Genomic DNA, 57671 nt, shown 5'->3' with positions numbered 1-57671 from the left:
TGCCCTTCTTGGAAGCAGCTTCAACATCGACATTATCCAATCCTACCCCTGCGCGACCGATTATTTTGAGCTTATCCGCAGCGTTTATTACGTCTTTTGTGACTTTAGTGCTGGAGCGGACTAACAGCGCGTCATAATCTTTTATGACTTTCTTGAGCTCCTCGGGCGTAAGCTTTGTATTAACGTCTACTTTAAGATCTTTCTCTTTCTCGAGGATCTCTACAGCCTCCTTGGAAAGCGAATCGCTTATAAGAACCTTGTATGGCATAACCTTCTCCCTATTATCTAAAAGTTTACCGCAGTGCTTTCTCTACTATCGCCACGGCTGTTCCTGTTTTAAAATTATGCCCCAGCTTTATTAATGCCTGCTCAAGCGCCTTTACCGACTCTATAGTATGCTCTTTATCTATGCCGCCCATGTGAGCGCATCTGAATATCTTGCCTTTAAGGCTCTCCTGCCCCCCGGCAAATGTTACCCCAAATTCGGTCTTTAAAAGTTTTATTAGGTTATCCGCATCCATGCCAACGGGTGTATTAATAGCTGTGACCGCCGATGAAGGCGATTTGGAGAATACACCTAACCCAATCGCTTTACATGCATCACGGAACGCGCGGGCCTGGGCATCGTGCTCGGCTATAACGCTGTCTATGCCCTTCTTATTTATCATCTCCACCGCCTTCTTCAACCCTATAACAAGTGTTATCGCTGATGTAAACGGTGTATCGGTATCCATCCAAGCCTTCTTATACTTTTTGAAATTGAAATAAAATTTCGGGATTTTAGAGCTCTCGACAGCTTTCCATGCCTTCTCGCTGACAGAACAGAAAGCAAGTCCTGGCGGTATCATTAAGCCTTTTTGCGAACCGCAGACTGCTATATCAACGTTCCATGCGTCATTTTCAAATTTATCCGCGCCAAGACCGCTTATCGTATCTACCACAAACAAAGCATTGGTACCCCTCACAATTTCGCCGATAGCTTTTATATCAAATACTGTGGCGGTAGATGTTTCACAGAGCGTTGTATACACACCCTTAACGCCTGGGTTCTTCTTTAAGGTATCTTTTATCAATTCCGGACTAGGTGCAGAACCCCACTGGACATCAATATTTATCGGTTCCACGCCATATGCTTTGGCTATCTCGCCAAATCTTTCACCGAATTTTCCGCCGCGCACCACTATTATTTTATCACCTTGCGAAAGAACATTCGCTATAGACGCCTCCATGGCTCCCGTACCGCTGGACGTAAAAGTATACACATCATTAGATGTCTTGAATATCTTTTTTAAGCCTTCCGTAGCGTCTTTGAATATGGCCTGATATTCCTTTGTCCTGTGGTGAATTATAGGCTTTGCCATCTCAAGCCGTATATCTTCTGGTACCGGTGTAGGCCCGGGCGTCATCAAATACTTCTTACTCATGTCGTCCTCTCTTAATAGCTAAATTACTTCTTCTTCTTTGCGATATTCTCTATAACTTCATCCACTATTCCGTAAGCCTTTGCCTCTTCCGCGGACATAAAATAGTCCCTGTCAGTGTCTTTCTTTATCTTTTCCAGCGGCTGCTTCGTATGCTTTGCGAGCACCTCTTCTAATCTCGCGCGCAGCCTTAAGATCTCCTGGGCCTGTATGCTTATATCCGCCGCGGCACCCTGCACGCCGCCCCAAGGCTGATGTATCATTATACGTGAATGCGGAAGAGCGTAGCGCTTACCGGCTGTACCCGCCGACAACAATAGCGCTCCCATGCTTGAGGCCTGGCCAACACAATAAGTGCTCACATCCGGCTTAACAAACTGCATTGTATCGTATATAGCGAGCCCACTGGTAACAGAACCACCCGGCGTATTTACATACATCGATATCTCTTTGTCGGGTTCTTCCATCTGCAGGAAAAGCAATTGAGCGATAATAAGATTGGCGACCACATCGTCAATCGCGGTGCCTACAAAGATTATCCTGTCCTTTAACAGTCTGGAGTAGATATCGTAAGCTCTCTCGCCTCTTCCCGTAGTCTCAATTACCATAGGAACTAATACGCTCATCTGGCCCCTCCTTAAGGTTAATCCTTTTCTTTTACGTCAGCGGACTTGAGTAAGAATTCTATCGTCTTCTCTTCTCTTATCCTCTCCAAAAGATTATCTACCAACCCCTCTTTTTCGTAATAACTTTTTACTTCCTGTTCGCCCTTGCCCGACTGAATGGATATCGACTTGTACGCGCTATCGAGATCCTTCTGGTCAGCATCTATATTTTCGCTGGTAGCTATCCTGTCCAGAATAAACAGAAGCCTGACCTGCCTTACCGCGTCATCTTTGAACCGGCCCGTAAATTCTTCATTCTTTTTTTCGAGGTCTTCTTTGCTGAATCCTTTTTGCGTAAGTTTCGCCTTCGCGTTCTCCGTCATAAGGCGTATCTGTTTGTTAACCAAAGATGACGGCACGGAAAAGCTGTTCTCATCCATGAGCTTATTGAGGAGCTGGTTCTCCGTAGCTATCTCGCTATCCGACTTCATCTTTTTTTCCAACTCCGCCGCTATCTCTTTTTTTAGATCTTCTAAATTTTCCTTACCCAGATCCTTGGCAAAATCGTCATCTATATTGGGCAACTGTCTCAACTTTATCTCTTTGATCTTTACATGGTACTTCGCTTTTTTACCGGCCAAATCCTTATCGGGATATTTTTCCGGCATATTAACTTCTATATCGCGTTCTTCGCCCTTCTTCATGCCTATTATTTTTTCCGTTAATCCGCTTAGCAGGGACTCTTTATCAAGCAGCAGCCAGAAATTATCCTTCTTCTCGCACCCAGGCTTACCCTCGATGGAGCGTTCAAGATCGGTTACGATATAATCTTCCCACTGCGCGGGCCTGTCTTCGACGGCTACATATTTCGCCGTATACTCACGAAGATTATCTATAGCTTTTTTTACGTCCTCGTCCTTAATCTGCACCTTTTTCTTGTCAACCTGAATACCTTTATAATTTTTAATCTTAAACTTCGGGCGCGTGTCTACACTGGCCTTAAAAGACATCGGACTGCCTTCTTCCAGCACCAGGTCGGTTATGTCGGGGAAACCTATGGGCTCTATCTTGTGCTCTTCGAGGGCCTTCTGGTAGGCATCCGATATCACACGGTCTATGACATCCTTCTTGGCTTCTTTAGCGAAATGCTTCTTAACGAGATCCCTGGGTACTTTTCCCGCCCTGAAACCCGGCAACGAAGCCACCTTTGTTATCTGGGCATATGCCTCTTCGAACGCCTGATCTATAGTCTCTTTGGGCACTTCTATCTCAAAAAGCGTCGTACATTCTTCTATCGGTTTTACTTTTGACTTCATCTTATCTTTTACCTTATCTTTCTTTTTTTGGGAAGTGTAGATTATATCACAAAGGTGCTTAATTTACATCGTAAATTTTTCGCCTAAGTATATCTCTCTGGCCCTGGGATTTGATATTAGATCTTCCTTTGGCCCTGAAATCAATATCCTTCCATCTGCCATTAAGTACGACCTGTCGCATATCGTGAGCGTCTCTCTCACATTGTGGTCGGTTAAGAGTATGCCCAACCCTTTGTCGCGCAACTCTTTTATTATCTCCTGGCACTCGCCCACGGCTATCGGGTCTATGCCGCTAAAAGGTTCGTCCAGAAGAATAAACATAGGATTCGTTACCAGCGCCCTCGTTATCTCAACACGCCTCTTCTCTCCGCCCGAAAGCGTATATGCCATGTTCTTCCTCAAGTGGCTTATTTTAAGCTCACCCAATAACTCATCACATCTTCTTTTTCTTTCGCGGGGAGAAAAATCGAGCGTCTCTAAAACGGCCATGATATTTTCTTCAACGGTCAGTTTTCTGAATATGGACGGCTCCTGGGATAGATACCCTATCCCGGAACGCGCGCGTATATGCATCGGCGTACCGGTAATATCCTGCCTGTCAAATATTATTCTGCCCCGGTCAGGTTGTATCAGGCCGGTTATCATATAAAATGTGGTAGTTTTGCCGGCGCCGTTTGGGCCGAGCAACCCAACAACTTCGCCCCTCTTGACATTTATATCTACAGAATCAACGACGCACCTTTTACCATACACCTTTACCAAACCGGTCGTTTCTAATAGATGCATATTTTACCTCTCTGGGAATCTGTCTTTTACAAAACTATCACCGGTGTCTTGAGCCATCTCTATCTTGGGGCTTCCGCTCAATAGAACTTTCTTATCCGCTTCGCTATATTTAGCGTTGTCGCTGTAGGCCACATTCTCTTTCTGCGTGATCTTTACCCGCCCATCAGCAACTATATCGTTTATCTTCTTCGTCTTCGGATCCAGATTAACGGTTATCCTGTCCGCGTCTATGTCACCGTCTTCACTTCTTACTTTTACGTTCTTCCTGAAATACGCCAGGTTCTTTGCATAATCGAATTCCACCTCTCCGTCACAGGTAATCACTATCTTCTTCCTGTTACCTGGAAGATCTTTTTTTTCTGAAGCGACAGTATCTATCGGAAAACCTATCTGATCTTTCATTACCGAACCGGCATTCTCTATAGTCGCCTTTACATTCTTTTCAAGCCTGACATTATTCTTCGATTTATCGTATACACCCTGATCCGCGGTTATAACAGCTTCCTGATCGCCATATGTCTTAGCGATAATATCGCCCAGCCTTATCTCATTTTCTGATATGGAGCGGGCTGTCCTGCCTATAACCTCCCACTTCTTTTCTCCCTTGTCGGTAAGGCCTTCGAGGTTAAAAGAAAGCACCTTATGCTCTACACCGTCTTTTTTCGCTCCGGAAGAGCTTGCCTCTTGAGTATCGCTCGAAGACGCGGCGTCTTCCACCCTGGGCGGTTCTTTCTTGCCGCAGCCGGTGGATATAAAGGCCGTTATAAGCAATCCTAATAATAAATATTTTTTCATTTTAACTTTCTTTTTTGGTCTTCCAGCGTTTATGCACCCATACCCACTGTTCCGGGTAGCGTCTTATGTACGATTCTACAACATCCGACCATTTTTGAGTATTCGTTACTATATCCGCCTCTTTATTTCCGGTATTTATCAATTCTACCGGTTTTTCTACAACAAAACGGTGACGATTGCCTTCGCGGATCACAAAAGTCGGTATCAGGCTGGCTCCTGTAGCTTGAGCCAACACCGCCGGACCCACTGGTGTATAAGCGGGCCTCCCGAAAAAATTCACGAATACGCCTTCGACCGAATCAACATCCTGGTCCGCGACTATGCCAAGTATCTTGTTATCCTTCAGCACCCTTAGCATCTTCCTTGGCGACTCATCACGGTAGATGACATTGATATCCCGCGCCCTTCGCAGGTTATTAAGCCAGTTGTCGTATTTATAAAAATATATCTTCCGGCCTATGGTAGAGCCCGGATAGCCTTTAACGCGGAATGTCAGCCCCAAAAGCTCCCAATTACCGAAGTGGGATGCCAGTATTATGGTACCCTTACCTCTTGCGAAAGATCCGTCTACAGTATCAAGGCCTTCTACGCTAACAAAGCGGTCTATATTATCTTCTTTTATCTTCGGAAAATTGATAAGCTCGGCGGCGTTTCTGCCGAGATTTTCAAATACCTTAATCGCGATATCCTTAATCTGGCGCGGTGTCTTTTCCGCGCCAAAAGCGTGAGTAAGGTTATCTATGGCTATATCTCTATATTTGGGAAGAAGGAAAAACGCGCATCTGCCGAAAAAAGCGGCAATCGCCGAACTGACGCTCATAGGCAGTAAATATACTAAAAACGCGGCAACCCTTCCGAGGTAATATAGATAATACCTCCTATACTTATATTTCATAAACCATATAAATATATAATAATAAGGTTACAATGTCAAGGCGGATGGATGCTACTTGAAGTATTTGGCTGTGGCCTGGTCCCACTTGTCCTGGCTCTTTAAGATAAGATTGCAGACTTCGCGCACAGCGCCGCGTCCGCCTGATTTTGAGGTAACGTAGTGCGCGGCTACTTTTACCTCTTCCATAGCGTTTGGCACAGATACGGCAAAGCCCACCCTCTTCAATACCGGAAGGTCTATTAGGTCATCCCCTATAAAACATATCTCTTCGGGATTAATCTTGAATCTTTTTAATAGGTCGTTAAAAGGTATCATCTTATCCAGGAACCCGGCATACACTCTTGCCACCTTTAAATCGCGGCCGCGCATCTTCACTATCCTGGATTTTTTCGCGGTCATTATGACGGTCTTTATGCCGGCCCTGTTCAAAAGCGACATACCGAAACCGTCTGTGACATCAAAAAATTTCAGTTCATCGCCGTAAATGCTGTATACTATACGGCCGTCGGTCATAACACCGTCTATGTCGCTGATAAGCATCTTCACGCGCTTCGCTTTTTCCACGATCTCTTTACTTATCATACGAGCCCTGCTTTAAGCAGATCCTGCACATCTAACAATCCAACAGGCCGCTTTTTGTTATCGACAACCGGAATTTCGTCTATCTTTTTTGATCGGAGTATATCAAAGGCTTCCGCCGCCAGCCTGTCTTTGCTTATAGTTACCGGATTTTTAGTCATGACGTCCCTGACTTTTTTATTAATAAGATCGGGTTGGCCTTCTATGTGCCTTCTTAAGTCACCGTCGGTAAATATTCCGATCAGCTTACCCTTAAAATCAACCACGCTTGCGCTTCCCGCGCGTGCCTTTGTTATAGCAAGCAAAACTCTTTTGACAGGGCAATTCTCGTTAACTATAGGGTTATCGCTGCCCTTCCTCATGATATCGCCTACGCTTAACAATAACCTCTTGCCCAGTATCCCTCCCGGGTGAAAGAAAGCAAAATCATTCTCCTTAAAACCTTTTTTATCAAGCAGGGCTACCGCAAGAGCGTCTCCCATGGCGAGCATTGCTGTGGTCGATGTTGTGGGAGCCAGTCCTAACGAACACGCCTCTCTCTTTACCGAGGTATTTATAATATAATCCGCGTTCTTCGCGAGTGTGGATTTTGTATTTCCGACCATAGCGATCAATTTCGCGCCTATCTTCTTCACAATAGGTAAAAATTTGATTATTTCATCCGTCTCGCCGCTATTTGAAAGCGCCAGTATAATATCTTCCTTCGTCACTCTACCTAAGTCGCCGTGCAACGCTTCTGCCGGATGCAGATACAGCGAAGGTGTGCCGGTAGAAGAGAGTGTTGCCGATATCTTCTGCGCGATAAAACCGGGCTTGCCCATTCCCGTGACTATCACGCGCCCTTTTGTTTTATACAAGGCGTTTACAGCCTTTTCAAAACCGGAGTCTATCCTCTTTATCAGATCAGATAAAGCGTCGCGTTCTATCGTAAGGACATTTTTGGCTATTCTTTTAGCCATTATCTTGCCGCCCTTTCTATCTTCTTTAACTTCATCAGTATTTTTTCAAGCTCGGAGAGCTTTACCATATTGGGACCGTCACTCAATGACTTTGAAGGATTTTCGTGTACCTCTATAAAGATACCATCGACACCGCAGGCAACCGCGGCCATCGATAGATATGGTATGAATTTGCTTTCACCGCCGGATTTATCCCCTAACCCCCCCGGCATCTGGACAGAGTGAGTCGCGTCGTATACAACCGGATAACCCATCTCTTTCATTATCAGCACAGACCTGAAATCACTTACAAGATTATTATAACCGAAGCTTACTCCCCTTTCGGTAAGAATTATCTTTTTGTTTCCGCTCGACTCTATCTTCTTAACTACATTGCGCATGTCCCAGGGCGCTAAGAACTGCCCCTTCTTTATATTGACTACTTTGCCTGTATTGGCCGCCGCCAATATCAGATCCGTCTGTCTTGAGAGAAAAGCCGGTATCTGGATTACGTCCAGCACCTTTGAAGCTTCCCTAACCTCTTCCTTGCAGTGTACATCGGAAAGGATGGGTAGGGCCAATTCCTCTTTTATCTTATGCAGTATCTTCAATCCCTTCTTAAGTCCGGGGCCCCTGAATGAATTCACGGAGGATCTATTCGCTTTATCGTAACTTGATTTGAATATAAAAGGCACTCCAAGCCGCCTCGTTACATCTTTTAACGCCTTCGCGTGCCTTACGGCGCTTGATTCGGATTCTATAACACATGGCCCCGCGATAAGGACAAGCGGATTACCCGCCCCTATCTTTACATTGCCTATCTTTATCTCTTTGGTAGACTGCATTATATTTTACCTTTAGTATCTTTCAGACAACATCATCTCTTTTACTCTCAACAGATCTTCATGCGTATCAACACCGATTGTATCGAACTTCGTTTCAACTATCTTTATCTTGTAACCATACTCCAGCACGCGCAGCTGTTCAAGTTTTTCCGCGTTTTCGAGAGATGATTTAGGCAGATTTCTGAATGTGAATAAAAAGTCCTTGGTAAACGCGTACATGCCTATATGTTTATAATATACCGGCTTCTTATCTTTATCGACGCTGTTTGTCCTATTATACGGTATAGCGTAACGCGAAAAATATATCGCGTATCCATTCTTATCAAAGATAGCCTTTACCACATTTGAATTCGTAAGCTCTTCTTCGTCTTCTATCTTCTTTACCATAGTCGCCATCTGCGCGGTCTTCTCATCTTCAAGAGCCATCACGAGATTATCTATCATGATGGGCTTAACAAGCGGCTCATCGCCCTGTATATTTACCGCTATCTTCACGTCCAGAGGGTTCACTACTTCCGCGAGCCGGTCGGTGCCGGACGGCTGGTCGACGGACGTATAGACCGCTTTCCCGCCGAACTCCTGCACAACCTTCATTATGCGCTCATCATCACACGCAACAACAAGGTCGTCCAGCGTCTTCGCCTTTTTCGCGCTCTCCCAAACATGCTGTATCACCGGCTTACCCAGAAGATCCGCCAGTACCTTACCTTCAAATCTTGTGGAACCCCATCTTGCGGGTATTACCCCTATAGCTTTCACTTTTACTGACTCCTCCGATTTTTAATTATTTATTATTCCGGATTCTTTTCTTACTCTATCTATCAATTCATCCGGCGTTACAACCGCGATACCTACCTTGCCGACAACAATGCCGCCCGCGCAGTTAGAAATATGCGCCGCCTGCACAGGACTCGCTCCGGACGCGAGCGCAAGCGTATAAGAGGCTATCACTGTATCTCCCGCGCCGGACACATCGAATACTTCCTGCGCCACCGTAGGTATATGCTTCATAGGTTTATCCTTCTGAAAAACCGCCATACCATTCTCGCCCAGTGTTATCAGGGCTATTTTGCATTTGAATTTTTTGAGCATGGCCTCACCGGCCTTTTTTAATGTCGCGTTATCTTTTATTTCAAAGCCAACGGCCTTGGACGCCTCATGATTATTCGGAGTGATAAGGCTTATCCCCTGATAATATTTCAGATGTTCCTCTTTGGGGTCGACAGATATTATCTTTTTTCGCGATCTGGCTAACGGCACTATACTCTTCAGCAGCTTAGGAGTTATGACTCCTTTGCCATAGTCCTCGATTATAACCGCGTCTATACTGTCTATTATCTTTTTAGTATAATCGATGATACGCGATATCATCACGTCGCTTAACGCGTCCTTTTTCTCCTTATCTATTCTAACAACCTGCTGGTGATGGGCGACAACGCGCGTCTTTAGAGTGGTCGGCCTGGACTCATCCACGACTATACCGCCGGTATCGATGCCTTTCTGCTCAAGCTCTCCCTTGAGTATAGCGCCCCTTTCATCATCGCCGATCACTCCGGCTATGAAGGTGTGCGCACCCAAACTTCTCAAATTATTCGCGACATTTGACGCCCCTCCGGGCATGAAACTTTCACGTCTGACCCACACCACCGGCACAGGCGCTTCGGGAGATATGCGGGAAACGTCTCCCCATATAAATTCGTCAAGAATAAGGTCGCCTATGACCAGAACGTTCGCGTCCTTAAAATTTGATACTATCTGTTTCAGCTTGTTGAAATTCTGTTTTTCCATAATTTTATATCTTTTCTATTATCGATCTGTGAAGCAGCGGAATCATTATTTCATGATGCCCTATAATGCTGTACCCTTTGCCGCCCTTTGATGTCGGCCTGGATATGACATTCTGATGCACCCTGTACTGGCTAATCATATCAAAACTTGCCGTCGTAAATTTATCTACCTTGTATCCTAAATTTCTGGCGACTGTTACCGCTTTTAAGAATACTTCGGGTAAAATCACGGCCGAACCGATATTGGCGGCCACGCCTCCATCAAGCTTTGAAACGCTGTAGATAAAGTTTTTGAAGTCAAGAAGCGACCCCTCTCCTATAGCCATCCCTACCGCACTGGGATGCTGGTGTATTATGTCTGTTCCTATCGCTACATGAGCCGTTACCGGTATGCCTAATCTGTAACCTTCCGCCAAAATGCTTAAACCTTTGCACGAAAATTTTGACTTCAATATTCGGCTGCCAAGGGCCTCTCCTATACCAACGCCGTTTCTAAACCCATAGTTTATCGAGCCGTTGATAAACGAAGCTGTATCTTCCGCCATGCCGAACGAGCCGTCAACTATGCCCTCACCGACATCTTCGCTCGTCCTGCCTATCATAGCGACCTCGGTATCATGTATTATGCCGGCTCCATTTAACGCGACTGCTCTTACAACACCACGCTTCATCAGGTCTATGACCAACGGCGACAGGCCGCACTTTATTACATGCGCGCCCATCATAAATATAACCATCTTCTTCTTTTTGTGGGCGGCAATGATATCGTCTACTACAGTTTTAAAATTATTGGCGGCGAGAATAGCGGGCAATGAATTGTAAAAATCTTTAAAACTCGACCCCTTTTTTACAAGGTGCGCAAAGTCCTTCACGGACACCTTGCACTTGCGAGTATCAAGGCGTATGGTCCTTATTTTGGATAGGTCTACTCTCTTTTGCATTAAATACATCCTTAAAGAATCAATATCTTATCACAAGGCGTCGAGCCTCGTCAACGCAATATTGTTTGCGCGGCGGCAAGCACGTCATCTACGCTTATAGCTTCCAGGCACGCGAAGCCGCGCTTGCAGTTATGGGCAAGGCATAATTTGCATCCGACATCCTTATGCAAAGCTATGTCTTTCTTGCCTATGGGCCTCCAGCGCTGCGGCGAAAGCCCTCTGTCATTTCGTCCGAATATAGATATTGTCGGCGTTCCCACAGCGCAGGCTATATGTACTGGGCCTGAATCATTCGATATAAATAGGTTCGAACGCTTTAACACGCTTACGACATCCGATACGGTGGTCTTGCCCGACAGGTTCACATTGCCGGAAATCATCAGCTCCGCCGTCCTGTCTCCAAGTTTTTTGTCCACAGACCCTGCTATTATAACAATCTTCGCATTATACTTTTCGGCGAGTGAATCCGCTACCTTCGCAAAACGCTCTACTTTCCATTTTTTTGAAAGACAACTTGCGCCGGGATGTACCGCTATCACCATATTGTCCTTGGATATGCCGCTCTTGGCAAAAATATCGTCCACTTTTTTTTCTGCGGCCCCATCCGCGGTCACATGCAGGGTCTTCTCTTTTGGTTCAATACCCGCATAACGCACTATATCGAGCGTATAGTCTATTTCGTGTTTCAGCCCATATTCCTTCAGATGCGGGATCCTCTTCGTCAAAAGAATCCCAAGCTTTTTGTCGTAGCCTATCCTTTTGGGAATTCCGGCCAGAAACATTATTATGTGCGTCCTGTTTTTTGGGTGAAGTATAAACGCCAGATCGAATTTCTTTTTTCTTAACCCTAATATAAATTTGAGGTCACTTAAGATGCTCATGCCTTTTTTTGACTTCTCATATGTTATAACCTCGTTTAGATACGGATTGCCCTTAATTACTTCATGCGCGTAAGGCCTGACGACCGCCGCTATGTAGCTATCCGGATACGCGTCGCGCACGGCCTTTATAACAGGTGTGGATAGAACAAGGTCCCCTATCTTATCCGTCCTGACAATAAGAATTTTTTTGTACTTTGTAATTTGGGATTTGGGATTTGGGATTTTACTCATATCCTTCCACCATCATCTTTGCAAAGTCATAGACCTCGTCCGGCGAAATCAGTTTCATACATTCGTGATTATACTTACATACAGCACTTTCGCAGGGGGAACAAAACAACTTTTTATTGATAACCGCGTCAAGCTCTCCCGTTGGGCCGTATTTTTTAGGATCGGTTGGGCCGAATATGGCCAATACCCTTGTTCCCATAGTGCAACCCAGATGTAATGGCGCACTATCGTTTGTTATCAGCAATTTCGCTCTTTTCAATAATGCCGCCAACTGCCTTATATTGGTCTTGTTCGTAAAGTTATAAAATTTGCCCTTCATCCTTCTAGTTACTTCGCTAACAACCCCGCCGTCTTCTCCCATGCCTATGAAGACAATGCTCGCACTGCTTTCGCTGGCCAGCCTATCCGCGACACTGGCAAATCCCTCGGCCGTCCATCTTTTAAGGTGGCTCTTAGCGCCCGGATTGATAACAACTATAGGATCGGATATATTACACTCCGCCAGCAGGTTCTGCACATATCTTTCATCCTCTTGCGGAATGTAAATATATGAATCTTCCTTGATATTCTGCATCCCAAGCGGGTGAAGCCTATACAGGTGTTTTTCTTTTTTATGGATAATGCTTTTGGGAAATGTCTGCATAGAGCTGGTTCTATACTTTGGCATCAGCAAAATAGGAAAGGCCGTATTCTTTAGATCGACTACGAGATCATATTTTAACCTCTTTAATTTTAACTGCAGCCTTCTCTTTTCGACTATAGATATATGCTTATCATATATGACCAGCTTAAAGATCCGCGGATCCTTATTAAAAATATCTCTGCCATTTGGCCCTACCATCACATCTATTCTTGAAGATGGAAACTCTTTTGAAAGCGTCCTTATAACAGGCGTGGTAAGAATAATATCGCCTATGTTGCTCAAAGTTATAACGAGTATTCGCTTTATCTGATCTTTATCTATTTTCATGGTTTAATTAATTTTAGGGCTTCCTTAAACACGTCTTCCGGTTTTATAAGCGCCATACAACGGTTATCTGTGCATGTCATATCATAACAAGGGACGTCGCATTCTTCGTTTTTCGAGATTACGTTATAACTGCCCTTCCCGTAAGGGCCCGTAAGCCCAGCGGATGTCGGCCCGAATAACGCTATAACATTACTTTTCATCGCTACGGCAATGTGCATAGGACCCGTATCATTTGCCACTACCAGGTTTGCGCGCTCCATCAAAGCTCCCAGCCCTTTTAAATCTGTTTTGCCGCAGGAAATGACCGGCCTATTCTTCATTGATCTTCCTATATCTTCTGCCAGCGCGATATCCTTTTTCGCTCCGGATATTACCACCTTCGCGTTAAGTCTTTCTATAAATATATCGGCTAATTGCGCGAAATTTTCCCTTGGCCACCTTTTAGGATTCCAGTTACCGCCCGGGCAAAGCACTATTAGAAGATCTTTATCGCCTATACCATTTTCATTTAAAAACTGCTTTATCTTTTGCCGGTCTGACTGTTTTACGAAAAATTCATACGCGACATCGCCTACCGCTATCCCGTATGCTCTGGCTAAATTAAGAAAATACTCTACCTTGTGGATCTCTTCATCCGAAATCTCCACAAGTTTAGTTAAAAACATGCCGCGCTTCTTGGTAGGATATCCTACCCGCTCTTTAACCGCAGCTAAAAACGTTATAAGCGCTTTTGTAAATGACCTGTGCAGTATAAACGCTATATCAAATCTCTTCTTTCTTAAGTAAGCTATTAATTTTAATTTACCGATAAGGCCTTTGTGCGCGCCTTCTTCATCGTAGATTATTATCTCGTCGATACGCGGGTTGTCTTTCAACACATCGATACAGCGCGGATGTAAAAGGCAGGCTATATAGCTATCCGGATAGGCGTCGCGGATGGTCTTTATAAACGGAGTCGAAAATATTACGTCCCCTATCCAGTTCACGTTTACTATAAGTATTTTTTTACTACCGCCTACCATCTGGTCTCCTTCCACCAAGCATAAAATCTGTTTACCTTGCCCCAAATCACCAGAGGGGTCCTGGACGACGATGACATCTTAAGCCGTCTTATCGCGTATATATCATTGATCGCGCTTTTCTTATCCGGATTGGTTGTAAAGGCACCCTCGTACCCTGCCAATCTTGCCGTCTCCTTTACCAGGTCATTGAATCCGCCGTTAGGATAACATATATAGTCCACTTTTTTTCGTAGCCCGTACTCAAAAATCTCCTTAGAGCCTATAATTTCTTCATGCAGTTTTTTTTCATCAACAGAAATAGTCGGAAGCCATGGATGCGACGCCGTGTGGCTTTCAACCATAACTAAGCCTGAATCGGAGACTTCGCGCAACTCTTTCCAGCTCATATAACCCGGCTCTCCTACGCGATCCGCAGCCATAAAGAGCGCGGCATGCACACCGTACTCTTTTAATATAGGATAAGCATTTTTATAAAAACTGCGCAAGCCGTCATCAACTGTTATAGCGACTGCCCTTGAAGGCATCTTTTCTTTTTTTGTCATATAAACTACAACCTTGTCCAGACCTACTATATTATATTTATGTTTAACAAAAAACTCTATCTGCTTACGGAATATTTCGGGCGTAACATTGGGCGTGGTTCCGGGATCCTCAACCTCAAAAGAATGGTACATTAATATCGGAACGACCGAGGAAGATTTTACATCAACATAACCTATCGAGGCAATTAACAGGACTGCTATTGTAGTAGCGGCAACTAATAATATGCGCTTCTTACTGTTTGCCACTTACTACCTCCCTGTAGAGCCTGCTCATCTTTTCAGCCATAACGGTAATTGAGAAATTTTCTTTCACAAACTCTCTTCCATTTTGCCCAAGCCGCATCGCGGCGGCCTTATCACTCAAAAGTTTCGATATAGAATCTGCCATCGCGCTGATATCGGCCACAGGGACGAGCATGCCATTATCCCTGTCCTTAACTATATCCCTTATTCCGCCTATATCTGATGCTACGCACGGTCTTGCGGCGGCCATCGCCTCGAGCAGCGCAAGGCCCAGCCCCTCTTTTATCGAAGGCAGCACAAATACATCCATGCATGCAAGATACATATTAGCGTCTTTATAGATAGGGCCCGCGAATTTTACGTTATTTTCTATGCCCAAATCAACGGCCAACTTTTTCAATTCATCTTCTTCCGGCCCCTCACCTATGATAAGACATTGCGCCAGATTATTTTTAGAAATCACGTTCTTCATCGCCTCAATAAGAAATTTCTGGCCTTTAACAGAGGAGAGCCTGCCAATAGTCCCCACTACAGGGCCTTCTTTAAGCGTTATTGATCTTTTTAGTTTGGATATTTCGTCGTTCGAAAAATTTTTCGAGAATTTATCCATATCGACTCCGTTATGTATAAGCCCTATGCGTTCTGAATTTATACCAAAATCTCTTTCCAGATGGGCCTTTACAGGCTCACTTATCGCGACTACTCTCTCTCCCCATGTATCAAACAGTTTTCTCGATAATTTGGGTTTAAAAAAACCATGGCACGTCGATACATAATGAGCCTCTGCTTTACGTGATGCCAGGAAAGAGACAACTTGCGAAACCCTTGTGTGCGCATGGACCAAATTTACGCCTTCCTCCATAATTATATTAGCTAAAGGCGATACCGCGCTAAAAACTTTCGGGCCAAATTCAAATTTTGTCTTTATACCTATGTACTTATGCTTTATACCGTTTTCTTTTAACTCATCTTCCAGGTTGCCTCCGCTTGAGGCAACGGAACAATCTATCCCCATCTTCTTCATCGCATTGCACAATGAAAGTATATACCGGCCGATACCGCCTATATTCATGTGCGTATTTACATGCAGTACTTTCATTGTCCGGCGCCATTCTGGGTTAAGATATCCTTGGTAGCTTTAAAAACCTCGTCGACCGTTATCTCTTTCATGCATTTAACTTTTTTCAAACAGTTCGGGTTATAGCATGGGCTGCACTTTAGATCCTTCTTCATTACTACGTATTTTTTTGATGGCGCTATATGCCTTGCCGGATCCGTAGGGCCGAACAAGCCTATAAATGGGGTGCCTACGGCCGAGGCGATGTGCATAGGCGCGGAATCGGGCGTTATATAAGCCCGGCATCTTTTTATAAGGCTCGCCAATTCAAGCATGCCTGTCTTACCTGCGGCCACTATAGGTTTCGAGGAAGTGTTCTGGCTTATCCTTTCTATGAAAGGGATATCATCCTTAGTCCCTGTAAGCACTGTGCGCACGTTGAATTCTTTCGCGAGCCTGTCACAAAGTTCGGCTATATACTTAGCCGGCCAATTCTTAGAAAGCCAGCGCGAAGAGGCTCTCACGTTTATACCTACTATATTTTGCGTTGATTTGATCCAGCTCTCATTGAGCAAACCGCTTACCTTTTCATCGTCGGAAGGCGAAGGCCATATCTCCAGATGTTTATCCAGAGGTTTTATACCCGCGAGCTTTAATACCCTGAACTGATGGTCTATAGGATCCAGATACGGCGCGTCATCCTTTATCCTCTTGTTCAATAGAAAAGAAAATTTTCCGTTGTCGTAACCGTAGCGAAGCGGCGCCATAGACAAAAATGAAAGTATGTGGCTCTTTTTATTATTCTGCAGATCTATTACTATATCAAAACAGCCCTTCCTTAATTCCTCTGACAACCTCCATAGCCCAATAAAGCCTTTATTCTTGCCCTTAAAGTCACATATTATCCTGTCATTTATATACGGGCATCTATCCAACACTTCTTTGGCCTGGAGCCCAACGAGAACCTTTATCACAGAGTCCTTGTGTTTTGCGCGTATTGAACGAAGCGAAGGCGTGCTTAATATAACATCGCCTATCGCGCTTAATTTTATCACCAGAATATTTAAACTTTTCAAGGCTTCTTCATATACGCTAATAGTCTTGGTCATCATAAGATCGAGATTAAAATTATCCTCCACGCGCTTTCTGCCCTGGATCACAAACTCTTCCCATAAGGCTCTGTCCTGGTAAAGCCTCGATATCTTATCGGCCATATCGCGCGGGTCCTGCGCGTCACAGAATAGGCCCGTTTTATTATCCTCTATGATATCGACAACGCCGCCCACTCTGGTCGAAACCACCGGTACACCGGACGCCTGTGCCTCCACAATGGACCTGCCGAACGCTTCCGGGGTGATTGTAGCGGATACAAGACAATCCAGGTCTTTCATTACAGATGGGATATCTTCTTTGGCGCCCACAAACTGCACAATATTTGCAAGGCCGAGCCTTCTTACTAACAGATCCAGGTCCTCTTTGTATTTTTCTTTTGGGGCGCTGCCTACTATTACAACTTTAAGATTGGGGATCTTTCGATATAAAAGAGATATCGCTTTTATAAAATAGGCATGGCCTTTTAAAGGCGTTATTCTTGATATCATCCCCACGGTAAAACCCTTTGAGGAATGCGTCTTAGGATTCCTGAATTTGAATCTTGTCAGATCCACGCCGCGGGGAATAAAACGTATGCGATCATGGGGCACGCCAAAATCGCTTACCATATGCTTAGCTATTATATTGGATGGCACTATCACGAATCTGCCCCAACCCATTACGCTACTCATAAAACTTTTTTTGTAGTAACCATGAGCGGTAGTCATAAATACACGATTGGTCATTCTGGAAGCTATAAACGCTATAAGCGCCGGCACGCGCGAGCGCACATGTACGATATCGATATCTTCATTTTTTATGATATCGGCCACCGCGCGAACCATGCGTATCATATTAAAAATAGACTTCTTCCCTACCGGTAACGTATAGTGGCGCGCGCCCATCTTATCGAGCTCTCTTACAAGCCGGCCGCCTCCCGAAATGACGATCACCTTGTGGCATTTCTTTACAAGGTACCTCGCCAGATCAATCGTCCCGGTCTCGACCCCGCCAACTTCCAGTGATGGTAATATCTGTAATATGTTCATAAACTTTTCGTGCTTCCTTTAAACCTAAAACTCGTTATGTTCGCACAAATAAGATAAAAATCTTATAAGAAAAATGTTAAATATAACCGTTTTTCGTCATTACAAAAGACCTAACATTTTTATTGTGCTTACATAACTATAATTTTAGGTTTTACAATGGCCACTTACAAAATCCTTTGTGCTTCCCAACCTGCCAAATCTACCCAAATCATAAATTATCATTTACTATTTTTTCAATATTTTTTCTTGCTCTCTTAATATTAGCCTGAGCTGTTCTTGATCAAAAGGGTTAGGCCTAAACTGCCTCAGATCGTAAAATTTTTCGCCCATTTCACAGGCGGACCTTGCGGGATTCCGCCTGAAGCGGCGTCAAAAATTTTGATTCCTTTTGGCGATCCAGAACGGCCGGACAAACTGGGCAATTGTATAATAGTTGCCAGGTTAGACGGCCATCAAAAATTTTCCGAGTAAATTTGGATGCCCAATCCAAATTTATGTCCGCTGAAGGTGGAATCCCGCAAGGTCCGCCGTGCAGCATGAGAAAAATTTTATATGAGCGCCCTCATGGCTTCGTAAATTTTGTCCGTATCTCCGACCTTTTTCGCGGGCGACGTGTCTTTTAGCGCTCTTGAGGCCAGCGATATCATCTCTCCGGCCCTGGCTATTGATATGTACCCATCTCTTGCCAGATTTTCGAGAACACGTTCGTGTTTTGTAATAGAATTTTTCTTCTTCTTAAGGCCAAAAGCTACTGTCTTTTTACCTGAACTCACCGCCTCGGAAATCATTGATATTGATTCGCCCGAAACGATAGCGACGTTACTTAAGGCCAGTATGCCTGTCAGCGTCTCTTCTGGATTGCTCTCATTCGCTATTACAAGCAGTTTACATCTGGAGTTACCCTGTAACATAGATTTTATAATCGACTCCTGCTCTTTATTTGTGCGCCTGGAAGTCGTTACCAGCAGATCCGCGTTATTCGATTCGCAAACTTTGAGCACATCGTTTATGACTTTTTTTAATAAATCTCCCGAAAGCCTGAACTCCGGATTATCGCCGCCTATCAGAAGCCCCATAACCTTGTTGCCTTCAAGTCGCACACCGGCCGACAATTTCTCTCCCGCGGCTTTCAGCGCCTGGCTGTCCACCAGATTGGGCGCTAAAGTCGTAATAACAACATTTTTACGTTCACATATTCTGTCATGTTTGGGCGCGATTATAAAATTAAACTTTCTTAAACCGAATAAAAGGCACGGCTTCATAATTACAACATTCCTGGCGTTGTTTTCCTTTTTCATAAATACATTCACGGGAGCTAAGCTCGAACCGCAGGAGACTATAAATTCCGCGTATGTCTTCATTAAATTTTCGTAAGAATCTTTCTTCAGGCACATCCTCAAGCAATACATGCGGCCCTGACAGCGCCAACTTGCAAAGGGCACAATACATGCCAATAGAAGTCTTAATAATTTGTTTTTATACTCAACACTCACCGTAACTATTGAAGTATCCTCTATTTTGTATCCCTGGGTCATCCTCGCCCTCTGTATCTCGCGCGCTACCGCAAGCGATTGGTTCAGATGGCCCGCCTTGCCGTCATTTAAAACAAGGATGGTCCTTTTTGGGGTGGATTTCCACCTCTTGTGAAGCCATAACCACTGATCAGGATACTGCCTGATGTACTTTTCCAGCAAAGACATATATTTCTGCAGACTATCCTTCACATCTTCCTGAGTTTTGGCATCCCTCATATCTATGTAATCTTCCAGGTATAATTTATGAAATGGACCGGCCGTCCTTACGATAAAATTGGGTAATATTATAGAATCCGTATGCTTGGCTATTTCAAAAGGCCCGACATGCGCCGATGTTGGCCTGCCAAAAAAGTTTACAAAAGTACCGTTCTTGCCGGCATCCTGATCCGACAATATCCCTACCATATCCTTCTTATAAAGTTCTTTGAAGATAAGCTTTGTGGACATCCCCTTCCTTACAACCTTACATCCCTTCGACTCTCTGAGGCGGTTTAAAAGTTCATTAAGCCGTTTCATCTTCTGCTCGCGGGCAAGGACCGTTATAGGAAAACCCTTCATAGCGCTTACCAGGCTCGACAGTTCCCAGTCGCCGTAGTGAGCCGTGAGAAGTATGGTGCCCCTGCCTGATTTCCCGGCGTCCTCTATACGGTTCATATTTACAACTTCAACATATTTATTCACATAGGATTTACTTACCTTGGTAAGGCTTAAGATCTCGGCAAAGCTTTGGACGAGGTTTATATAAACTCTTTTAGTGATCGCACGCAACTCTTTCGGGGGCTTCTCGTTCGCGAACGCTGCCTTAAGATTGGCGTAGGCTATCATGCGCCTTTTCTTATTAATAAAGAAGGCAGCGGAACCTATACGCCTGCCTATCCAAAGGTTGAACTCTATTGGAATAAAATGAAATATGATATTCAGCCCTCTAACGAGTATAGAGGCGATTGAGTCTATCAATCAAGATCTCCTTCCCCAGCGTTATTTCAAGGTTTATCACTACAACCATGACTGTATAGGATCCAATATACAGCCCGAGCCTGTTTAATTTCACGATATCCTTTTCTGTCGTAAGCACGAAGTCAAAACTTCTTTCGCTGCATCTTTTTAAAATATGCTCTATGTCGCTCTTCTTGTAGTTATGGTGATCCGTAAATTTTATGTGCTCGACCACTTCCGCGCCCATGGCCCTGACGGTCTCTTCAAAATGCGACGGATCGCCTATGCTTGAGAATAAGATAACGCGCTTGCCCTTTACATAAGAAAGATCGCGCGTGATCCTAGTTTTGTTCTCATATAAATAAGTCGGCTTATGAACAGCTTCCAAAAAAACAGCGGTTCTGTTTATATTGCCTGCCTCGGCCTTTAAATTTTCCAAATTGATATTCTTTCCGTCAGTTTTCGTAAAAACTATAATGTCAGCCCTCTGCAAAGCCTTTTTGGGCTCTCTTAATACTCCCCTGGGAAATAATTGCAAATTACCGAAAGGATTCCTTGAATCGACAAGCACTATATCAAGATCCCGGCCAAGCTCCCAATGCTGAAATCCATCGTCAAGTATCGCTGTATTTGAACCATAAAGCTTAACCGCTTTCAAAGCCGAGCGCGCCCTGTCTTCGCCTACAAGAACCGGTATATCGGTGAGTTTATTCTTCAGCATCGCCTGCTCGTCCCAGCCATAACCGCGTATAAGCACACACGCGTTCTTCTTAAGCTCCGACTCTAAAATGTGGCCCAGTGTCACCACGAAAGGCGTCTTACCCGTACCGCCTAAAGTTATGTTCCCGACGCTTATAACCTTAAGGGGCGCCTTACGCATCTTAAATATGCCGAATTTATAAAAGACTCTTCTGACCGCTATAGCGAAACCATATATAAGCGAAACCAGATAGAGCTTAAATTTAAAGATGTCGTAGAAAAAACCATTCTTCTTATCGGTCATTAACGAATATATGAAGTCCCTCATTTCAAGACTCCCGCGATTTCGATAACATTTTTCCCCGTCGCGCCGGCATTTTCAACGATCGTCTTCTTCGCATTTTTACCCAAAAGGCCCCTTGCTGCGGCATCACGTAAAAGAAGTTTACATTTTTCGTAAAGGTCTTCACCGTTAAAAACCTGCAGCGCGGCCTTGTTCCTTAAAAAAACGGCTGCGATATATTTAAAATTAAACATATTAAGCCCGAAGAGTATCGGCTTGGCAAAATATGCCGGCTCTATAGGATTATGCCCCCCGTGTTTTATAAGACTGCCGCCTACAAAAACAATAGTTGCGACAGAGTACGCCTCATTAAGATGGCCTATCGTGTCGAGCAATATAATCCGGGATTTAGAATCTGGGGTCAGGGTCTGTATTAACTTATCGATCTGGACTGCCCTATCAATATGCCTTGGGGCTATGAGCAGCCTTAAATTCGGGAAATCGGCCAAAAGCCTATTAAATACATCGAGAACAATCTCTTCTTCGCCCTCGCGCGTACTCCCTGCTACGAATAGCTCTTCGCCAGCTTTGAGCCCAAACAGGTCGCGTACCGCCTCGATATCTTTTACATTTGCCGGAAGCTCTATATCGAATTTCATATTGCCCGTTATCCTTACCCTCTCCTTCGGCGCGCCCAATTCTATTATTCTCTCGGCATCTATGCTATCCTGCATACAAAATATATTTATACTTTCCAGGGTCTTCTTCAAAAATGGCTTTGCGAACCTGTATTTTCCTATGGAACGATCGGATATCCTGCCGTTAATAAGCGCTGAAGATATAGCGCGCGAAGAAAGCTCCGCCAAAAGATTGGGCCATATCTCAGTCTCTATCATTATATATAAAGCGGGTTTAATCAGGCTTATCGTTTTTCTAACTATAGCCTTAAAATCGAGAGGAAAATATATGATTACAACATCTTTGCCGAAAATTTTTCGGGCCAGGTCATTCCCTGCCTTGGTTATAGTCGAAATGACTATATCCCGATCCGGGAATTTTTCTTTCAAAACCGGTATAAAGCTCTTACAAAGCGCGACTTCGCCTACACTAACCGCCTGTATCCATATGCGGTCCCTGCCGGAAAGCAGAGCCCTCTCCTTCATCTTATCAAATATGGCAAACCTCTCGCCAAAATCCGCGTGAAGCTTGCCCTTAAAGATAAGGGTAGGCAGATAAAGCAGTGAAAATATAAAAAATCCTATTGAGTACAGCATTTTTTACCGGAGAATAACCTCAAAACCAGTAATACAGCGCCAATAGTTATTGATGAATCGGCCACATTGAATACGGGCCATACGCGAAAATCCAGGAAATCTATAATATGGCCAAATATAAGGCGGTCTATCACGTTGCCGGCCGCTCCGCCAAGAATAAGGCCCAGCGCGCTTAAGCTGACGAGGTCCTTGCGCTTGCCGAGCCATACGTACGCAAATATAAGCGCGACAACGATGAAAGACATGACTATGAAGAATTGGTTTTTGTCTTTGAATAATCCAAAGGCTGCACCGGTATTCAACACCAGTGTGATGTGAAAAATCTTGGGCAAGATTTCTACGGACTGCCCTTCGAGCATATTGTTGAATACCAGAAACTTGGCAAGTCTGTCAATTATGATAACCAGCGACGCTATCAAAACCAGACAGGTCATTTGCTTTCATTCTTGGACTGGCAAGCTATACAAAGTTCCGTATGCGGTATGGCGTCAAGCCGTCTTTTCGGTATCTGTTTTCCGCACTGCGGACAATTGCCGTATGTGCCATCCGCCACCCTCTTCAATGCCTCATCTATAGAGTAGAGAACATCCTGTTCGTCACTGGCTCTGCCTAAAGAGAATTCTACTTCATAGTTGTCGCTGGCCATATCCGCCATATGAAATGAGTAACCGGAAAGATCCCCCGACGCGTCCCTTTGGGATGTCTTGAGCGTATCCTGGGCTATGTGATTAATGCCGCTCCCGATCTTCTCGCGTTCCTTGAGAAGAAGCTCTTTATATTTCTTCAGATCCTTGCTTGACATTTTTTTAATCTTAAACGTCTTCTCTGCTTTCTTCACAGCGTTCTTCGCTTTTACTTTCATTCTTTTTACCGCTTTCTTCTTGATCATCTTATTCTTTTTCTTCATATTACCTTATTCTCCTTTTCTGCTCCGCCCTTCAACCTATCATAACTGGTAGGGCTTCGCAGGAATCAGTAGCGAAGTCCTACGAAGCTGTACCCGAATTATACATGTTGAACAGCGAAATAGACCCTAAATATTCTTTATGCATCTTTCACAAAGTGTAGGATGGGCCTTATCCATGCCTACCGTGTCGCTATAATTCCAACATCTTGAACACTTTATCCCTGCGGCCTTCTGAACCAATATGTCCGGCTCACCTTCTTCAATATTGGCCTGTGAAACTATAAATAGATACCGCAGGAAATCTTTATCCTCTGACAATATCTTCATTGTCTTAGCATCGTTGGTCACCACTGTAACCGCCGCCTCGAGGCTCGCGCCTATATCTCCCCGGGAACGCTTCTCTTCTATCTTCTTCAATACCGTTTCTCTGACACCCGCCAGGACTTTCCATTTATCCTCAAGCTCTTTATCTATCCACTTTTGACATATGCTCTCATCCGGCCATGACTCTAAATGAACCGACTCTTTTTTATCTTTGACCGACAGATATCCCCATGCTTCATCGGTCGTAACCGCTAACAGAGGCGCCATTATCTTTAATAGCGCCGAAAGCACCTCGAACATCGCGGTCTGGCCGCTTTTCCTCTCCGGAGAAGACTTTGAAAATGTATACATCCTGTCCTTCAACACATCAAGATATATAGACGAGACTTCATTAACGCAGAAATTATACACATCCCGATACACTTTATGGAACGCGTAAGTCTCATAGTTACGACTCGAGTCTTTTACAAGAGCTGCGAGTTCATTCAGTATCCACCTGTCTATCTCGAGCATATTCTTGTACTCGACTTTGTCTTTTTCAGGATCGAAGTCATATAAGTTACTCAATAGATACTTGTATGTATTGCGGATCTTTCTATAGGCATCTGCCAGGCGCGTCAATATCTCACCCGACATCCTTATATCTTCCGAATAGTCACTCGACGCTACCCATAATCTCAATATATCTGCGCCATATTTCTTCATGACTTCTTCGGGCGTTATTACGTTCCCCAAAGACTTCGACATCTTTTTACCTTCGCCATCTACAACAAAACCATGCGTGAGTACGCTCTTATAGGGCGGTCTTTCGTCGATGCCCATACCGGTTATCAAAGCCGACTGAAACCATCCCCTGTGCTGATCGGAGCCTTCCAGATACAGCTCACATGGATAATCAAGATCTTTGTTATTTTTCAATACAGCCTGATGGCTTATACCGGAATCGAACCATACGTCAAGGATGTCGGTCTCTTTTCTGAATCCGGACTTGCCGCATTTTTTACACTTTGTTCCCGCTGGTATTAGATCCTCTTCTTTATTGATAAACCAGGCATCCGCGCTCTCCTTTTCAAAGATAGACGCCACATGTTCTATAACTTTTGCGTCTAACAGCACTTCGTTGCATGAAGTGCAATAGAAAGCCACTATAGGCACGCCCCAGTACCGTTGACGCGACAAACACCAGTCGGGCCTGTTCTCTACCATTGAGGAGATCCTTGACTCTCCGACCTGCGGTATCCATTTTATATCCGAAGATATACTCTTAAGCATGCGCTTTCTTAAATCTTTATGGTCTATTCTTAAAAAATACTGCTCCGTTGCCCTGAAGATGATCGGCCTCTTGCAGCGCCAGCAATGCGGGTATGAGTGCGTGACCTCTTCTTCATGCAAAAGATGTTTAATGGATGCCAGTTTTTCAAGTATAGGCTTATTCGCTTTTATAACATCCATATGGCTGAATTCGCCGCAAGAACTGTCAAATTTACCTTTTGAGTCTACGGGCATTATAGTCGGCAGGTTATAGCGCTTACCCGTCATATAATCTTCCTGCCCGTGGCCGGGCGCGGTATGAACACAGCCGGCGCCATCTTCCATAGAAACGTAGCTTGCGGTAACCACCTTCGCTTTTCTATCTATAAAAGGATGCTTCACCTCAAGGCCTTCGAGTTCTTTACCTTTAACGGTCTTCGATATCTTATAATCCTTGATCCCGATCTTGGCCATAACATTATCGAGAAGCGCTTTAGCGAGTATATATGTCTTGCCTCCGGCGACATCCGCAAATACATATTCAGCTTCAGGGTGAAGAGCTATCGCGACGTTTGCCAATAATGTCCATGGTGTCGTGGTCCAGATGATAAAATAGACATTATCCTTAAGATTAAACGTTACATAAATGGACGGCGAGGTTTTATTCTCATATTCAACCTCCGCTTCCGCCAATGCCGTTTCGCAGGTAGCGCACCAGTTGACCGGTTTTAGATCTTTGTATACGTAGCCTTTGTCCACCAGTTTGCCAAATGACCTTACGATCTGGGCCTCATAATCCCTTGAAAGAGTCAGGTACGGCGTTTCCCATCCACCCATTATTCCAAGACGCTTAAATTGCTCCCTCTGGATGGCCACATATTTCATGGCGTAGTCATACGCTTTCTTCCTAAACTTTACCTGGTCGATATCGTACTTCGTCATCTTCAATTCCTTGAAGAGCTGATGCTCTACGGGAAGCCCGTGGCAGTCCCATCCGGGGATATATGGCGAATCGAACCCGCGCATAGTTTGATACCGTATCACTATATCCTTCAATATTTTATTAAGAGCATGGCCCATGTGTATATTGCCATTAGCGTATGGCGGCCCGTCATGAAGAATAAATTTCTTCTTTCCTTTATAAAGTTTGCGCAGCTTCTCATAAAGGCCTATATCCTGCCAATGCTTCACAAACTTCGGCTCCCTATTGGGCAGATCCGCCTTCATCGGGAAATCCGTCTTCGGTAGATTTAATGTATTTTTGTAGTCCATCTTATTTAATATATTTTCCAATTATCAGATCCAAATCCTTCTTCGTTTTTTGAGGTATAGATTCAGGCCTCGTTACGATAGAATCCTTAAGCGCTGACGCGCATACACAGGTTCGTTCGTTGCCCAATTTCTTCAATACCGTCTTGATTATGCCTTTTGACTTATCCACATTTTTGCAAAGATTCTGCACTATCATCTCTATAGATACTGACTCTACGGATTGATCCATGTGCCAGCAATCGTAATCCGTAATGCAAGCGAGTGTCGAGTAACAAATTTCGGCTTCCCTGGCAAGCTTAGCTTCCGCTAAATTTGTCATACCGATTATATCCATCCCCCATGACCTGTAGAGATAAGATTCCGCCTTTGTGGAAAATTGCGGCCCCTCCATGTTTAAATATGTGCCGCCCAGATGCATATTGGCTCCCAGGGCCATTCCCGCCTCGTACAGCGCCTTGGATAGATGCGGGCATATAGGCTCGGCAAACTGTATATGCGCCACTATACCGCTGCCGAAAAACGTCATCTGTCGGCCGTAATTTGTCCTATCTACGAATTGCATAGGTATCACTATGTCGAGTGGCTTCAACTCCTCTTTAAGGCTTCCGCATGCGGACACGGATATTATCCTCTCAACGCCGAGCTTCTTCATCCCGTATATATTGGCACGGTAATTTATTTCGCTCGGAAGGATCCTGTGGCCCTTATCGTGTCTTGCCAAAAATACGACTTCTTTACCTTCCAGACCACCGGTTATAAATTCACTGGACGGATCCCCAAAAGGCGTCTTTACCTTCACCTCTTTAATATCTTTTATGCCGTCTATGTGATAAAAACCGCTTCCGCCTATGATACCAATCTTTCCAGCCATAAAATCCTTCCTATCCCAATCTCATAGCGAAACCGTATAGAGTTCTTACCAAAAATAATTTCAGGAACCATATTACCAAGAGCGCAAATATGGGCGATAGATCTATACCTATAGAATATGCCGGCAGAAATCTTCTAAAAGGAGCCAGCAAAGGCTCCGTCGTCTTGTATAAAAACCGCACTATCACATTGTATGGATCCGGATTGACCCAGCTTATAAGAGCCCTTATTATTATCAACCAATTCGCTATTGTCAGGATGTAATCCAATATTGTGGCGATCGCCACTACAAAATTACCCGCTACGAACATATGGTTATTTCCCCTTAGATATTTCTTTCGAACGCTTGCAGGCTTCCTTTACCGCGTCCTTGATTATATTTTTTACTTTTTTATACTCCAGCACCTTGAATGCCGCTTCTGTCGTCCCGCCCTTTGATGTAACCTTTTTCCTTAAGGCCGCGGGGTCTTCTTTAAGTTCGTCAAGCAATTTTATGCTTCCAAGGGCCGTCTTAATAACAAGCGCCTTCGCTATTCCAGGCGGCAGTTTTAGCTCTTGTGCCACTTCATAAAGCGATTCCACAAAATAGAAGAAATATGCCGGCCCGCTCCCGCTTACTGCCGTAACGGCATCCACTAATTTCTCATCAACCTCTACAACGTCTCCTATAAGAGAAAATATATTTTTGGCAAGCTCGATATCTTCTTTGTTCACCGACTCTCCCGCGCTCAAGCTTGTCACTGCATGGCCGATTATAGCGCCCAGGTTAGGCATAGCCCTTATAACCGGCACATCTTTTCCTACCATATCTTCGATATGTTTTATTGTAATTCCGGCCGCTATTGAGATTATAAGCTTATTTTTTGAAACGCCGCAGCATACTTCCTGCTTCAATAAGCCATCGATATCTTTAGGCTTCACCGCGAGTATAATAACGTCGGAGAATTTAACGATTTCGTTGTTATCTATTTCGATTATCATCTTATATTTACCCTGAAGATAATCTCTTCTCTTGGCGTCGAACTCGCTGACCATAATAGAGGTGCTCTTCTCCATTACGTTAACGAGTCTGCCAAGGATCGCTTCGCCCATATTGCCGCAGCCGATAATCCCTATCTTTTTATTCATCATTTGAATATCGCCCTCCCTATTCGCACCATCGTCGCGCCCTCTTCTATGGCAACTTCAAAATCGTTTGTCATGCCCATCGAAAGCTGTAGGCTATAAGCTGTAAGCTGTAAGCCCGCTATTTCATCACTAAGCTGTCTTAATCTCCTGAAATATGGCCTAACCTTCTCGGGATCATCCACTTCAGGGGCTATAGTCATAAGGCCTAATATATTAATATTAGGATATAAACTAATTTCCCTAACTAAACTTAAAACTTCCCCCGGAGCAATGCCGAATTTACTCATCTCCCCCGATGTATTGACCTGGATGAGTATATCTTGTATTTTATCTATCTTATTCGCCTCTTTGGATATCTCTTTAGCCAGGCGGACGCTATCTACGGAATGTATAAGCGAGAATATTTTTACAGCATCTTTAACTTTGTTCGTCTGCAGGTGCCCTATCAGATGCCATATCGCCCTATCACCTATAGACTTATACTTAACAATGGCATCCTGGAGTCTATTCTCGCCAAAATCCCTACGATTAAGGCCCATAACTTCTCTCATCTGGTCTATGGATGCCTGCTTGGAAACGCATACCAGCTTAACGCTCGATGCGAACCTGCCAGACTTCTCGCAACACCTTGATATTCTTAGCGTTACGTCTCTTAAGTTATCGGCTATCATAAGGTTTTAATGACGGGATAAGATATCACAAATGCCGTCAAAAGTCAAGCAGAAGTGGGATGTCAAATTTTCAGGCAGCGTAGCCGCAGCCTTCGTATGGAAGGCCTTTGGCGAGGACATCTCTTATATCGACACATGTGAAGGTGCGGCCGGAGATTGTGCGCTGAAGCCCTAGTCTATTTTCGTAGGATTTGCAATAGAATTTACCGCTTGGATCTTTGACGAGGTTTGAGCAAGGTTCTGCCGTATCGGCGCCGCAACACCTTCCGCATCGCTTGCACAGCGCTTCATGCTCAAGAAAATATGCGTCCTGTTTTTTGCTGTAACTAATCTCGTCCATGCCTTTTTTCGAACCATGCGTTGTAGGCGAGACCACGCTCTGTTTCAAGACCCTCTATCTTCTTTTGAATAGCGTCGTATTGCGGATCTTGGCCATATTTATATGACGATTGCCGCTCTTCAAGCGAAACTATCTCGGATCTGATTATGTCCATCCTATTTGATAACTCGTCTTCATTCATATTGTCAAAATTATATTTCTTCACAGTATCGCCTGTAGGTATAACAAGCCCTATCTTTATATTTTCTTTAATATGCAGGCCCTCATTCTCTACGACAATTTCAATATTATCTTTGCCTTCCTCTATCTTTTCGGCAACTTCTTTGGGTATATAAAATACACAGCGTTCACCCGTTATCTCGCCTTTTGCCTGTAAGGCTATAAGGCCCAAGCCGAGCGCCATTCCCACTTTTGAAAAATTATTATTAAAATTACTTCCGCCATATTCCCCAAACGCGCCTATCGCGGCGAATATAACAGCTCCAGGCACTCTGAAAAGCGATTCTTCAGTAACATAGGACTTGCCGTCCTTGTCCGGCCTTAATCTTTTATCGCCTACGCGAATTTTTATTTCGGATACGCTCCATTTTCGGAATTCTGCCCCCTTGCCGGTCGCGATGGCGCAGATACCGACGATCAGGCCTTGCGGAGTATTCTTATAACGCACACCTACGTCGCAAGAAGCGTCCTCGAGTTTGAATTTTTTATATTCGGTTTCTTCCTGAGAAAAAGCAGGTCGCGTGAAAATAGATGTGGCCAGAATAAGTGCTGCGGTTATTATCAGCCTAATCGCCGTATTCGACATTAATTCCCCTGGCTATATGCTTGCCTGACTTGTCGTCATAATATTCCACCATAACATAATTGCCGGGATTTATCTGCGACAACTGTATGCTAAAACCATCTTTATTAGTAACGCTGGCTGAAGATGGAACAGAAATTACGAGCGCCTCCACCATCTTCACCGTAATCGTCGAATCCTGCGGGTCAACCGATATTACCTTGCCATCGATCGTCCTAACTATAGGATCACTGCCGCGCCTATCCCATATAGGGGGATTGTCATCTTGAGAGTAAGATGGCACTACAGAAAATAGCGCTGCCAAAAAAAGGATAATAATTACGGCCATAATCCTATGCTTAGACATTAGTGCCTCCTAAAATTTTATTTAAAACTATTTTTTGGGGCCAAGTTTATATAATCCGACCAGTTGGGCTCTGGCAATTATATGCCCTTCCATGGATTTTTCTAAAGTTGCTTTACCAACACCCTCTTTAAGGCCCAGGATCTTGTCCAGCGCATATAGCTTGAAATAGTACCGGTGTGTTCCCGACGGAGGACATGGCCCTCCCCAATCCATCCTGTCAAAATCATTGACCCCCTGTTTGCCGGGTACGCTATTCTCATCTATCTTATTTACAGGAGCTATATCATACACTACCCAATGAACCCATGTCTTCATCGGCGCGTCAGGATCGTCCACTATTAATGCCAGGCTTTTTGTCCCGGACGGAATATTTTCGATAACAAGAGAAGGGTTTACATCCTGCCCCTCACAGGTGAATTTGGATGGCACATTCGAATTGTCTTCAAACGCCGGACTGGTAAGTTTCATATCTGTCTCCTTATCGGTTGCGGCATCCGCAAATACGGGGTTGAGTAAATATATCAGCGCCAAAACAACTATTCCACGCATGGCGCCATTGACTTAAATACTTCTGAAGATACAGATACGCCGCCGGTAAAAGGATAATCCATAACGGCGATCGTAAATAGTATAAGGCCCACCAGCATGGCGAGAAGAAACGCCATAATAATTTGCGCTCTTAGGTTTTCCGCGCCGAAAAAAGATATGAAGATCATGGTAACTATCCCGCCTACCGCCAGCACAAACCACAGTACGGGATGAACACCGCTACGCGAAGACATAATTCGCATCCGGCGCGATTCGCCTAATTCATTTAATTTGCGTACGGATTCTTCAAAAAAGGTTTGTTCGGTAATATTCTTAGGCATATAAGAGCTATATAAAAGCCACACATTCTTCACTATCTCCGTAACGCGCATGCTGGGCTGGCCTCTTTCCATAGACTTCCACTCTTCACCAGTAACAGCATTCGCATAGTCCTTTAACAGTCCCCGCACCTGGCTTCTAAAATCGGGCGAAAAAGCTTCGGCATCCCTATAAAGATCCACAAGACAGTTTGCCTCTCTTTGCACATTAATGATAGCCTTATCAAAGTCCTGCCACACCGCGATTACAACAAATGCAAGTAATACCGCGTAAAGTACCCCGACGGTAGCAAATACAGAGCCTGTTACGTCATTATGTTGTTTCAACCTGTGGTGAGGAACAAATGATCGGACTACGAGCAACGCGCCCACAGATATAGCCACAGACCCTCCGACAATTAAAAGACACAATACAGGCGTTGGTATCGTAAATAATACGGACTGCATAAATGGCATATTATTCTATCTCCTATTTACCGCCATATAATATGCGGCTTATTGCGGATCGGGATTCGATGATAACTGAATCTGGGATAACCCACCATCATAGCGCCAAAACATGCCATTCTGCTCGACAAGAATACAAATCTGCGCACTTCAGGGCTCATATTTATCGCAATGGCCAGATATCCCGCCCAACAAGTGCCCAGGTGTATCGACGCCGCGGCAATTTCAAAATATGTGAGGGCAACGGTAGTATCTTGAGCGGCGCTTAAATCATTTTTTGGCGCGTAAGCTATGACGACATGGGGAGCGCCGCGACATATCCAGTCATTATGATTCTCCCATGCGGCTACTATACGCTTCATGCGCATGGACTTTGCAAGCGGCGAATCTATCGACATTTGGAAGCGCATCCACTTTATAACTACTTCCGAAAGTCGTCTTACCCTTTCTTTATAGTATATTATTCCCCATCTTACCGGCTGTCTATTTATCCCCGATGGCGCGTATCGCGCTATATCGATAACTTTTTTCAGTTTTTCCCTGTCCACCGCCTCATTTTTATAGTTACGAATACTTCTTCGCCCTTTTAATAGTTGCTCCACTTTTTCCGGTGTTATGCGCCAATCATGTCTTAACGGGTGGTGGCTCTCCGCGCGCATATGCTGCATAGAGATAGCTCTATGCGGACATACCGTAATGCAGTGTCCGCACTTTATGCATATCTTATCTCCCCTGTTAACCATAGCGGGAAGGCGGCTTGCTTCATCTATCTTTAAGATCTTTATCGGGCAAACTGCTATGCATGCGCCGCACCTGACGCATTTAAATTTATCTACCGCAAAATATTTCATTTGGCTGCCTCATAATTAGACTACCAATATAACCGCGCAAATCTTTTGGAATATCGTTTGACCCATTCCTCCGATGCCTTATGCATCGAAATCTCATAGCCCAGCTGAAGAGATCGCAGTATCCTGTATTCATCTATCAGATATAACTGTTCTATAAGCTTTACTTTAAAAGCGTCAGAATAGCGATAAAATGACACTCCTACATTAAAAAAGCTGGGATTATCCCTGTCTTTGGTTATATGCATGACCTTGCCCTTGACTTTGAACATCTTATTCTGCATAGGCATCTTTAATATTATCAATTCACCGCGCTTAAGCGCGTATTTGGATAAAAACATCAGGCCGCCTTCGCTTACATTGAGGGTCTTGGTCTTTTCCGAGATTTTCTTCGGGGCGTGTTCAAATTCAAGCGGATAACAGATAGGATGCCTTATAAAATGCCTTTTCTCGCCGGTGTAAAGCATCTTAAGCTCTCCTAATTTTAGAAATAATTATTGAATATCTCTACCACTCTGTTAGATATGTTCTGGACAAAATTTCTCGCCTGCATCGCCCTGGGCTGATATTGACCAAGTGCGTATCTGGCTAAGCCTATCGCTGTAGCAGCCCGCAGGCTGTCTGTGCTGGAAATGTTTCCATGGACATTCTTTACGGTGCCCATTCTTACATGATAACCGAGCCTCTCTTCCAGACATTCGGCGGTACCTTCCGAAAGCGCAAGGCCGCCGGCAATAACGACCGATTTTATCCCGCTGCCTTTTTTTGAGAATTCTTCTATATCGGATTTAAGGCGTGATGTTATGCTGCTAAATTCAACACTATCTTTTAATGGTCCTTTTATATCATTGGCACCTGAGCAAAGTACGTCGAGAAATGTCAGCGCTCCGCCTGAAAATATCGAAAGCTCGGTAATGGATGCGCCTATATTCACAAGAGCCACCCCCTCGTCTTTCCATGGATCCTCCAGAAGACTGGCACCATCCGCAACACCGGAATATACAACCTCTTTTAAATCATACCCCGCGTCATTCACACACTTATACATATTCTGAATATGGTTAAGATTGGCCGTTACCATATACACTTCACAGTACAAGCGTGACGCGTAAAGGCCCAATGCGTTCTTTATGCTCGACTGATCGTCTATCGAGAAGTTCAGGACTATCTTATGTATGATCTCTCTGTCGAACGTAAGCCTTATCGTGCTGGCCGCGTCTATACAGCGCGAGATGTCGGACTGCGTAATCTCTCGGCCTCTCGAAGAGATAGGCACCATCCCCTTCGACCTCTCGGCTCTTATTGAGTCGCCGCTTACGTTAGCATATATATTATCGGGGGGCCTACCTATCTTCTCGCACAGTCTCGTCAAAACCTTTGCAACCGAATTTGACGCCTGGGCTATATCGGAAAATCCCCCCCTGGAAACGCCTTTTGACGGCTGGCTTTCATAAGCAAGAACCGCGGAATGGCCATCGCCAAAAATTTCCATAGCCAACGTGGAAACTTTTGATGAACTTATATCCAAACCGGTTATTATAGTAGATTTGCTCATTTTGGACTTATAGCAACATTATTAAATCTTACGTCGATATAATTTATCTTTTCTAACACAAGCCTGGGATCGCGCAATGTATCCTTTAATACAGCCAGCCTCTCCCTAAAATCTTCATGCCCTATTATCACGGCAGGGCCGCCATCCCCCAAATAAAAAGAAAGGCTCTTTACATCGCCCGCGTCAACAAGGCGAACATTATATTTTTCCAAAAACCTGGTCCTTCTTATCTCATCAAGAAGATTAAGCGCAACTACCAGATTCTTCGACTCGTTTTTCTTATAAGACTTGCCGGCGAGCCGTGGGTCTATGCCTCTTATTATCGGAAAATCTTTTAATTTCATAGAGTTTATATTGACAAGTATCACGCCTTCCCTGTCTATAGGGTACACCTGGCCGTTACCTAAAAGCGCGACGGGCCTGCGAAATTTCAGATCCAGCAATAATTTATCCGGCAATACCCTCTTTACCGCTATCTCTTTGGCGTCGGGATACTTCGGTTCGATGCTTTTGGCGATGGCCTTTATATCTATCCTGAATAGGTTCCTGTCCTTATATTGCTTCAAAATATCGTTTCTTATACCGGCAAGGCTTGCGTCCTGGGCGCCCTTAGTTTCAACGGCTCTGAGCCTGAAATAGTCGCTCTTCTCAAAAAATGCCGTAGTCAAGGCCCATACTAAAGCTACGGATACCACAGAGACTATTATAATACCCACCTTCTTAATAAGATATTCTTTAAGGCCCTCTATAGCCTTAGGCATCTGCATCTTCTTATTTTTTTTCTGTCTTCTTACCGTCATTTTTTCGCTCCCGATAATGTATTTTCAAGGATTTTAACACAAAGCTCGTTAAAACGCAAACCTATAGCCTGGGCAGCTTTCGGTAAGAGACTGCGCTGGGTCATTCCCGGTATCGTATTAACCTCCAGCACAAACATCTCTCCCTTATCATCCATTATGATATCGACACGCGAAAAGGACCTGCAACCCAACGCGTTGTGCGCCATTACGCCAAGCTCTTTCGCTTTTTTTTGCGCATCCGGGCCTATCTCGGCCGGAACGATATATCTGGTATCGTTGTTCTTGTACTTTGCCTCATAATCATAGACATTATTTCTCGTGACTATTTCTATAACCGGCAGCGCCTTATCGTCGAGAATGCCTACCGTGAGCTCTCTGCCGTGTATATATTCCTCCAGCATCACAACATCGCCATATTTAAACGCTTTTTCGAGCGCCTCTTTTAACAGGCTACTGTCTTTAACTATCGATAAGCCTATGCTCGAGCCCTCGAACCGCGGCTTGACCACCAAAGGATACCCGATACCATCCGCGTCAGTAGAAGAGAATCGGTTCTTTTCGAATGCTATATATCTGGGGACAGGAATACCGCTTTTTACGAAGGCTTCTTTGGAAGCTATCTTATCGAGCGCCAGGGCCGATGCCTCTGGTCCGGATCCCGTATAAGGAATACGCGCGTCTTCCAGCATCTTTTGCACGGTACCGTCCTCGCCAAACCTGCCGTGTAAGGCTATAAACGCTACATCTACAGCGTTCCTTTTCACCACATCATGTATATCGTCTTTTATATCCAGAAATATAGCGTCGATCCCCTCACCCTTAAGAGCGTTATAGACGGCTTCGCCTGAACGCAGACTTATCTCTCTTTCGTTCGACGGCCCGCCCGCCAGCACTCCTATCCTGCCGAACTTCGCCCGCGTCATATGATCTTGATCTCCAATTCAAGCGGTACCTTGTAACTATCCATGACCTTCTTGCTTACAAAATCTATAAGCTTCAATACATCTTCCGAGGTGGCGGAATTCCTGTTGATTATAAAATTAGCATGTTTTTCGGATACTTCGGCGCCGCCAACCCTGCGGCCCTTAAGGCCCAGAGTGTCTATCATCTGCCCGGTAGTGAACTGAAAATCTTTAGGGTTTTTAAAAACACATCCTGCGCTTGGCATATCAAGAACCTGTTTCTCTTTTTTCATCTTCAGGAATTTAAAACATCTCGATGTTAACGCCGAACTATCCTCTCTGCCAAGTTTCAACGTTACCTCTGTTATTATATAGTCTGAAAGACTGGATCTCCTATATCCAAATTCGATGTCTTCTCTTTCAAGCGTCTTTAAACGACCATTATAGTCCATTACCTTAAGGGAGCTGACATAGTCGCCTATATTCTTGTATAACGGGCTCGACCATCCGCCGGCATTCATATATACCGCGCCGCCTATCGTCCCGGGAATCCCGACAAGGCTCTCAAGCCCGCTTAAACCTTTACCGCAGCTTAGCCTTACCAGTCCGGGTGTAGCGGATCCTGCCCCAGCCTTCAAGGTCGTACCCTTTATGGATACCTTCTTGAATTCGGGTGAGCCAAGATGGATCACTATCCCATTAAAACCTTTATCGCTTGCAAGCACATTTGTGCCTCCGCCAATAACAAATGTGTGGATCTTGTTCTCTTTGGCAAAGAGCACCACCTTTTTTAACTCACTGACATCCTTTGGCTGTGCCCATAAAGCGGCCGGACCGCCTATTTTAAAGGATGTGTGCCTGGACAGCGCCTCGAGTTCCCTTAAATCACCTTTTATTAAGTTTTTCGGAAAGTTCATTCGCAATATCCTTTATATCTCCCGCGCCCAACACCAATATCATATCGCCGCTTTTCTTCGATTTCATAATATGATCGGCTATCTCTTTTTTACCCAGCATTATTACATCATCCGGACCATGCTTTTTCACTCTGTCATAAATAACTTTGGAAGAGATCCCCTCTATCGGTTCTTCGCTGGCCGCATATATGTCTGTCAATATAAGCTTATGGCAGCCTTTGAAACAGCGGCCGAACTCTTCCGCAAGGAACTTCGTGCGCGAATACCTGTGCGGCTGGAATATCACCACAAGCCGCCTCCCCTTCCAATTACCGCATGCCTCAAGTACGGCGCGTATCTCTGTAGGGTGGTGCGCATAATCGTCTATGAGCATTACCCCTTCGCAATCAGCCCTTAAGTGAAAACGCCTTTTTGTGCCGGTAAAATCCTGAATGCCCTGGGTTATCTTTTCAAACGAAAGCCCGGCCTTTAAACCTACCTGTATCGCGGCAAGGCTATTAAGTATGTTATGCCTGCCCGGAATTTTTAAAAATACCCTGCCGAGAACTTCATTTTTATAGACACACAGGTATGACGAACGAAATTCGCTCATCTTTATTTCATGAGGATATATATCCGCCCCTTTATACAACGAAAAGCTTTCTGATTTACCCTTAAAATTTTTAAGCATCTTCTTTATGTTTTCGTCGTCATTATTGTAAAATAATGCCCCCTGCTTCTTTGTATTATTCGCGAAAGCGGCATACGCGGTTATCGAATCCTCAAGCGTCCCATAGTAATCCACGTGTTCCATTTCTATATTTGTTATTACGGAATAAAATGGCTTTAAATAAATGAATGAGCCATCGCTCTCATCCGCTTCGGCAACGAGAAATTCCCCGTTGCCATATTTGGCGTTACTGCCGAATAGCGCTACTTCTCCGCCTATTATAACGGTAGGGTCGAGTCCGCCGTTTTCAAGCATCACCGAAATAAGAGAGGTGGTTGTGGTCTTTCCATGCGTACCCGTTATAGCTATGCCTTTTTTACTGTTCAGCAATTCCCCTAATACTTCGGCCCTTTTTACTATAGGGATACCGCGCTGCCTTGCCTGGACTATCTCGGGATTTGCATTATTTATACATGAGGAGTAAACCGCTATCTCCACATCCGGCCCAACATTACCCTCGCTGTGCCCGATAAAAATATCCGCGCCCAATTTTTTCAACTTTTCGGTAAGGCTGTTTGACTCTAAATCCGATCCGGAAATCTTATACCCCATCTTCAATAGTATAATTGCTATGCTGCTCATGCCTATACCGCCTATACCGATAAAATGCATCTTCTTTTTTTCTAATATCATTTAATAATTACCCCTTTACAATTTTTAAAACTTCGCCCGCAAGATTATATGATGAGTCCGGAACGCTTAAATCCTTCGCCCTTTTAGCCATCTGATCGAGAACTGCCCTGTTATCTAAAAGACTTTCGACCCTGTTCTTTACGATATCCGGCGACATCTCTTTTTCATCTATCTGTATCGCCGCCCCATTTCTGGAAAATACCTTCGCATTCTCCGCCTGATGGCTCATCGCAAATGGATACGGAACCAGTATCATGGGCCTGCCAAAATACGCTATTTCAAATATCGCCGAAGCGCCGGACCTCGTCACTACAAGATCGGATACGCTATAAGCCTGCTCTATATTATCGATAAAAGAGAATACCCTATGCTCGATGCCGATTTCTTCATACGCCCGGCTCACCCACTCATAATCTGTTATGCCGGTTATATGTATTATCTGCAATAGCGAACTCTTCTGCGTGTCGAGCTTTGCCATTGCCTGTAAAAAATTTTTGTTTAGACTATGCGCGCCCTGGCTTCCGCCTATAATAAGAATCGTAAACTTCGCGGCGTCAAGCCCGAATTTTTTTATGCTTTCCGCCTTGTCGTCCTTAAACAGATTGGCTCTGATAGGATTCCCTGTAAATACGGCCTTGGTGCTGAATCGGCCCAAATATTTTTTCGTTTCCTCAAAGCTTACAGCTATCCTGTCCGCAAACCTGAATAAGACGCTATTCGACCTGCCGGGCACAACATTCTGTTCATGAATCACTGTAGGCACTCTTAAAATATATGCCGCGAATATTACAGGACTTGACACATAACCGCCGAAACCTATAACGGCGTCGGGAGAATGCTTTATAACTATAAAGAACGATTTTATTATATCAAAAAATAGTTTGACGAAGAATATTATAGTTTTCATGGATGCTTTATACGGCAATTTGTTGGAAGATAGCAAAGAATAATGAAGGTGCTCCTTTTCGAATATACGTTTATCCAGGACATTATTGCTTCCGACAAACAATAATTCTATAGTTTTATCTCTCTCTTTCAGGCCCTGCGTAAGCGCTATAGCCGGAAATATATGCCCGCCCGACCCTCCGCAAGCGACTAAAACCTTCATCTATGCACCTCGCCGGACTTGGCTATATTAAGCAATAATCCTACCGCGGCAAGATGAAACATAAGCGACGTCCCTCCGTAACTTATAAAAGGAAGCGGCAGTCCTTTAGTCGGCAAAACCCCTGCCGTTACTCCGATATTTATAAGAGCCTCCAGCGCTATAAGACAGACTAAAGCCATGCTTAAAAGTTTTTCAAATTGCCCCGCCGCTTTAAATGTTATCTTCATGCCCTCCCAAACAAATAGAATAAATAGCACGACTACGCTCGCGGCACCCAAAAATCCCAACTCCTCGCCTATTATAGAAAATATAAAATCTGTGTGAGAGGCAGGTAGATAGAATAGTTTTTGCCGTGATTGCCCCAATCCAACACCTAACAACCCGCCCGAGCCCAACGCAATAAACGACTGTATTATCTGAAACCCCGCGCCTCTTTTATCCGACCATGGGTTTAAAAATATCATCATGCGTTTTCTTCTATAGGGCACCCTGAATAATAACATGTAAAGCGCGGGCAAGCTCGCTAAAATTGAACCGACTATGTATAAGGGCCTTATACCGCTTACAAAAAGCATCAGCATGCCTATAACCGATATAGCTATCGCGGTGCCCAGGTCCGGCTCCAGCAATACCAGCCCAAGGACAAACCCTAAAACAAGAACGGGCGGTAAGTATCCGTGTAAAAAACTTTTTATCACCTTCTCTTTCCTGGCCAGTAAGTCTGCCAGGTATATCATGATAACTATCTTGGCGAATTCCGACGGCTGAAAATTCAAGGGGCCTAGCCTAAACCACCTTCTCGCCCCGGCAGTCTGCCTGCCTATGTGCGGGATAAGGACAAGGACTAAAAGTATTATCGACAGCGCCATTATGGGCTTCGAATATTTTCTTAAGGTCTGGATATCTACTGCCATCGCGAGAAGCATCATAAAAAATCCGGCGATAAGATATGTGAGGTGTCTTTTCAAAAAATAAAGGCTGTCATCCATCTTTTCATTTGCATATATAGCGCTGGTGGAGTATATCATGACTATGCCTATGGCAACGAGCATCATCACGATAATCAGTAAAGAAGTCCTCGTTCCCCTCATTTAATAGCTAACACGGCTTTTTTGAAAATATCGCCGCGCTCCTTATAGTCCCTGAACATATCAAAACTTGAACACATGGGAGATAAAAGAACCATGTAATTTTCCTCGGCAAGTTTTCTGGCCATCTCCACAGCCTCGTTCATTGTGGCAGCCTCATGCGTCTCGACCACATCGCCCAGCGCCTGTCTTATCCTTTGCCTGGCCTCTCCTATAAGAATAAGATGTTTAACTTTATCCTTAACAAGATCCTTTATTACCGAGTAATTGCTGTTCTTATCTTTACCGCCGGCTATCAATATCACGGGCCTCTGACATGACTGCAATGCCCTGTATGTGGAATCGACTGTCGTTCCTTTGGAATCGTCTATATATTCTACTCCGCCCATAGCGCTGACAGTCTCAAACCTGTGGCTTAAACCTTTAAAATTTTTAACGGTATTTTTTATCAATAAGGGCTTTACGCCCGCGCTAATTCCCGCAAGGCTTGATACAAGTACGTTCTCCACGTTATGCAAACCCTTTAGCCTGATATCCCTGGTATTACAAATCTGCGTTTCTTTGCCATTATGGTTATAAATTATGTCGCTACCCTTCAAATAAGCGCCATTTACGCTTGAAATCCTGGAATAATACAAAACTTTTGACCTCGCCTTACTCTCCAGCCCTTCCAATTCTTTGGCATCATGATTTAGAATCAGGACGTCTTTCTCATTCTGATTACTGAATATCTTAAGTTTTTCATTAAAATAATCGCTGAATTTTGAATACCTGTCCAGATGATCATCGGTTATATTTAATATAATGGCTATCCTTGGCCTAAAATCCTCTATTCTTTCAAGCTGAAATGAGCTAACCTCAAGAACAACCCATGTTTCATTCTTTACGCGGGCTATTTCGCCGCAAAGCGAATTCCCTATATTACCGCATACCACCGTGTGCAATCCGCCGTCTTTAAGTATTTCGCCTATTAAAGTCGTTACCGTGCTCTTACCGTTCGTGCCGGTAATAGCGATGATCTTGCCCTTGCAATACCTGTACCCCAGCTCCATCTCGCTTATTATCGGTATCTTAAGCTCGTTCGCCCACTTTATCGCGCTGGATGAATCTTCGACGCCGGGACTAACCACCACCAGGGAGCTGCCCTCCATAAAACCTTTTGTGTGCCCACCTATTTCACAGGGCACATCCTTGCGTTCGAGCCTATTAAAGCTGCTCCTGACTCCGTCATTATCGGCAGCCTCCGTAACCCTTACTTCGGCGCCTAAATCTTTGAGCAATAAAGCCGCGTTCAGTCCGCTATTCCCTAAACCTATTACCGTAACTTTCATATTCTTCATTGTAGTTTTAATGTTGATAAACTCAACAGCGCCAGTATTATGGCTACTATCCAAAAGCGCGTAGTTATCTTGGCTTCAGGCCATCCCAGAAGCTGAAAGTGGTGATGTATGGGCGACATTAGAAACAATCTCTTCTTTGTCGTCTTAAACCATATCACCTGTAATAACACTGACAGCGCTTCGATTACAAATATGCCGCCTACCAAAAATAGCAACAACTCCTTCTTTATGAATACAGCCACGACTCCCAGCCCCCCGCCCAGGGCCAGAGATCCCGTGTCGCCCATAAATACCGTGGCGGGGTATGAATTGAACCATAAAAATCCTAATCCTGCCCCCACCATCGCGGCGCAAAACACCGCTAATTCACCCGCGCCCTCCAAATAAAATACGTTAAGATATTCAGCAAACTTAAAGTGTCCGGTAATGTAGGTAAGCACCGTGTAAGCCAGCGCCGCTATTATTGTGCAGCCTATCGCAAGGCCATCCAGGCCATCGGTAAGATTGACGGCGTTGCTGGAGCCCGCTATCACGATAAGCACAAAAAGCACATAGAGCAACCCCAGTTCCAGCGAAAAGAATTTAAAGAACGGGACATTCAATGTGGTGGGAATATGCGTGAAGACCATAACGAATATAGCTACTATAAACGCCAGTAATACCTGGCTTAAAAATTTAGACCCCGGCTTAAGGCCCAGGTTCCTCTTCTTGACTATCTTTATGTAGTCATCCGCGAATCCCACCGCCCCAAGAAATAAGAAAGAACCCAACGTCATCAGCACATATACATTTAATATATCGGCCCACAGGATAGTGGCAAGCGTTATGGAAATTATTATAAGAACGCCGCCCATGGTAGGCGTGCCTTCTTTGTGCCTGTGCTGATCGTATATAGATTCTACATGCTCCTTCCTTATATATTGTCCGAACTTTAACTTTTTGAGCCAGCTTATTACAAGAGGCCCGAATATCAGCGACAATACCAGCGCGGTAAGCGCCGCCATGGCGGCGCGAAATGTTATATACCTGAAAACATTGAACCCTGACCAAGAACCTGTTAATGAGTAAAAAATATAGTATAACATTTTTTAAGCCTTCAGCTTTTCTATTATCTCTTCCATCTTCATCGCGCGCGACCCCTTTACCAATATAGCATCACCTTTTTTGGCTACTTTACGCAGTATATCGGCTACCTGGTCGCGGGTAGAACAGTGCCATATGTTCTCTTTATCCATTCCGCACTCAAGGGCGCGGCAATATGTATGCTGGGATAAGCTTCCATAGGTAAGTAACCCCTTAAAACCCAATTTAGCCACAGACTCGCCTACCATCCTGTGAAAATAATCCTCCCTCAATCCCAACTCAAGCATATCAGCGCTTACTACCCACTTGGACCTTGCGGGCAGATCTTTCATGGTCTGGAGAGCGCATACCATTGATGAAGGATTTGAATTGTACGAGTCATCTATAACTATCAATCCGCCTATCTCTTTTATATTAAGCCTCATGTAGGTAGGCTTATATTCGGCGAGGCCTTTTCTTATTAATTCAAAACTTAACTTAAAATGGCGAGCCAGGGCTATAGCGGCTAAAGCATTGTAGGTATTATGCGTTCCCAATACATTCAGTGTAAATCGCGTACTATCATTCAATAAAAATTCTATGCCATCAAATCCGGCGCTAATAAGAGAGGCTCTGAAGTCATTTCTTTCATCAAAGCCGAATTTTACGATCTTAAAAGCTCCGCCCTTGTGCTCCGACAGATATTTATCATCACCATTAACTACCGCCAGGCCATCCTTGCCTAAGAACTCGAATATCTCTTTCTTGGCCTCAAAAACCCCTTTCAAATCTTTCAAAAATTTCAGGTGGGATGGCCCTATATTCGTTATTACCACTATTCCCGGCCTTGCGATATCCGCCAATAGGCGTATCTCGCCTTTATGATTCGTCCCCATCTCCAGTACACATATATCATGTTTCTTATTCAACTTTAAAAGCGTTTGCGGTAAACCGATGTGGTTATTCTTAGTCCCTTCATTCTTTAATATATTAAATTTTTTGGAAAGCACCTGGGATATCATATCTTTAGTCGTTGTCTTCCCGTTACTGCCGGTAACGCCTATGACAGGGATATCGTATTTCATCCTGTGGTGATGCGCTATCTTCTGCAGCGCCAGTGTCGTATCGCTGACTTTTACAATTATCTTATTGGCATGCGCCGCATATCGCGCACTATGCGTTGTAAATGTGCCTATAGCGCCCTTTTTAAATACATCGCCGATAAATTCTTCGCCGTCAAAATTACTACCCTTCAACGGCAAAAAGAATTCGCCTTTTTTTATATTTCTGGAATCGGTCGATATCAACGCGGGGTCTATCTCGGCCGATATATCACCGGATAACAGTTTCCCTTTTGTTATTTTCAAAATTTCTTCAATTTTCATACTATAATCGTCCTAAGTATTGATGAGGTCACTTCGCAATCATCAAAAGCAAGCGCCTTGTCATTAACTATCTGGCATTTTTCATGCCCTTTGCCGGCAATCAATACAACGTCTCCCTTCCGTGCCATTGTCAATGCCTTGTTTATCGCGTCATGTCTATCCGGAACTATATCGTAATTTGCAAATTTATCTTTTATGCCTTCTTCGATCTGCGATATGATCGACATTGGATCCTCAAATCTCGGGTTGTCGGACGTCACTACGACTCTGTCGGAGAATTTACATGCCACACTGCCCATAAGCGGCCGCTTCGCCCTGTCCCTGTTCCCTCCGCAGCCAAAGACTGTTATTATCCTGCCTGCCGTGGTCACATCCTTCAAAAGGCTCAAAACATTATGCAGAGCGTCTTCCGTATGAGCATAATCTACGAATACCTTAAACTGCTGACCTTCCTCTACAGGCTCTAATCTGCCGGGCACAACCTTAAAAGATTCTATCCCGCTCTTTATAGCGCCCGGCTTGATACCCAGCGCTATTGACACTGCCACGCTTGCCAAAATATTCGAAATGTTATGCCTGCCTATAAGCCTCGTTGTAACATTAAACGACCCCTTTGGAGTTTTGACTGTAAAGCTTGAGGAATCCATCGATAAACTGATATTGCTTGCCGTCACATCTGAATTTTTATTGATACCATAGGTGAGAACTTTTTTATTTATGCCGGATCTTAATGACGCGACCATCCTGTCATCATTATTAAGCACGGCCACACCATCTCTTTTCAATTTTTCGAATAATTTTGTTTTGGCTTTAAGATAATTCTTGAGCGTCTTATGATAGTCGAGATGCTCTTTTGTGATATTTGTAAACACACCCACATCAAAAAATACTTTGCCCACCCTATCCTGATCAAGTGAGTGGCTCGATACTTCCATCAGCACATATTTCGTCTTGTTCTTTAGCATTTGATACAATAGCGACTGTAGGGCCAACGCCCCCGGCGTAGTGTTAGTGGCGGGTATCTGGCTACCATTTATCCTGTAATTTATCGTACCTATGACTCCGGATCTCTTCTTCGCGGCCTTAAGGATGTTTTCCATTAAATATGTTATAGTGGTCTTCCCGTTCGTACCGGTAATTCCAACGAGCTTTAAAACGCCTGATGGATGACCATAAAAATTACTCGCTATCGCGGGAACTGCGAGGCGGGCGTCTTTGACTATTATCTTTTTTATATCTCCGGGAGCCCTGAAGTCCCTGTCTGAAACTACAACACTCGCGCCATTCTTTATGGCCTGGCCTATAAACCTGTACCCATCCGTGCTATATCCGCGCGTCGCTATAAATAGGTCTCTTTTTTTGACTTGCCTGGAATCATCCTTGATGGCTTTTATATTTATAGCTGAATAGTCCGCGCCTGACTTGTATTTTATTCCATTAAATATATTTTTTATTCGGGGCATAAATATTATCTATCGCTTCGCGATGGCCTGCCTCACAGGCATATATGCATCTTTTATATTAAGGTATTTTAAAGACTCGTCTACGACATTTTTAAAAACAGGAGCGGCCACATCACCTCCATAATATACAGGCCGCGGCTCATCAACACATACAGCTACAGCGAGGACCGGTTTCGACACCGGAGCAAAACCTATAAATGAAGCCACAAAGCTATCGTGCGAGTACAAACCACCGATTACCTTCTGCGCCGTGCCGGTCTTTCCTCCCGCGCTGAACTCTTCCATCTTGGCCTTTTGCCCTGTGCCGGATTCAATGACACCCATCAGGAGCCCTCTTACCTTGGCCGCAACCTGTGGAGAAATGACCTTCCTCGTCACCTGGATAGGAAACTCTTTCACCACTTCGCCATCTTCATCTATGATCTTTTTAACTATACGGGGTTTGACTAAAAATCCGTTATCCGCTATAACCGCCATCGCGCGCGCAAGCTGCATGGTCGTGGAGGTCACCTCCTGACCCATCGGTATCGCATACATGCTTGATGGGGTCCAGCCAGCCAGGGGCCTGTTCATGCCTACTACCTCACCCGGCAAATCTATGCCTGTCCTTTCATAAAATCCGAAAAGACGCATATACTCATACATCTTCTTGGGTCCAAAAAGACTGGCTACTTTTACCGTACCTATGTTGCTGGATTTTTCAATGACCTCCTTAAATGTTAATATACCATGCGGCCTGTGGTCATGTAAAACCCTTTTGCCTATCTTCCAGGCGCCGTTTTCGCAATTAAACTTGTCATTGAAATTTACTACATTTTCTTCAAGAGCGGCGCTCGCGGTAATGATCTTAAATATGCTTCCCGGTTCAAAAAAATCATTTATAGCCCTGTTTCTTAAAGATTCCGTTGACCTGTTAGACACATTGTTAAGGTTAAAATTGGGATAACTGGCAAGCGCGAGGATATCGCCATTCTTTGGATCCATCACTACAATAGACGCGCCTTTCGCGTGATATTTATCGTACATTTTAAATAGTTCTCTTTCGGCTATATTCTGTATAACGTCGTCTATCGTAAGTACAAGGTTGTAACCATTTCTCGGGGCCAAAAATTCTTCCTGGTAGGATTTTAACAGGTTTTTCTTCGCGTCCTGCATAGATACCAGCCACCCGCCCTCGCCTTTAAGATAACTATTATAAAGGGATTCGAGGCCTTCCAAGCCCTTGTTGTCGATATCGACAGAGCCGAGAACGTGGCATGCTAACTGCAGGTTGGGATAGAATCTCTTTGACTCTTCGACAAAGTCTATGCCTTTAAGATTGCATTTTTTCAGGTCAAGGGCTTCTTTTGTGGTAATCTTCCTCTTTATCCACACGAACCCTTTGTCTCTGGAAATTTTTTCCGCAACAACATTTTTATCTAAACTTAATACGGAAGCGAGGATTTTTGCGGCCTGGTTTTTATCTTTTATCTGGCGTGGATTTGCAAATACTGATTCCCTGTTAAGATTAACCGCGAGAACGCGCATATTTCTGTCGAATATGGTTCCTCTTTTCGGCTGTAGTTTTTCAGAAAATGCGTGCTCTTCATTGGCTAACTTATGAAAAAAAGGATATCTTACTGCCTGGAGATAAAATAGACGTACGATAAGAAGCATTAAAGATAGGAGAAAAAAAAGAAAGACGAATACCTGGCGAGTCCTAAAAATTCCGCTATGCACGAACTGAAAATCCTTAAAACTGTGCTTATGCTATTAAAATCTATTTTTCTCTGGCGTGCGCTTCTGCGCGTCCTGCGAGAAAATCAAAAAATCTAAAAATGGGCGTCCGTTCTTCGAGATTAGATGTGCCCAAAACAGGCAAAGCTCTTGAATACGAATGCGCCTTTGACAAAATAATAACCTGCCCCTTCTTAGGGTAAGAAACCGCGACCTTCTTCAGCGAAAGAGCGTTCTCCAACCTGGAGGGTGACTCTAAATTGGATATATTATAACGCAGGATATCCCTCTGGTCAAGCATCTCCTTGACCTTTTTATCCTTGCAATCTATTTCGTAACTTAACTTAACCAGCTCTATCTGCTGGTGAACATATACTAACGCCGCGACCGTTAATATCAATATCGATATCGCGTACCTTGCGATTCTCATAATTGCTATTTAATCCTTTCCGCTACTCTCATCTTTGCGCTTCTTGCGCGCGGATTATTAAATACTTCATCCTGCGAAGGCGTCAAAGGCTTTTTTGTTATAATTTTTAAAATCCCTAATTCCGCATACCCTTTAAACAAATTCTTTACTATTCTATCTTCAAGCGAATGGAACGATATCACTACTATCCGTCCGCCGGTTTTCAGCCAAAATATAGCGCTCTTTAAACCTTCTTCCAGGGATCTAAGTTCGTCGTTTACCTCTATCCTTATAGCCTGGAATGTCCGCGTCGCAGGATCTATCCTGGAATTTCTGTATCTGTATCCGACTGCCCTGCGCACAATCAGCGCCAATTCCTGAGTTGTCTCTATCGGTTTTTTCTGCCTTGCGTAAACTATGTAGCGGGCAACTTTATTATGGAACCTCTCTTCGCCGTATTCTTCTATAATATCCGACAGGTCTTTTTCGCTGTACCTATTTACGATATCATAGGCCGTTATGCCGGACCTGGGATCCATCCTCATGTCGAGACGGCTATTGTTTTTTATACTAAACCCTCTTGACGTATCTTCTATTTGGTAAGACGATATGCCGATATCCAAAAGGATGGCGTCCAAGTCTTTTGCGTTCTCTTTCGAGAGTATCCTGTCGATATTCCTGAAGTTGTCATTCACTAATGTGAAAGAGCCGCTAAAATCTTTTAATCTTTCCTGCGCTATCTTTAACACGCTGGCGTCCGCGTCTATGCCTATCATGCGGCCGGCCGGGGTTATCATCTTAAGTATCTGGAGAGAATGCCCGCCGCCGCCGACCGTCCCGTCTACCACGATTGAACCGTGTTTCAAATTCAAAGAACTTATAGCCTCTTCAATCATTACACTCTGATGCACACTACAGATACTCCGCTTATTATAAAAGTTTTGTTAATATCTCGAACTTATGGAAAGAAAATTTTTTCACGTTATCTGAATCCATGCCAAAAAAGGACGGATCGCTGTTAAGAGCCCTTACTCTTCTTAAGCGCTCGATAAACGCGTCCATGTTGGCATTATAGAGTTTTACTTTTTTGCCGCACTTGCGATATCTGGGACTCATACAAGCCACCTCCGATCTATATTATTACCCTTCCGCAGACATTAGGCTTTCGGCTATCTCTTCGTAAGAGCCTTTGGAAGTTTTATAATACTCCTGCCATACTTCTTTCGACCAGACTTCCATTCTGTTCGAAACGCCGATAAACATTATGTCCCTTTTTATCTCGGCAAAATCCTTAAGATATTTCGGAAGAAGGATTCTGCCCTGCGCATCGCATTCGACCAGAGCCGCGCCGGAAAAATAAAGCCTGTTAAATTTTCTCGATTCAGATTTTGTAAACGGAATGGATTTAAATTTTGCCTCCTGCGTCTTCCATTCATCTTCGGTAAATAAAAAGAGGCACTTATCAAGGCCTCTTGTGACGAACATCTTTTTTATGTCGTATTCCTTTAAAAAATCACGGAACTTCGACGGGATGATGATCCTGCCCTTCTTATCTATTGTATGCTCATATTCACCGTAGAACACAGATGGCCTTCCTCCACTTTATACCACTTTTCACCACTACGTGATATAAAGTATACACTATGCCACCACCCATGTCAAGCATTTATCATGTATATTTATTGCTAATAGTACTGATGGGATGAGGAACAAAAAGGGCGCTTCGAATTGAAGCGCCCTTTAAATATTAGCGAGCCTGTAAGCCGAGTTTTGTCTTATCCTGTTTGCACAGAATGAGATGGTCATCTATCTAGTCCCGCCATTACTGGCAGGATCAAGCGACCTTACCCGTCTCGATACTGACGTGTTTCGCTTCGCGGAATTTACTACCCGCTAACGAAGATCAATTTGCAGTAGGAGCGAGCAACTCCTTAATCGAGACCTATTTGGTCTTGCTCCGCGTAGAGATTGGTCGTCTCACTCTCCGTCATACAACAATTGACGGAGCCTCGTCTCTGTCCTCTAATCCTCGTCTTTCGACGGACGGCCATTAGCCGTTACGCTGCTCTTTAGAGCTCGGACTTTCCTCTCGCCGATCTTATCGGCGGGCGACCATCCGGCTCGCTAAAACTATATTAAACTCGCTAAGTTAATAGCTCTATTTACCAGCTTATCCGCTTCTTTATTCTTTGAGCGGTCTATGTGATTAATCTCGAAATTCTTAAAACTCTTCAACATATTAAGCGCTCTTTCAAAAAGCGGTTTCAGGTTCGCATCTTTTACTCGATACTCACCATTGATCTGCTTGACTACAAGCTCGCTATCCAGATTTATTTTTACCTCGTCGGCTCTTAGCATCAGAGCTTCTTCCAGGCCATAGATAAGCGCGTTGTATTCCGCGATATTATTTGTGGCCTCGCCTATATATTTCGAAACATCTTTTATCTTCTTGCCACCGGCATCCAGTATAACAACTCCGACCCCCGCAGGACCCGGATTGCCTCTGGCACCGCCATCTACATAAATTTCAAGGCGCTTATTCTTCAAGGTAAAGTATCCGAGCGCAGCTTCCACAAATAACAAGATCCTTCTTCATCCTTATCTCGTGTATAACCTGAAAAGGAAGTATCCTGAAACATCCCTGGCATGATCCGCCTGCCACCGGCACTACCGCAAGGCCGTCTTTCGCCTTTATTATCCTGTCATATCTGGCAAGAATTGTCTTATCCACCTTTTCCACAAGCGCAACCCTTTGCGTCTTTAGTGAATCTGCTTCTGCTTTTATGCGCTTGGTCTCTTCTTCTACTTTACGTTTCTGGTCATTCAGCTTTACCTCTTCGCCCTTCAAAAATTCTTTTTCCTTTGAGATCTTCCCATTTTCAATATCAACCTGATCGAATATCTTTAAAATATCTTCTTCTATCAAAGAGTTATCCGCTTTGATCCTGGCTATCTCTTCCTGCATCGTAGAGAATTCTTTGTTTGTCTTAAGCTGATACAGCTGCGTCTGCAGTTTCTTTATAGAGCCTTCTTTAGTCGCCAGATCATTCTCCCTGTCCCTGCGCTTTACCTGCATGGATTTTAAATTATCCTCGAGGGCTTTCAGGCCTGCCATCTTGGCTTTAAACTCTTCGTCGAGCTTCTTTAAATTTTCAGGCATGTCAAATAGGTCTTTTTCGCGCCTGAAAATTTGCGTATCGAGCCCTTGGAGTTCGACCAGTAACTTAATCTGTTCTTCGAGATTTATCATAAAATAATTTCCAGGAAGTGGTGGGCACTGGAGGACTCGAACCTCTGACCTCTGCGATGTGAGCGCAGCGCTCTAACCAGCTGAGCTAAGTGCCCGCCCTCTATACCCGCTAACCTTACAAACAACTCGTAAACTGAACTAGTATGGTGGGCCCGCAAGGACTCGAACCTTGGACCAAGAGATTATGAGTCTCCTGCTCTACCGACTGAGCTACGGGCCCACTATTTTAGAAGGTGTTATTATACTGAATTATCAGGAAAGTGTAAAGCGGATTTAATAATCCCAGGAATAGGGCTTGATCCATTTAATGACTTTGCCATTAGAAAATTCCACGCTGCCGCCCTTTTGATAAAACCATATCGTAGTAACACCTTCCACCGCGCGTTCCGGCTCTCCTAATATATCCTTTATCTGCCGGGCCGGCATATCCCTTAAAATCTTTGTCCACATCTTCTTATTGGTCAGCTGTCTGCCTTCCACCTGCTGGCCAACGTCCTTTAGGTATACGCTATGCGCATAATCTGCGGCTAACATTAACAGACAAGTCGCGATAAAAAAGATAACGCTTTTTTTCAGCATAACTTACTCGCCCGAGCCCATTGCCAAAAAGTTCTTCAATCTTCTTGAACGCGTCGGATGTCTCAGCTTCCTCAATGCCTTCGCTTCTATTTGTCGGACGCGCTCCCTGGTAACCTTAAATATGGCACCCACCTCTTCAAGCGTCCTCGGATAACCGTCACCTATTCCAAACCGCAGCCTCAATACCTTCTTTTCGCGCTCTGTCAAAGTACCCAATACGTCATCCATCTCTTCCTTCAACATGGAATAGGCCGTAGCATTTGCAGGAGACACAGCTCTTTTGTCCTCTATGAAATCACCGAAATGCGTATCACCCTCTTCGCCTATAGGCGTCTGCAGTGAAATTGGCTCCTGCGCTATCTTAAGGATGCCTCTTACCTTGTCTACGGGCATCCTCATCTTGTGCGCTATCTCTTCAGGCGTCGGCTCCTTTCCATTTTCCTGGACGAGCGATCTGGATATCCTTATCAATTTATTTATAGTCTCTGTCATATGCACAGGTATCCTTATCGTCCTGGACTGGTCGGCTATCGAACGTGTTATAGCCTGCCTTATCCACCATGTCGCATATGTGGAAAATTTATATCCTCTCTTATATTCGAACTTATCGACAGCCTTCATAAGCCCGATATTACCTTCCTGTATGAGATCTAAAAATGAGAGGCCTCTATTGGTATATTTTTTGGCAATGCTTACCACAAGCCTTAAATTTGCCGCAACAAGTTCCTTCTTATGCTTATTAAGTTTAATCTCGCATGATTTTACGAGCTTAAAATGTTCCCGCATTTCGTCAGCGGGCTCACCAAGATCCCTTTCAATTCTGTTCTTTTGCTTACGCAGCCTTTTAATATCATCCCTGCTTCTTGATTTTCTGGCTCTGGCTAACTGCCCTTCGACTTTGGAATGTTCTACAAGGCATTCCTCTATTTTCTTCACCATCTCTTCAACAACCGGCATCGCGAAATTAGCCTCTTTTACCAGCCGTCCTATGCTCGAAGGGGTCCTGGCTTTTCTCAAGCCATCCGCCAGGCTCGCCATCTTCTTCTTCAGTCTTGAAAGCTTAAACTTTGGATCTATATTGAGGAACTCTTCTACATTTACCTCTTCCTTTAAGGCCTTGTCCAGTATTTCAAGCGCTTTAGTCTTAGCAACCGGAAGATCTGAAACGACATCCCTCAGCTTACCTTCCGAATCTTTTATCTTACCGGCTATTTCAAGTTCTTCTTTTCTGGTCAAAAGCGATATCTGGCCCATCTGCCGCAGATACATCTTTACCGGGTCGTCTACCTGCACCGTCCTGGCGGGCTCTTCCACAACCGGCGCCACCTCTTCCTTCTTTTCTTCCACTCCTTCTTCCGCGGGTTTTTCGGTAAGTTCCTCTTCTGTATCTACAAGTTTTATATTTTCATCGCCTAATACGCTTAGTATTTCATCTATCTCTTCCGAAGAAACTATATCTACAGGCAGTATATTATTGACCTCTTCGAACGTAAGATGCCCCTTCTCCTTACCCAGGGCTATCAGTTCGGAAAGTTCCTTGGATATCTTCCTCTTTGCCGCCGGTTCTTTAATTTCCGGCTTCACTTCTTTTTTGTTCTTGGCCCTCAGGTCGAATTTCTTGAAGATACTCTTCATCCTGGGCCTTCTGATTATTTTTCTTCTTTTCATTATCTTCCTTTTACTTTTTTTCATTCTTAAGTCTTATTCACTTTCAAAAGCTCGGTATACTCACTAACAAGCTTCGTAACCAAATTGTCATCGTTAGAAGCATGCGCAACCTTTATGGCGTCCTGAAGCCTTGAGAGCCTGTCCTTTACGTTGTCCCTCTTTATCTTTGCTATACAATCCAAGAGTATCTTGTCTTTATTATCCAGCGTCTCCGATATATGGACAACCTCGGATATAAGATCTGAAGCGTCTTCGTTATTGTCGAAATGATTCATCAGCCTGACGGCTGTTATATTCTTTTCTTCTCTTGATAGATCGTAAACCGCTTTGATAACATCTCTTACCAGCGAGTCCTTATACTCATCCAATGTCAGCGACTCCTTGGCGCGCCGCACAAAACTCTCCCCTTCAAGCAGCAGGGCCAATACCATCTTCTCGGCGCTCTTCGAATCCTTCCTTGCTTCCACCGGCGTAACATTATAGGTACGCGCCCCATAATCCGGTTTTACTTTTCTTAATTCGGTCCTTATTGACTCTTCGTCCACGGATAATTTTTCAGCTAATTTCTTCACGAGATTCGATCTCAACACCGCGTTCTCTATCCTGGAAATGGTCGGCAGCATCTCTCCGGCTATCGCAGCCTTGCCATGCGCTGTTTTAATATCGAATCTGGATGACAGTTTGTACAGCTTGTAATCAAATAGGTTCTTACTGGACTTTGTCATCTTTATGAAATCATCCGTCCCGAATTTTCGTATATAATTATCGGGGTCAAATCCTTTGGGCAGCTCCGCTATATAAACATTCACCCCTTCACCTATGAACATATCCATATTGCGCAGGCTTGCCGCTTCGCCTGCCTCATCCGGGTCATATACCATTATACTGGTGTTAGCAAACCGCTTTAAAAGCTTCACCTGGTCTATAGTAAGAGCCGTGCCCAGCGTAGCTATTATATTCTTCGCGCCGGCCTGATAGGGTATGATAAAATCGAGATAACCTTCCACTATCAGCGCATAACCCTGCTTCTTTATTTCGTCTTTGCTGAGATTTAACCCATATAAATGCCGGCCCTTCGAATATATGCATGTCTCAGGTGAATTCATATATTTTGGAAGGCTCGAATCCAGCACTCTCCCGCCAAACCCTAACACCCTGCCCTTAAGATCAAATATTGGGAACATGAGGCGTTTTCTGAACCTGTCGTAGTAGCCGCCCTTCTCATTGGATATCGCCAGGCCCGCCTTTTCAAGGATCGCGCCATCAATGCTTCTCTTCTTAAAAAAATTCAATCCGTTTTCCCAGCCGTCAGGGGCATAGCCTATCCTGAAGTTTTTTATTATCTCTTCGCCTATGCCTCTTGAGACCAGGTAATCTTTTGCCGCCTGGTTACGATTAAGGTTTTCCTGGAAAAAGGATATCGCGAGTTCGTTTATCTTATATAGCTGGTTCGCAAGAGAGGAAAACTCCTTACCCTGCGGGCCAAAACGCGGCAATTTTATGCCGGCCTTTTCAGCCAGCGCCTCTACCGCTTCGGGAAATTCCAGGTTTTCATGCTTCATCACAAAACTAAACACGTTGCCGCCGGCACCGCAGCCAAAACAATGATATATCTGCTTATCAGGACTGACTATAAAAGATGGCGTCTTCTCATGGTGAAAAGGGCACGGCGCTCTATAATTCCTGCCTGCCTTCTGAAGCGGGATATAGCGCGATATGACCTCTACTATGTCCGACCTGGTCTGTATCTGGTCTATTATATTCTGCGGTATCGCCATTCTATCTTCTTACTCTGACAAATCCCGAACAAGGGATTATGCGCATCTTCTCTTTCTTTTCGATTTCATCCAAAATTAGATTCAGCCCGAGATTATCACTGGCAATATGGCCCGCTATAACGACGTTTATCATCTCGGCCTTCGCGTTTTTAAAATGCTCTTCACCCAAGTGCATCGCCACTATAGTGCCTACACCGGCCTGGGAGAGGCGCGAAAATATTCTCTTGGGCCCTTCCGTGCCGCCGGTCATATCTACAAACACTTTTCCGGCCTTCTTCTTTGAATCGCCTATCAAGATGCGCGGCCCGGCATGTTTCTTTAGCCCATCCGCATACTCCGGGATACTCTTAAGTATATTCAGGACATCTTCAAGGGTTTTGGCATTTTTAGTATCAAATAATTTCTGAAGATAGTTATTAACATGATTATCGGCCGGCGTGTGTATGCACATAAATGGAATATCCAGCAAGCTGGCTACGTCGACGCTTCTTAAGTGATTTGCCGGAGCGACCGCGCGTTCGACCTCCCCCATCCTCTCTTTTAACAATTCTTTTCCGATCTCAAGAGGAATACCGAGTTTGGCAAGAGCGTTCTCCTGCAGATGCATTACATCGTAAAAATTGGCATACGCGGTACCTTCCGGATGGTGCGCGATAACGAGATCTATATCTTTGCCTTTTTCATTCAGGCGGTCCGCCACCAACAGCTCCGGCCCTTCCATGTCGACGCCAACTATCGCTGTCCTTATATCTTTTTCTGGATCCCCATACAGTATCCTTGTATCAGCATAAGGATTTACGAGGCGCTCTTTGTCATAGCATTTCGCGTCTACGCCTTTGAGCTTGCGAAAATACTTCTTCTCTTCAGAAAGCTGCTTAGTTATCTGGGTCTTGGAGCGCGGATCTTTTTCGATGCCTTTTTTGATGGCAAGTCTATAGATGTCTATTAATTTCATCTTAACTCTCCTTACTTTCTTAACCTTTTCTGACTCTTATTATTTATGAAAGCTATTTTTTGGGGGGAGCTTTTTTGGGAATGGTAGAATTATCCGATAAAAAAACTTTAGCTTTTCCGTGAATTTCGGGGCCTGCCATTAATATATACTTACCCGTAAGCGACCTTTCCTTTACCGACCATTGAAGATATGACAATGGTATAAGTGCCAAAATAGTAACAATCATCGCGATAATCACATAAGCCTTCAGTATACCCACAAACAATCCGCCAAATTTCTCTATCACCGGATGCCACTGGACCTTGACCATCTTGTCAAGAATGATCTTTATGAACTTTATAATGAACCCAAGCGTCACGACCAGTATTATGAACGCCAGGCAGTTTGACACCTCGGCCGGCATATTGCCCAGGTTCTGCGAAATGGCCTCACCAAGCCCTGTATAGTAATGCAGGCTTAATATAAATACCGCTACGGTGCCAAAAAATGGAAATATCTCATGGCTCAAACCGTCCATAAAAGCTACGTAACTTATTCTAACCATTAGAATTAAGACAACGATGTCTACCCAGTTTATTCTGGACAATATTTGCATAAGATAGCCTTTGGGGATAAAAAGTTTAATAAGTATATCATATAATGATATCATTGTCAAGGCAGCGGGAAATTGCGCATAAATATAGCCGCCGCAGCGTAAAACGCGCTGCGGCGGCTCGCTTTTTAACCTATCCTCCTGTTTTATACGTTATGGAGCCTGCTTTTCAGAAATTTGGACTCCAAAAAAGATAGTTTTGAGTTTATCTCATTACACATCCTTCTCGCTTTTCTATACATCGCATATTTCGATACTTTCCTGCCCGAAATATGATGCAGCCTTCTTGTTGCGGTGTACGGCATGCGGCACCTCCTGCTATTTTATCAGTGAGTTTTTGGCAAAACTTACTTTAAAAGAATGCAAAAAAGCTATCGTATATACATCTTTGTCGACGACAGCATAGAATGTGCCAAGAATTTTACACATAAACCTATCGGTACCACTTAGATCGCTATGTTCTTTCATTATATGAAAATGTCTTTTGATAGGCTCGCTTTTATTGTCCTGTACATTTACCCACTTGTTAAGCTCGTCATCGCTTTTAAGATGCGTGACATCCTTTATAAAATAGAAAGACCTTCTTTCGGTCTTAGCGACAACACCGTCCCGCTCAAACATCTCTTTTAATAAGATGTCTTTTTTGTGCGTTTGCACCGACCATAAGTTTTTGAATATAACTTCCCTCATAGCGTCACCTTATAAACTTTATAAATTTTTTTAATTAGTGTTCAAAAAAAATATCTCCCCCAACTTAATACAAGTATACATTACATAATAATGAGCGTCAAGGCACTAATACTAACTTTTTGAATGACTAACTTTTCTGCATTATCCACGATATGTGTGCACAAAGTTTTTATTCTCTTTTTGTTTTTTGTTTGTTTTTAAGGTAAATTATGGAGGTGGAAAGATGAGGTATATTATGAGAGATAGAGAGAGGGTGTTTGAGTTGCGCAAGAATATGA

61 protein-coding genes, 2 tRNA genes and 1 other RNA gene (1 of these 64 running past the window's edge) are annotated in these 57671 nt (G+C 44.1%); all 64 read right to left on the bottom strand.

Annotation, left to right across the window (positions count from 1 at the left end; all coding sequences use genetic code 11):
- Positions 1-268, bottom strand: the beginning of a protein-coding gene (serA, locus tag Q8R38_01160; GenBank protein MDP3790639.1) for a phosphoglycerate dehydrogenase. 1322 nt of this gene lie to the left of the window's left edge; the window shows 268 of its 1590 coding nt (coding positions 1-268); its start codon is at positions 266-268; its stop codon lies off the left edge, out of view.
- 25 nt (positions 269-293) lie between these two features.
- Positions 294-1424, bottom strand: coding sequence for an alanine--glyoxylate aminotransferase family protein (locus Q8R38_01155; GenBank protein ID MDP3790638.1), 1131 nt, complete (start codon positions 1422-1424; stop codon positions 294-296).
- A gap of 23 nt (positions 1425-1447) precedes the next feature.
- On the bottom strand, positions 1448-2047 hold the full coding sequence (gene clpP, locus Q8R38_01150; GenBank protein ID MDP3790637.1) for an ATP-dependent Clp endopeptidase proteolytic subunit ClpP: 600 nt from the start codon (positions 2045-2047) through the stop codon (positions 1448-1450).
- A gap of 17 nt (positions 2048-2064) precedes the next feature.
- Positions 2065-3342, bottom strand: a complete 1278-nt coding sequence (gene tig, locus Q8R38_01145) for a trigger factor (protein ID MDP3790636.1) — start codon at positions 3340-3342, stop codon at positions 2065-2067.
- A gap of 63 nt (positions 3343-3405) precedes the next feature.
- Complete coding sequence (gene lptB / locus Q8R38_01140) at positions 3406-4128, bottom strand: LPS export ABC transporter ATP-binding protein (protein ID MDP3790635.1); 723 nt, start codon at positions 4126-4128, stop codon at positions 3406-3408.
- Between the two features lie 3 nt (positions 4129-4131).
- Entirely contained in the window at positions 4132-4923 is a 792-nt protein-coding gene (locus tag Q8R38_01135; GenBank protein MDP3790634.1) for an LptA/OstA family protein, read from the bottom strand.
- Between the two features lies 1 nt (position 4924).
- The gene (locus Q8R38_01130) at positions 4925-5818 is read right to left on the bottom strand and encodes a lysophospholipid acyltransferase family protein (GenBank protein MDP3790633.1); all 894 of its coding nucleotides are present in this window, start codon (positions 5816-5818) and stop codon (positions 4925-4927) included.
- A gap of 51 nt (positions 5819-5869) precedes the next feature.
- Positions 5870-6400 (bottom strand): HAD-IIIA family hydrolase, encoded by a 531-nt coding sequence (locus Q8R38_01125; GenBank protein ID MDP3790632.1) that lies wholly within the window; start codon positions 6398-6400, stop codon positions 5870-5872.
- Positions 6397-7356, bottom strand: a complete 960-nt coding sequence (locus Q8R38_01120; GenBank protein MDP3790631.1) for a KpsF/GutQ family sugar-phosphate isomerase — start codon at positions 7354-7356, stop codon at positions 6397-6399. The genes Q8R38_01125 and Q8R38_01120 overlap by 4 nt, the downstream gene beginning before the upstream one ends.
- Positions 7356-8180 carry a 3-deoxy-8-phosphooctulonate synthase gene (gene kdsA / locus Q8R38_01115; protein MDP3790630.1) on the bottom strand — a complete coding sequence of 275 codons (825 nt, stop codon included), beginning with the start codon at positions 8178-8180 and terminating at the stop codon, positions 7356-7358. Before kdsA ends, Q8R38_01120 begins: the two co-directional genes overlap by 1 nt.
- A gap of 12 nt (positions 8181-8192) precedes the next feature.
- Positions 8193-8939, bottom strand: a complete 747-nt coding sequence (kdsB, locus tag Q8R38_01110; GenBank protein MDP3790629.1) for a 3-deoxy-manno-octulosonate cytidylyltransferase — start codon at positions 8937-8939, stop codon at positions 8193-8195.
- Between the two features lie 21 nt (positions 8940-8960).
- Complete coding sequence (rfaE1, locus tag Q8R38_01105; GenBank protein MDP3790628.1) at positions 8961-9968, bottom strand: D-glycero-beta-D-manno-heptose-7-phosphate kinase; 1008 nt, start codon at positions 9966-9968, stop codon at positions 8961-8963.
- A 4-nt stretch (positions 9969-9972) separates the two neighbouring features.
- On the bottom strand, positions 9973-10908 hold the full coding sequence (locus tag Q8R38_01100; GenBank protein ID MDP3790627.1) for a hypothetical protein: 936 nt from the start codon (positions 10906-10908) through the stop codon (positions 9973-9975).
- Positions 10909-10958: 50 nt separating this feature from the next.
- Positions 10959-12020: a lipopolysaccharide heptosyltransferase II gene (waaF, locus tag Q8R38_01095; GenBank protein MDP3790626.1), complete on the bottom strand. Its 1062-nt coding sequence runs from the start codon at positions 12018-12020 to the stop codon at positions 10959-10961.
- Positions 12013-12990: a glycosyltransferase family 9 protein gene (locus Q8R38_01090; GenBank protein MDP3790625.1), complete on the bottom strand. Its 978-nt coding sequence runs from the start codon at positions 12988-12990 to the stop codon at positions 12013-12015. Before Q8R38_01090 ends, waaF (Q8R38_01095) begins: the two co-directional genes overlap by 8 nt.
- A complete protein-coding gene (gene waaF / locus Q8R38_01085) occupies positions 12987-14012 on the bottom strand; it encodes a lipopolysaccharide heptosyltransferase II (GenBank protein MDP3790624.1) in 1026 nt (341 codons plus the stop codon). The genes Q8R38_01090 and waaF (Q8R38_01085) overlap by 4 nt, the downstream gene beginning before the upstream one ends.
- The gene (locus Q8R38_01080; protein MDP3790623.1) at positions 14006-14800 is read right to left on the bottom strand and encodes a polysaccharide deacetylase family protein; all 795 of its coding nucleotides are present in this window, start codon (positions 14798-14800) and stop codon (positions 14006-14008) included. Before Q8R38_01080 ends, waaF (Q8R38_01085) begins: the two co-directional genes overlap by 7 nt.
- Positions 14787-15896, bottom strand: coding sequence for a glycosyltransferase family 4 protein (locus Q8R38_01075; GenBank protein MDP3790622.1), 1110 nt, complete (start codon positions 15894-15896; stop codon positions 14787-14789). Before Q8R38_01075 ends, Q8R38_01080 begins: the two co-directional genes overlap by 14 nt.
- Positions 15893-17995 carry a lipopolysaccharide heptosyltransferase II gene (gene waaF / locus Q8R38_01070; protein ID MDP3790621.1) on the bottom strand — a complete coding sequence of 701 codons (2103 nt, stop codon included), beginning with the start codon at positions 17993-17995 and terminating at the stop codon, positions 15893-15895. The genes Q8R38_01075 and waaF (Q8R38_01070) overlap by 4 nt, the downstream gene beginning before the upstream one ends.
- A 548-nt stretch (positions 17996-18543) precedes the next feature.
- Complete coding sequence (locus Q8R38_01065) at positions 18544-20487, bottom strand: ELM1/GtrOC1 family putative glycosyltransferase (GenBank protein ID MDP3790620.1); 1944 nt, start codon at positions 20485-20487, stop codon at positions 18544-18546.
- A complete protein-coding gene (gene lpxK / locus Q8R38_01060; protein MDP3790619.1) occupies positions 20456-21493 on the bottom strand; it encodes a tetraacyldisaccharide 4'-kinase in 1038 nt (345 codons plus the stop codon). The genes Q8R38_01065 and lpxK overlap by 32 nt, the downstream gene beginning before the upstream one ends.
- On the bottom strand, positions 21490-22722 hold the full coding sequence (locus Q8R38_01055) for a 3-deoxy-D-manno-octulosonic acid transferase (protein MDP3790618.1): 1233 nt from the start codon (positions 22720-22722) through the stop codon (positions 21490-21492). The genes lpxK and Q8R38_01055 overlap by 4 nt, the downstream gene beginning before the upstream one ends.
- The gene (lspA, locus tag Q8R38_01050; protein ID MDP3790617.1) at positions 22707-23156 is read right to left on the bottom strand and encodes a signal peptidase II; all 450 of its coding nucleotides are present in this window, start codon (positions 23154-23156) and stop codon (positions 22707-22709) included. Before lspA ends, Q8R38_01055 begins: the two co-directional genes overlap by 16 nt.
- Positions 23153-23629 (bottom strand): TraR/DksA C4-type zinc finger protein, encoded by a 477-nt coding sequence (locus Q8R38_01045; GenBank protein MDP3790616.1) that lies wholly within the window; start codon positions 23627-23629, stop codon positions 23153-23155. The genes lspA and Q8R38_01045 overlap by 4 nt, the downstream gene beginning before the upstream one ends.
- Before the next feature lie 126 nt (positions 23630-23755).
- The gene (gene ileS, locus Q8R38_01040; GenBank protein ID MDP3790615.1) at positions 23756-26476 is read right to left on the bottom strand and encodes an isoleucine--tRNA ligase; all 2721 of its coding nucleotides are present in this window, start codon (positions 26474-26476) and stop codon (positions 23756-23758) included.
- 1 nt (position 26477) lies between these two features.
- Positions 26478-27347, bottom strand: a complete 870-nt coding sequence (gene mtnP / locus Q8R38_01035; GenBank protein MDP3790614.1) for an S-methyl-5'-thioadenosine phosphorylase — start codon at positions 27345-27347, stop codon at positions 26478-26480.
- A 10-nt stretch (positions 27348-27357) separates the two neighbouring features.
- Entirely contained in the window at positions 27358-27657 is a 300-nt protein-coding gene (locus tag Q8R38_01030) for a YggT family protein (protein ID MDP3790613.1), read from the bottom strand.
- Between the two features lie 4 nt (positions 27658-27661).
- Positions 27662-28477: a pyrroline-5-carboxylate reductase gene (gene proC, locus Q8R38_01025; protein ID MDP3790612.1), complete on the bottom strand. Its 816-nt coding sequence runs from the start codon at positions 28475-28477 to the stop codon at positions 27662-27664.
- Entirely contained in the window at positions 28474-29145 is a 672-nt protein-coding gene (locus Q8R38_01020) for a YggS family pyridoxal phosphate-dependent enzyme (protein ID MDP3790611.1), read from the bottom strand. The genes proC and Q8R38_01020 overlap by 4 nt, the downstream gene beginning before the upstream one ends.
- Positions 29146-29215: 70 nt before the next feature.
- Complete coding sequence (locus Q8R38_01015) at positions 29216-29485, bottom strand: hypothetical protein (GenBank protein ID MDP3790610.1); 270 nt, start codon at positions 29483-29485, stop codon at positions 29216-29218.
- Positions 29472-30290, bottom strand: a complete 819-nt coding sequence (locus tag Q8R38_01010; protein ID MDP3790609.1) for a hypothetical protein — start codon at positions 30288-30290, stop codon at positions 29472-29474. Before Q8R38_01010 ends, Q8R38_01015 begins: the two co-directional genes overlap by 14 nt.
- Entirely contained in the window at positions 30271-30633 is a 363-nt protein-coding gene (locus tag Q8R38_01005) for a hypothetical protein (protein ID MDP3790608.1), read from the bottom strand. The genes Q8R38_01010 and Q8R38_01005 overlap by 20 nt, the downstream gene beginning before the upstream one ends.
- A 27-nt stretch (positions 30634-30660) precedes the next feature.
- Entirely contained in the window at positions 30661-31182 is a 522-nt protein-coding gene (locus tag Q8R38_01000) for a YbhB/YbcL family Raf kinase inhibitor-like protein (GenBank protein MDP3790607.1), read from the bottom strand.
- The gene (locus tag Q8R38_00995; protein MDP3790606.1) at positions 31170-31955 is read right to left on the bottom strand and encodes a DUF4239 domain-containing protein; all 786 of its coding nucleotides are present in this window, start codon (positions 31953-31955) and stop codon (positions 31170-31172) included. The genes Q8R38_01000 and Q8R38_00995 overlap by 13 nt, the downstream gene beginning before the upstream one ends.
- Positions 31956-31972: 17 nt before the next feature.
- Positions 31973-32797, bottom strand: coding sequence for a nitroreductase family protein (locus tag Q8R38_00990; protein MDP3790605.1), 825 nt, complete (start codon positions 32795-32797; stop codon positions 31973-31975).
- 20 nt (positions 32798-32817) lie between these two features.
- Positions 32818-33261, bottom strand: a complete 444-nt coding sequence (locus tag Q8R38_00985) for a PilZ domain-containing protein (protein MDP3790604.1) — start codon at positions 33259-33261, stop codon at positions 32818-32820.
- 17 nt (positions 33262-33278) lie between these two features.
- Complete coding sequence (locus tag Q8R38_00980) at positions 33279-34349, bottom strand: hypothetical protein (protein ID MDP3790603.1); 1071 nt, start codon at positions 34347-34349, stop codon at positions 33279-33281.
- The gene (locus tag Q8R38_00975; protein MDP3790602.1) at positions 34346-35149 is read right to left on the bottom strand and encodes an FtsQ-type POTRA domain-containing protein; all 804 of its coding nucleotides are present in this window, start codon (positions 35147-35149) and stop codon (positions 34346-34348) included. Before Q8R38_00975 ends, Q8R38_00980 begins: the two co-directional genes overlap by 4 nt.
- Positions 35146-36072 carry a D-alanine--D-alanine ligase gene (locus tag Q8R38_00970; protein MDP3790601.1) on the bottom strand — a complete coding sequence of 309 codons (927 nt, stop codon included), beginning with the start codon at positions 36070-36072 and terminating at the stop codon, positions 35146-35148. Before Q8R38_00970 ends, Q8R38_00975 begins: the two co-directional genes overlap by 4 nt.
- Positions 36069-36968, bottom strand: a complete 900-nt coding sequence (murB, locus tag Q8R38_00965) for a UDP-N-acetylmuramate dehydrogenase (GenBank protein ID MDP3790600.1) — start codon at positions 36966-36968, stop codon at positions 36069-36071. The genes Q8R38_00970 and murB overlap by 4 nt, the downstream gene beginning before the upstream one ends.
- Positions 36937-38310 (bottom strand): UDP-N-acetylmuramate--L-alanine ligase, encoded by a 1374-nt coding sequence (murC, locus tag Q8R38_00960; GenBank protein ID MDP3790599.1) that lies wholly within the window; start codon positions 38308-38310, stop codon positions 36937-36939. The genes murB and murC overlap by 32 nt, the downstream gene beginning before the upstream one ends.
- Before the next feature lie 7 nt (positions 38311-38317).
- Positions 38318-39418 carry an undecaprenyldiphospho-muramoylpentapeptide beta-N-acetylglucosaminyltransferase gene (murG, locus tag Q8R38_00955; GenBank protein ID MDP3790598.1) on the bottom strand — a complete coding sequence of 367 codons (1101 nt, stop codon included), beginning with the start codon at positions 39416-39418 and terminating at the stop codon, positions 38318-38320.
- The gene (ftsW, locus tag Q8R38_00950) at positions 39415-40509 is read right to left on the bottom strand and encodes a putative lipid II flippase FtsW (GenBank protein ID MDP3790597.1); all 1095 of its coding nucleotides are present in this window, start codon (positions 40507-40509) and stop codon (positions 39415-39417) included. Before ftsW ends, murG begins: the two co-directional genes overlap by 4 nt.
- Positions 40506-41846: a UDP-N-acetylmuramoyl-L-alanine--D-glutamate ligase gene (gene murD, locus Q8R38_00945; GenBank protein MDP3790596.1), complete on the bottom strand. Its 1341-nt coding sequence runs from the start codon at positions 41844-41846 to the stop codon at positions 40506-40508. Before murD ends, ftsW begins: the two co-directional genes overlap by 4 nt.
- The gene (gene mraY, locus Q8R38_00940; protein ID MDP3790595.1) at positions 41843-42931 is read right to left on the bottom strand and encodes a phospho-N-acetylmuramoyl-pentapeptide-transferase; all 1089 of its coding nucleotides are present in this window, start codon (positions 42929-42931) and stop codon (positions 41843-41845) included. The genes murD and mraY overlap by 4 nt, the downstream gene beginning before the upstream one ends.
- A 3-nt stretch (positions 42932-42934) precedes the next feature.
- The gene (gene murF / locus Q8R38_00935; protein MDP3790594.1) at positions 42935-44293 is read right to left on the bottom strand and encodes a UDP-N-acetylmuramoyl-tripeptide--D-alanyl-D-alanine ligase; all 1359 of its coding nucleotides are present in this window, start codon (positions 44291-44293) and stop codon (positions 42935-42937) included.
- Positions 44290-45756, bottom strand: coding sequence for a UDP-N-acetylmuramoyl-L-alanyl-D-glutamate--2,6-diaminopimelate ligase (locus tag Q8R38_00930; GenBank protein ID MDP3790593.1), 1467 nt, complete (start codon positions 45754-45756; stop codon positions 44290-44292). Before Q8R38_00930 ends, murF begins: the two co-directional genes overlap by 4 nt.
- Before the next feature lie 9 nt (positions 45757-45765).
- The gene (locus Q8R38_00925; protein MDP3790592.1) at positions 45766-47412 is read right to left on the bottom strand and encodes a penicillin-binding transpeptidase domain-containing protein; all 1647 of its coding nucleotides are present in this window, start codon (positions 47410-47412) and stop codon (positions 45766-45768) included.
- 103 nt (positions 47413-47515) lie between these two features.
- Entirely contained in the window at positions 47516-47902 is a 387-nt protein-coding gene (locus Q8R38_00920) for a hypothetical protein (protein ID MDP3790591.1), read from the bottom strand.
- Between the two features lie 5 nt (positions 47903-47907).
- Complete coding sequence (gene rsmH / locus Q8R38_00915; protein MDP3790590.1) at positions 47908-48792, bottom strand: 16S rRNA (cytosine(1402)-N(4))-methyltransferase RsmH; 885 nt, start codon at positions 48790-48792, stop codon at positions 47908-47910.
- Positions 48793-48811: 19 nt separating this feature from the next.
- A complete protein-coding gene (locus Q8R38_00910) occupies positions 48812-48997 on the bottom strand; it encodes a hypothetical protein (protein MDP3790589.1) in 186 nt (61 codons plus the stop codon).
- A gap of 24 nt (positions 48998-49021) precedes the next feature.
- Positions 49022-49465, bottom strand: coding sequence for a division/cell wall cluster transcriptional repressor MraZ (gene mraZ, locus Q8R38_00905; GenBank protein MDP3790588.1), 444 nt, complete (start codon positions 49463-49465; stop codon positions 49022-49024).
- A gap of 159 nt (positions 49466-49624) precedes the next feature.
- Positions 49625-50009, bottom strand: an RNA gene (rnpB, locus tag Q8R38_00900) — RNase P RNA component class A.
- 2 nt (positions 50010-50011) lie between these two features.
- The gene (locus Q8R38_00895) at positions 50012-50428 is read right to left on the bottom strand and encodes a ribonuclease HI family protein (GenBank protein ID MDP3790587.1); all 417 of its coding nucleotides are present in this window, start codon (positions 50426-50428) and stop codon (positions 50012-50014) included.
- A complete protein-coding gene (locus Q8R38_00890) occupies positions 50418-51131 on the bottom strand; it encodes a C4-type zinc ribbon domain-containing protein (GenBank protein MDP3790586.1) in 714 nt (237 codons plus the stop codon). The genes Q8R38_00895 and Q8R38_00890 overlap by 11 nt, the downstream gene beginning before the upstream one ends.
- An 18-nt stretch (positions 51132-51149) precedes the next feature.
- A tRNA-Val gene (locus Q8R38_00885) sits at positions 51150-51226 on the bottom strand.
- Between the two features lie 49 nt (positions 51227-51275).
- A tRNA-Ile gene (locus tag Q8R38_00880) sits at positions 51276-51351 on the bottom strand.
- Positions 51352-51404: 53 nt separating this feature from the next.
- Complete coding sequence (locus tag Q8R38_00875; GenBank protein ID MDP3790585.1) at positions 51405-51710, bottom strand: hypothetical protein; 306 nt, start codon at positions 51708-51710, stop codon at positions 51405-51407.
- A 3-nt stretch (positions 51711-51713) separates the two neighbouring features.
- The gene (rpoD, locus tag Q8R38_00870; GenBank protein ID MDP3790584.1) at positions 51714-53378 is read right to left on the bottom strand and encodes an RNA polymerase sigma factor RpoD; all 1665 of its coding nucleotides are present in this window, start codon (positions 53376-53378) and stop codon (positions 51714-51716) included.
- Positions 53379-53404: 26 nt separating this feature from the next.
- A complete protein-coding gene (gene dnaG, locus Q8R38_00865; GenBank protein ID MDP3790583.1) occupies positions 53405-55156 on the bottom strand; it encodes a DNA primase in 1752 nt (583 codons plus the stop codon).
- 1 nt (position 55157) lies between these two features.
- Positions 55158-56111 carry an NGG1p interacting factor NIF3 gene (locus tag Q8R38_00860; protein MDP3790582.1) on the bottom strand — a complete coding sequence of 318 codons (954 nt, stop codon included), beginning with the start codon at positions 56109-56111 and terminating at the stop codon, positions 55158-55160.
- Between the two features lie 52 nt (positions 56112-56163).
- Positions 56164-56706, bottom strand: a complete 543-nt coding sequence (locus Q8R38_00855; GenBank protein ID MDP3790581.1) for a CvpA family protein — start codon at positions 56704-56706, stop codon at positions 56164-56166.
- 143 nt (positions 56707-56849) lie between these two features.
- The gene (locus Q8R38_00850) at positions 56850-57008 is read right to left on the bottom strand and encodes a hypothetical protein (protein MDP3790580.1); all 159 of its coding nucleotides are present in this window, start codon (positions 57006-57008) and stop codon (positions 56850-56852) included.
- A gap of 13 nt (positions 57009-57021) precedes the next feature.
- Entirely contained in the window at positions 57022-57393 is a 372-nt protein-coding gene (locus Q8R38_00845) for a hypothetical protein (GenBank protein ID MDP3790579.1), read from the bottom strand.
- Between the last annotated feature and the right edge of the window lie 278 nt (positions 57394-57671).

This window comes from Candidatus Omnitrophota bacterium (assembly GCA_030695905.1).
Classification (GTDB): domain Bacteria; phylum Omnitrophota; class Gorgyraeia; order 2-01-FULL-45-10; family 2-01-FULL-45-10; genus CAZHPY01.
This window is presented reverse-complemented; position numbering and strand designations above follow the sequence as displayed.

What these genes read in the sequence shown, in the direction of transcription:
- Q8R38_01155 (MDP3790638.1), bottom strand. Translation starts at nt 1,424, where the DNA reads ATGAGTAAGAAGTATTTGATGACGCCCGGGCCTACACCGGTACCAGAA.
- clpP (MDP3790637.1), bottom strand. Translation starts at nt 2,047, where the DNA reads ATGAGCGTATTAGTTCCTATGGTAATTGAGACTACGGGAAGAGGCGAG.
- tig (MDP3790636.1), bottom strand. Translation starts at nt 3,342, where the DNA reads ATGAAGTCAAAAGTAAAACCGATAGAAGAATGTACGACGCTTTTTGAG.
- lptB (MDP3790635.1), bottom strand. Translation starts at nt 4,128, where the DNA reads ATGCATCTATTAGAAACGACCGGTTTGGTAAAGGTGTATGGTAAAAGG.
- Q8R38_01135 (MDP3790634.1), bottom strand. Translation starts at nt 4,923, where the DNA reads ATGAAAAAATATTTATTATTAGGATTGCTTATAACGGCCTTTATATCC.
- Q8R38_01130 (MDP3790633.1), bottom strand. Translation starts at nt 5,818, where the DNA reads ATGAAATATAAGTATAGGAGGTATTATCTATATTACCTCGGAAGGGTT.
- Q8R38_01125 (MDP3790632.1), bottom strand. Translation starts at nt 6,400, where the DNA reads ATGATAAGTAAAGAGATCGTGGAAAAAGCGAAGCGCGTGAAGATGCTT.
- Q8R38_01120 (MDP3790631.1), bottom strand. Translation starts at nt 7,356, where the DNA reads ATGGCTAAAAGAATAGCCAAAAATGTCCTTACGATAGAACGCGACGCT.
- kdsA (MDP3790630.1), bottom strand. Translation starts at nt 8,180, where the DNA reads ATGCAGTCTACCAAAGAGATAAAGATAGGCAATGTAAAGATAGGGGCG.
- rfaE1 (MDP3790628.1), bottom strand. Translation starts at nt 9,968, where the DNA reads ATGGAAAAACAGAATTTCAACAAGCTGAAACAGATAGTATCAAATTTT.
- Q8R38_01100 (MDP3790627.1), bottom strand. Translation starts at nt 10,908, where the DNA reads ATGCAAAAGAGAGTAGACCTATCCAAAATAAGGACCATACGCCTTGAT.
- waaF (MDP3790626.1), bottom strand. Translation starts at nt 12,020, where the DNA reads ATGAGTAAAATCCCAAATCCCAAATCCCAAATTACAAAGTACAAAAAA.
- Q8R38_01090 (MDP3790625.1), bottom strand. Translation starts at nt 12,990, where the DNA reads ATGAAAATAGATAAAGATCAGATAAAGCGAATACTCGTTATAACTTTG.
- waaF (MDP3790624.1), bottom strand. Translation starts at nt 14,012, where the DNA reads ATGGTAGGCGGTAGTAAAAAAATACTTATAGTAAACGTGAACTGGATA.
- Q8R38_01075 (MDP3790622.1), bottom strand. Translation starts at nt 15,896, where the DNA reads ATGAAAGTACTGCATGTAAATACGCACATGAATATAGGCGGTATCGGC.
- waaF (MDP3790621.1), bottom strand. Translation starts at nt 17,995, where the DNA reads ATGAACATATTACAGATATTACCATCACTGGAAGTTGGCGGGGTCGAG.
- lpxK (MDP3790619.1), bottom strand. Translation starts at nt 21,493, where the DNA reads ATGAGGGACTTCATATATTCGTTAATGACCGATAAGAAGAATGGTTTT.
- Q8R38_01055 (MDP3790618.1), bottom strand. Translation starts at nt 22,722, where the DNA reads ATGCTGTACTCAATAGGATTTTTTATATTTTCACTGCTTTATCTGCCT.
- lspA (MDP3790617.1), bottom strand. Translation starts at nt 23,156, where the DNA reads ATGACCTGTCTGGTTTTGATAGCGTCGCTGGTTATCATAATTGACAGA.
- Q8R38_01045 (MDP3790616.1), bottom strand. Translation starts at nt 23,629, where the DNA reads ATGAAGAAAAAGAATAAGATGATCAAGAAGAAAGCGGTAAAAAGAATG.
- ileS (MDP3790615.1), bottom strand. Translation starts at nt 26,476, where the DNA reads ATGGACTACAAAAATACATTAAATCTACCGAAGACGGATTTCCCGATG.
- mtnP (MDP3790614.1), bottom strand. Translation starts at nt 27,347, where the DNA reads ATGGCTGGAAAGATTGGTATCATAGGCGGAAGCGGTTTTTATCACATA.
- Q8R38_01030 (MDP3790613.1), bottom strand. Translation starts at nt 27,657, where the DNA reads ATGTTCGTAGCGGGTAATTTTGTAGTGGCGATCGCCACAATATTGGAT.
- proC (MDP3790612.1), bottom strand. Translation starts at nt 28,477, where the DNA reads ATGATGAATAAAAAGATAGGGATTATCGGCTGCGGCAATATGGGCGAA.
- Q8R38_01020 (MDP3790611.1), bottom strand. Translation starts at nt 29,145, where the DNA reads ATGATAGCCGATAACTTAAGAGACGTAACGCTAAGAATATCAAGGTGT.
- Q8R38_01015 (MDP3790610.1), bottom strand. Translation starts at nt 29,485, where the DNA reads ATGGACGAGATTAGTTACAGCAAAAAACAGGACGCATATTTTCTTGAG.
- Q8R38_01010 (MDP3790609.1), bottom strand. Translation starts at nt 30,290, where the DNA reads ATGTCGAATACGGCGATTAGGCTGATAATAACCGCAGCACTTATTCTG.
- Q8R38_01005 (MDP3790608.1), bottom strand. Translation starts at nt 30,633, where the DNA reads ATGTCTAAGCATAGGATTATGGCCGTAATTATTATCCTTTTTTTGGCA.
- Q8R38_01000 (MDP3790607.1), bottom strand. Translation starts at nt 31,182, where the DNA reads ATGCGTGGAATAGTTGTTTTGGCGCTGATATATTTACTCAACCCCGTA.
- Q8R38_00995 (MDP3790606.1), bottom strand. Translation starts at nt 31,955, where the DNA reads ATGCCATTTATGCAGTCCGTATTATTTACGATACCAACGCCTGTATTG.
- Q8R38_00990 (MDP3790605.1), bottom strand. Translation starts at nt 32,797, where the DNA reads ATGAAATATTTTGCGGTAGATAAATTTAAATGCGTCAGGTGCGGCGCA.
- Q8R38_00985 (MDP3790604.1), bottom strand. Translation starts at nt 33,261, where the DNA reads ATGCTTTACACCGGCGAGAAAAGGCATTTTATAAGGCATCCTATCTGT.
- Q8R38_00980 (MDP3790603.1), bottom strand. Translation starts at nt 34,349, where the DNA reads ATGAGCAAATCTACTATAATAACCGGTTTGGATATAAGTTCATCAAAA.
- Q8R38_00975 (MDP3790602.1), bottom strand. Translation starts at nt 35,149, where the DNA reads ATGACGGTAAGAAGACAGAAAAAAAATAAGAAGATGCAGATGCCTAAG.
- Q8R38_00970 (MDP3790601.1), bottom strand. Translation starts at nt 36,072, where the DNA reads ATGACGCGGGCGAAGTTCGGCAGGATAGGAGTGCTGGCGGGCGGGCCG.
- murB (MDP3790600.1), bottom strand. Translation starts at nt 36,968, where the DNA reads ATGAACTTTCCGAAAAACTTAATAAAAGGTGATTTAAGGGAACTCGAG.
- murC (MDP3790599.1), bottom strand. Translation starts at nt 38,310, where the DNA reads ATGATATTAGAAAAAAAGAAGATGCATTTTATCGGTATAGGCGGTATA.
- murG (MDP3790598.1), bottom strand. Translation starts at nt 39,418, where the DNA reads ATGAAGGTTTTAGTCGCTTGCGGAGGGTCGGGCGGGCATATATTTCCG.
- ftsW (MDP3790597.1), bottom strand. Translation starts at nt 40,509, where the DNA reads ATGAGGGGAACGAGGACTTCTTTACTGATTATCGTGATGATGCTCGTT.
- murD (MDP3790596.1), bottom strand. Translation starts at nt 41,846, where the DNA reads ATGAAGAATATGAAAGTTACGGTAATAGGTTTAGGGAATAGCGGACTG.
- mraY (MDP3790595.1), bottom strand. Translation starts at nt 42,931, where the DNA reads ATGTTATACTATATTTTTTACTCATTAACAGGTTCTTGGTCAGGGTTC.
- murF (MDP3790594.1), bottom strand. Translation starts at nt 44,293, where the DNA reads ATGAAAATTGAAGAAATTTTGAAAATAACAAAAGGGAAACTGTTATCC.
- Q8R38_00930 (MDP3790593.1), bottom strand. Translation starts at nt 45,756, where the DNA reads ATGCCCCGAATAAAAAATATATTTAATGGAATAAAATACAAGTCAGGC.
- Q8R38_00925 (MDP3790592.1), bottom strand. Translation starts at nt 47,412, where the DNA reads ATGCTTCTTATCGTACGTCTATTTTATCTCCAGGCAGTAAGATATCCT.
- Q8R38_00920 (MDP3790591.1), bottom strand. Translation starts at nt 47,902, where the DNA reads ATGAGAATCGCAAGGTACGCGATATCGATATTGATATTAACGGTCGCG.
- Q8R38_00910 (MDP3790589.1), bottom strand. Translation starts at nt 48,997, where the DNA reads ATGAGTCCCAGATATCGCAAGTGCGGCAAAAAAGTAAAACTCTATAAT.
- Q8R38_00890 (MDP3790586.1), bottom strand. Translation starts at nt 51,131, where the DNA reads ATGATAAATCTCGAAGAACAGATTAAGTTACTGGTCGAACTCCAAGGG.
- Q8R38_00875 (MDP3790585.1), bottom strand. Translation starts at nt 51,710, where the DNA reads ATGCTGAAAAAAAGCGTTATCTTTTTTATCGCGACTTGTCTGTTAATG.
- rpoD (MDP3790584.1), bottom strand. Translation starts at nt 53,378, where the DNA reads ATGAAAAGAAGAAAAATAATCAGAAGGCCCAGGATGAAGAGTATCTTC.
- dnaG (MDP3790583.1), bottom strand. Translation starts at nt 55,156, where the DNA reads ATGGCGATACCGCAGAATATAATAGACCAGATACAGACCAGGTCGGAC.
- Q8R38_00860 (MDP3790582.1), bottom strand. Translation starts at nt 56,111, where the DNA reads ATGAAATTAATAGACATCTATAGACTTGCCATCAAAAAAGGCATCGAA.
- Q8R38_00855 (MDP3790581.1), bottom strand. Translation starts at nt 56,706, where the DNA reads ATGCAAATATTGTCCAGAATAAACTGGGTAGACATCGTTGTCTTAATT.
- Q8R38_00850 (MDP3790580.1), bottom strand. Translation starts at nt 57,008, where the DNA reads ATGCCGTACACCGCAACAAGAAGGCTGCATCATATTTCGGGCAGGAAA.
- Q8R38_00845 (MDP3790579.1), bottom strand. Translation starts at nt 57,393, where the DNA reads ATGAGGGAAGTTATATTCAAAAACTTATGGTCGGTGCAAACGCACAAA.